This window comes from Methylobacterium sp. 1973 (genome assembly GCF_040545035.1).
Classification (GTDB): domain Bacteria; phylum Pseudomonadota; class Alphaproteobacteria; order Rhizobiales; family Beijerinckiaceae; genus Methylobacterium; species Methylobacterium fujisawaense.
On sequence record NZ_JBEPLA010000016.1, the window covers coordinates 53,058 to 103,100 of the forward strand.

80 protein-coding genes and 1 pseudogene (2 of these 81 running past the window's edge) are annotated in these 50,043 nt (G+C 68.6%); 34 read left to right on the forward strand and 47 right to left on the reverse strand.

Features of this window, described 5'->3' with window-relative positions:
• From ABIC70_RS24205 to ABIC70_RS24395, 39 genes and pseudogenes are all read right to left on the reverse strand, one after another.
• Positions 1–595: the beginning of a phage portal protein gene (locus ABIC70_RS24205; RefSeq protein WP_354441527.1), read on the reverse strand. It extends 1,004 nt beyond the left edge of the window; only the first 595 of its 1,599 coding nucleotides appear in the window; its start codon is at positions 593–595; the stop codon falls past the left edge of the window.
• Between the two features lie 12 nt (positions 596–607).
• On the reverse strand, positions 608–850 hold the full coding sequence (locus tag ABIC70_RS24210; RefSeq protein WP_354441531.1) for a phage head-tail joining protein: 243 nt from the start codon (positions 848–850) through the stop codon (positions 608–610).
• A complete protein-coding gene (locus tag ABIC70_RS24215; RefSeq protein WP_354441533.1) occupies positions 850–2,979 on the reverse strand; it encodes a terminase gpA endonuclease subunit in 2,130 nt (709 codons plus the stop codon). Before ABIC70_RS24215 ends, ABIC70_RS24210 begins: the two co-directional genes overlap by 1 nt.
• Positions 2,927–3,505 carry a terminase small subunit gene (locus ABIC70_RS24220; RefSeq protein ID WP_354441535.1) on the reverse strand — a complete coding sequence of 193 codons (579 nt, stop codon included), beginning with the start codon at positions 3,503–3,505 and terminating at the stop codon, positions 2,927–2,929. Before ABIC70_RS24220 ends, ABIC70_RS24215 begins: the two co-directional genes overlap by 53 nt.
• 168 nt (positions 3,506–3,673) lie before the next feature.
• The gene (locus tag ABIC70_RS24225; RefSeq protein ID WP_342143997.1) at positions 3,674–4,402 is read right to left on the reverse strand and encodes a hypothetical protein; all 729 of its coding nucleotides are present in this window, start codon (positions 4,400–4,402) and stop codon (positions 3,674–3,676) included.
• 106 nt (positions 4,403–4,508) lie between these two features.
• Complete coding sequence (locus ABIC70_RS24230) at positions 4,509–4,721, reverse strand: hypothetical protein (protein WP_354441538.1); 213 nt, start codon at positions 4,719–4,721, stop codon at positions 4,509–4,511.
• A gap of 2 nt (positions 4,722–4,723) precedes the next feature.
• Positions 4,724–4,984 carry a hypothetical protein gene (locus ABIC70_RS24235; RefSeq protein WP_354441540.1) on the reverse strand — a complete coding sequence of 87 codons (261 nt, stop codon included), beginning with the start codon at positions 4,982–4,984 and terminating at the stop codon, positions 4,724–4,726.
• 5 nt (positions 4,985–4,989) lie between these two features.
• The gene (locus ABIC70_RS24240; protein ID WP_342144002.1) at positions 4,990–5,838 is read right to left on the reverse strand and encodes a recombinase family protein; all 849 of its coding nucleotides are present in this window, start codon (positions 5,836–5,838) and stop codon (positions 4,990–4,992) included.
• 179 nt (positions 5,839–6,017) lie between these two features.
• The gene (locus ABIC70_RS24245; RefSeq protein ID WP_354441677.1) at positions 6,018–6,167 is read right to left on the reverse strand and encodes a hypothetical protein; all 150 of its coding nucleotides are present in this window, start codon (positions 6,165–6,167) and stop codon (positions 6,018–6,020) included.
• Positions 6,151–6,558, reverse strand: coding sequence for a hypothetical protein (locus ABIC70_RS24250; protein ID WP_354441542.1), 408 nt, complete (start codon positions 6,556–6,558; stop codon positions 6,151–6,153). The genes ABIC70_RS24245 and ABIC70_RS24250 overlap by 17 nt, the downstream gene beginning before the upstream one ends.
• On the reverse strand, positions 6,558–6,767 hold the full coding sequence (locus ABIC70_RS24255; protein WP_209650368.1) for a hypothetical protein: 210 nt from the start codon (positions 6,765–6,767) through the stop codon (positions 6,558–6,560). Before ABIC70_RS24255 ends, ABIC70_RS24250 begins: the two co-directional genes overlap by 1 nt.
• Positions 6,764–6,955, reverse strand: a complete 192-nt coding sequence (locus ABIC70_RS24260) for a hypothetical protein (protein WP_354441544.1) — start codon at positions 6,953–6,955, stop codon at positions 6,764–6,766. Before ABIC70_RS24260 ends, ABIC70_RS24255 begins: the two co-directional genes overlap by 4 nt.
• A 1-nt stretch (position 6,956) precedes the next feature.
• The gene (locus tag ABIC70_RS24265; RefSeq protein WP_354441546.1) at positions 6,957–7,226 is read right to left on the reverse strand and encodes a hypothetical protein; all 270 of its coding nucleotides are present in this window, start codon (positions 7,224–7,226) and stop codon (positions 6,957–6,959) included.
• Positions 7,226–7,603 (reverse strand): hypothetical protein, encoded by a 378-nt coding sequence (locus ABIC70_RS24270; protein WP_354441548.1) that lies wholly within the window; start codon positions 7,601–7,603, stop codon positions 7,226–7,228. Before ABIC70_RS24270 ends, ABIC70_RS24265 begins: the two co-directional genes overlap by 1 nt.
• A 4-nt stretch (positions 7,604–7,607) precedes the next feature.
• Positions 7,608–7,766, reverse strand: a complete 159-nt coding sequence (locus ABIC70_RS24275; RefSeq protein ID WP_354441550.1) for a hypothetical protein — start codon at positions 7,764–7,766, stop codon at positions 7,608–7,610.
• Positions 7,767–7,830: 64 nt separating this feature from the next.
• Positions 7,831–8,109 (reverse strand): hypothetical protein, encoded by a 279-nt coding sequence (locus ABIC70_RS24280; protein ID WP_132367723.1) that lies wholly within the window; start codon positions 8,107–8,109, stop codon positions 7,831–7,833.
• 1,032 nt (positions 8,110–9,141) lie between these two features.
• Positions 9,142–9,375 (reverse strand): annotated as a pseudogene (locus ABIC70_RS24285) (hypothetical protein); the annotation flags it as partial.
• Positions 9,376–9,651: 276 nt separating this feature from the next.
• Entirely contained in the window at positions 9,652–10,710 is a 1,059-nt protein-coding gene (locus ABIC70_RS24290) for an HD-GYP domain-containing protein (protein WP_091678259.1), read from the reverse strand.
• Between the two features lie 979 nt (positions 10,711–11,689).
• Positions 11,690–12,715, reverse strand: coding sequence for a hypothetical protein (locus ABIC70_RS24295; RefSeq protein WP_354441552.1), 1,026 nt, complete (start codon positions 12,713–12,715; stop codon positions 11,690–11,692).
• Between the two features lie 74 nt (positions 12,716–12,789).
• Positions 12,790–13,098 (reverse strand): hypothetical protein, encoded by a 309-nt coding sequence (locus ABIC70_RS24300; RefSeq protein ID WP_354441554.1) that lies wholly within the window; start codon positions 13,096–13,098, stop codon positions 12,790–12,792.
• A 511-nt stretch (positions 13,099–13,609) separates the two neighbouring features.
• A complete protein-coding gene (locus ABIC70_RS24305) occupies positions 13,610–15,304 on the reverse strand; it encodes a CatB-related O-acetyltransferase (RefSeq protein WP_354441556.1) in 1,695 nt (564 codons plus the stop codon).
• 45 nt (positions 15,305–15,349) lie between these two features.
• Positions 15,350–15,535: a hypothetical protein gene (locus ABIC70_RS24310; RefSeq protein ID WP_354441558.1), complete on the reverse strand. Its 186-nt coding sequence runs from the start codon at positions 15,533–15,535 to the stop codon at positions 15,350–15,352.
• A 179-nt stretch (positions 15,536–15,714) separates the two neighbouring features.
• Positions 15,715–16,149 carry a Ros/MucR family transcriptional regulator gene (locus ABIC70_RS24315; protein WP_354441560.1) on the reverse strand — a complete coding sequence of 145 codons (435 nt, stop codon included), beginning with the start codon at positions 16,147–16,149 and terminating at the stop codon, positions 15,715–15,717.
• 62 nt (positions 16,150–16,211) lie between these two features.
• The gene (locus tag ABIC70_RS24320) at positions 16,212–17,282 is read right to left on the reverse strand and encodes a helix-turn-helix domain-containing protein (protein ID WP_354441562.1); all 1,071 of its coding nucleotides are present in this window, start codon (positions 17,280–17,282) and stop codon (positions 16,212–16,214) included.
• Positions 17,283–17,633: 351 nt separating this feature from the next.
• The gene (locus tag ABIC70_RS24325) at positions 17,634–18,032 is read right to left on the reverse strand and encodes a hypothetical protein (RefSeq protein WP_354441564.1); all 399 of its coding nucleotides are present in this window, start codon (positions 18,030–18,032) and stop codon (positions 17,634–17,636) included.
• Positions 18,033–18,155: 123 nt separating this feature from the next.
• The gene (locus tag ABIC70_RS24330; RefSeq protein ID WP_354441566.1) at positions 18,156–18,650 is read right to left on the reverse strand and encodes a hypothetical protein; all 495 of its coding nucleotides are present in this window, start codon (positions 18,648–18,650) and stop codon (positions 18,156–18,158) included.
• Positions 18,647–18,811: a hypothetical protein gene (locus tag ABIC70_RS24335; protein ID WP_165923124.1), complete on the reverse strand. Its 165-nt coding sequence runs from the start codon at positions 18,809–18,811 to the stop codon at positions 18,647–18,649. The genes ABIC70_RS24330 and ABIC70_RS24335 overlap by 4 nt, the downstream gene beginning before the upstream one ends.
• Positions 18,808–20,088, reverse strand: coding sequence for an MT-A70 family methyltransferase (locus ABIC70_RS24340; protein ID WP_354441569.1), 1,281 nt, complete (start codon positions 20,086–20,088; stop codon positions 18,808–18,810). The genes ABIC70_RS24335 and ABIC70_RS24340 overlap by 4 nt, the downstream gene beginning before the upstream one ends.
• 62 nt (positions 20,089–20,150) lie before the next feature.
• Positions 20,151–20,378, reverse strand: coding sequence for a hypothetical protein (locus tag ABIC70_RS24345; RefSeq protein WP_354441571.1), 228 nt, complete (start codon positions 20,376–20,378; stop codon positions 20,151–20,153).
• Positions 20,378–20,578 (reverse strand): hypothetical protein, encoded by a 201-nt coding sequence (locus tag ABIC70_RS24350; RefSeq protein ID WP_354441573.1) that lies wholly within the window; start codon positions 20,576–20,578, stop codon positions 20,378–20,380. The genes ABIC70_RS24345 and ABIC70_RS24350 overlap by 1 nt, the downstream gene beginning before the upstream one ends.
• 4 nt (positions 20,579–20,582) lie before the next feature.
• The gene (locus ABIC70_RS24355; RefSeq protein ID WP_354441575.1) at positions 20,583–21,470 is read right to left on the reverse strand and encodes a TAXI family TRAP transporter solute-binding subunit; all 888 of its coding nucleotides are present in this window, start codon (positions 21,468–21,470) and stop codon (positions 20,583–20,585) included.
• Between the two features lie 9 nt (positions 21,471–21,479).
• Positions 21,480–21,698, reverse strand: coding sequence for a hypothetical protein (locus ABIC70_RS24360; RefSeq protein ID WP_354441577.1), 219 nt, complete (start codon positions 21,696–21,698; stop codon positions 21,480–21,482).
• The gene (locus tag ABIC70_RS24365) at positions 21,695–22,141 is read right to left on the reverse strand and encodes a hypothetical protein (protein WP_354441579.1); all 447 of its coding nucleotides are present in this window, start codon (positions 22,139–22,141) and stop codon (positions 21,695–21,697) included. The genes ABIC70_RS24360 and ABIC70_RS24365 overlap by 4 nt, the downstream gene beginning before the upstream one ends.
• A gap of 453 nt (positions 22,142–22,594) precedes the next feature.
• Positions 22,595–22,786, reverse strand: a complete 192-nt coding sequence (locus tag ABIC70_RS24370; protein ID WP_354441581.1) for a hypothetical protein — start codon at positions 22,784–22,786, stop codon at positions 22,595–22,597.
• A gap of 75 nt (positions 22,787–22,861) precedes the next feature.
• Positions 22,862–23,152, reverse strand: coding sequence for a hypothetical protein (locus ABIC70_RS24375; protein ID WP_354441583.1), 291 nt, complete (start codon positions 23,150–23,152; stop codon positions 22,862–22,864).
• 1 nt (position 23,153) lies between these two features.
• The gene (locus ABIC70_RS24380; RefSeq protein WP_354441585.1) at positions 23,154–23,765 is read right to left on the reverse strand and encodes a hypothetical protein; all 612 of its coding nucleotides are present in this window, start codon (positions 23,763–23,765) and stop codon (positions 23,154–23,156) included.
• A complete protein-coding gene (locus tag ABIC70_RS24385; RefSeq protein WP_354441587.1) occupies positions 23,766–24,242 on the reverse strand; it encodes a hypothetical protein in 477 nt (158 codons plus the stop codon). It abuts the gene before it with no gap.
• Positions 24,243–24,482: a hypothetical protein gene (locus ABIC70_RS24390; protein ID WP_354441589.1), complete on the reverse strand. Its 240-nt coding sequence runs from the start codon at positions 24,480–24,482 to the stop codon at positions 24,243–24,245.
• Positions 24,479–24,739 carry a hypothetical protein gene (locus tag ABIC70_RS24395; RefSeq protein ID WP_354441591.1) on the reverse strand — a complete coding sequence of 87 codons (261 nt, stop codon included), beginning with the start codon at positions 24,737–24,739 and terminating at the stop codon, positions 24,479–24,481. Before ABIC70_RS24395 ends, ABIC70_RS24390 begins: the two co-directional genes overlap by 4 nt.
• Positions 24,740–24,757: 18 nt before the next feature.
• Here ABIC70_RS24395 and ABIC70_RS24400 point away from each other — a divergent pair, with 18 nt between their 5' ends.
• Positions 24,758–25,597, forward strand: coding sequence for a helix-turn-helix domain-containing protein (locus ABIC70_RS24400; protein WP_354441593.1), 840 nt, complete (start codon positions 24,758–24,760; stop codon positions 25,595–25,597).
• Positions 25,598–25,620: 23 nt separating this feature from the next.
• A complete protein-coding gene (locus tag ABIC70_RS24405; RefSeq protein ID WP_354441595.1) occupies positions 25,621–25,968 on the forward strand; it encodes a hypothetical protein in 348 nt (115 codons plus the stop codon).
• A 2-nt stretch (positions 25,969–25,970) separates the two neighbouring features.
• On the opposite strand, the gene ABIC70_RS24410 is transcribed toward ABIC70_RS24405, so the two are convergent.
• Complete coding sequence (locus ABIC70_RS24410) at positions 25,971–26,237, reverse strand: hypothetical protein (protein WP_354441597.1); 267 nt, start codon at positions 26,235–26,237, stop codon at positions 25,971–25,973.
• A 184-nt stretch (positions 26,238–26,421) separates the two neighbouring features.
• On the opposite strand from ABIC70_RS24410, the gene ABIC70_RS24415 reads away from it, so the two are divergent.
• From ABIC70_RS24415 to ABIC70_RS24550, 28 genes are all read left to right on the forward strand, one after another.
• On the forward strand, positions 26,422–26,838 hold the full coding sequence (locus ABIC70_RS24415; protein WP_354441599.1) for an HNH endonuclease: 417 nt from the start codon (positions 26,422–26,424) through the stop codon (positions 26,836–26,838).
• On the forward strand, positions 26,835–27,179 hold the full coding sequence (locus ABIC70_RS24420; RefSeq protein WP_354441601.1) for an XkdD/Y8K6 family phage-associated protein: 345 nt from the start codon (positions 26,835–26,837) through the stop codon (positions 27,177–27,179). Before ABIC70_RS24415 ends, ABIC70_RS24420 begins: the two co-directional genes overlap by 4 nt.
• Before the next feature lie 275 nt (positions 27,180–27,454).
• A complete protein-coding gene (locus ABIC70_RS24425; protein WP_354441603.1) occupies positions 27,455–27,937 on the forward strand; it encodes a hypothetical protein in 483 nt (160 codons plus the stop codon).
• A gap of 1 nt (position 27,938) precedes the next feature.
• Positions 27,939–28,313 (forward strand): hypothetical protein, encoded by a 375-nt coding sequence (locus ABIC70_RS24430; protein ID WP_354441605.1) that lies wholly within the window; start codon positions 27,939–27,941, stop codon positions 28,311–28,313.
• A gap of 40 nt (positions 28,314–28,353) precedes the next feature.
• Positions 28,354–28,617, forward strand: coding sequence for a hypothetical protein (locus ABIC70_RS24435; protein WP_354441607.1), 264 nt, complete (start codon positions 28,354–28,356; stop codon positions 28,615–28,617).
• Positions 28,614–28,985, forward strand: coding sequence for a hypothetical protein (locus tag ABIC70_RS24440; RefSeq protein WP_354441609.1), 372 nt, complete (start codon positions 28,614–28,616; stop codon positions 28,983–28,985). Before ABIC70_RS24435 ends, ABIC70_RS24440 begins: the two co-directional genes overlap by 4 nt.
• Positions 28,982–29,425: a hypothetical protein gene (locus ABIC70_RS24445; RefSeq protein WP_354441611.1), complete on the forward strand. Its 444-nt coding sequence runs from the start codon at positions 28,982–28,984 to the stop codon at positions 29,423–29,425. The genes ABIC70_RS24440 and ABIC70_RS24445 overlap by 4 nt, the downstream gene beginning before the upstream one ends.
• Positions 29,422–29,712, forward strand: a complete 291-nt coding sequence (locus ABIC70_RS24450; protein ID WP_354441613.1) for a hypothetical protein — start codon at positions 29,422–29,424, stop codon at positions 29,710–29,712. The genes ABIC70_RS24445 and ABIC70_RS24450 overlap by 4 nt, the downstream gene beginning before the upstream one ends.
• Positions 29,709–30,086 (forward strand): hypothetical protein, encoded by a 378-nt coding sequence (locus ABIC70_RS24455; protein ID WP_354441615.1) that lies wholly within the window; start codon positions 29,709–29,711, stop codon positions 30,084–30,086. The genes ABIC70_RS24450 and ABIC70_RS24455 overlap by 4 nt, the downstream gene beginning before the upstream one ends.
• Entirely contained in the window at positions 30,086–30,310 is a 225-nt protein-coding gene (locus ABIC70_RS24460) for a hypothetical protein (protein ID WP_354441617.1), read from the forward strand. The genes ABIC70_RS24455 and ABIC70_RS24460 overlap by 1 nt, the downstream gene beginning before the upstream one ends.
• An 8-nt stretch (positions 30,311–30,318) precedes the next feature.
• Positions 30,319–30,603 carry a hypothetical protein gene (locus tag ABIC70_RS24465; RefSeq protein WP_354441619.1) on the forward strand — a complete coding sequence of 95 codons (285 nt, stop codon included), beginning with the start codon at positions 30,319–30,321 and terminating at the stop codon, positions 30,601–30,603.
• Positions 30,603–30,926, forward strand: a complete 324-nt coding sequence (locus ABIC70_RS24470; protein WP_354441621.1) for a helix-turn-helix domain-containing protein — start codon at positions 30,603–30,605, stop codon at positions 30,924–30,926. Before ABIC70_RS24465 ends, ABIC70_RS24470 begins: the two co-directional genes overlap by 1 nt.
• Complete coding sequence (locus ABIC70_RS24475; RefSeq protein WP_354441623.1) at positions 30,923–31,429, forward strand: hypothetical protein; 507 nt, start codon at positions 30,923–30,925, stop codon at positions 31,427–31,429. The genes ABIC70_RS24470 and ABIC70_RS24475 overlap by 4 nt, the downstream gene beginning before the upstream one ends.
• Positions 31,426–31,608, forward strand: a complete 183-nt coding sequence (locus tag ABIC70_RS24480; RefSeq protein ID WP_354441625.1) for a hypothetical protein — start codon at positions 31,426–31,428, stop codon at positions 31,606–31,608. The genes ABIC70_RS24475 and ABIC70_RS24480 overlap by 4 nt, the downstream gene beginning before the upstream one ends.
• The gene (locus ABIC70_RS24485) at positions 31,605–32,264 is read left to right on the forward strand and encodes a hypothetical protein (protein WP_354441627.1); all 660 of its coding nucleotides are present in this window, start codon (positions 31,605–31,607) and stop codon (positions 32,262–32,264) included. Before ABIC70_RS24480 ends, ABIC70_RS24485 begins: the two co-directional genes overlap by 4 nt.
• A complete protein-coding gene (locus ABIC70_RS24490; RefSeq protein ID WP_354441629.1) occupies positions 32,261–32,614 on the forward strand; it encodes a hypothetical protein in 354 nt (117 codons plus the stop codon). The genes ABIC70_RS24485 and ABIC70_RS24490 overlap by 4 nt, the downstream gene beginning before the upstream one ends.
• Positions 32,611–33,297, forward strand: a complete 687-nt coding sequence (locus ABIC70_RS24495; RefSeq protein ID WP_354441631.1) for a DUF7168 domain-containing protein — start codon at positions 32,611–32,613, stop codon at positions 33,295–33,297. Before ABIC70_RS24490 ends, ABIC70_RS24495 begins: the two co-directional genes overlap by 4 nt.
• Positions 33,294–33,569: a DUF2312 domain-containing protein gene (locus ABIC70_RS24500; protein WP_354441633.1), complete on the forward strand. Its 276-nt coding sequence runs from the start codon at positions 33,294–33,296 to the stop codon at positions 33,567–33,569. The genes ABIC70_RS24495 and ABIC70_RS24500 overlap by 4 nt, the downstream gene beginning before the upstream one ends.
• Positions 33,570–33,571: 2 nt before the next feature.
• Positions 33,572–33,853: a hypothetical protein gene (locus tag ABIC70_RS24505; protein ID WP_354441635.1), complete on the forward strand. Its 282-nt coding sequence runs from the start codon at positions 33,572–33,574 to the stop codon at positions 33,851–33,853.
• Positions 33,850–34,224 carry a hypothetical protein gene (locus tag ABIC70_RS24510; protein WP_354441637.1) on the forward strand — a complete coding sequence of 125 codons (375 nt, stop codon included), beginning with the start codon at positions 33,850–33,852 and terminating at the stop codon, positions 34,222–34,224. The genes ABIC70_RS24505 and ABIC70_RS24510 overlap by 4 nt, the downstream gene beginning before the upstream one ends.
• On the forward strand, positions 34,221–34,556 hold the full coding sequence (locus tag ABIC70_RS24515; protein ID WP_354441639.1) for a hypothetical protein: 336 nt from the start codon (positions 34,221–34,223) through the stop codon (positions 34,554–34,556). The genes ABIC70_RS24510 and ABIC70_RS24515 overlap by 4 nt, the downstream gene beginning before the upstream one ends.
• Entirely contained in the window at positions 34,543–34,752 is a 210-nt protein-coding gene (locus ABIC70_RS24520; protein ID WP_354441641.1) for a hypothetical protein, read from the forward strand. Before ABIC70_RS24515 ends, ABIC70_RS24520 begins: the two co-directional genes overlap by 14 nt.
• 3 nt (positions 34,753–34,755) lie before the next feature.
• Positions 34,756–35,028, forward strand: coding sequence for a hypothetical protein (locus ABIC70_RS24525; protein WP_354441643.1), 273 nt, complete (start codon positions 34,756–34,758; stop codon positions 35,026–35,028).
• The gene (locus tag ABIC70_RS24530; RefSeq protein ID WP_354441645.1) at positions 35,025–35,414 is read left to right on the forward strand and encodes a hypothetical protein; all 390 of its coding nucleotides are present in this window, start codon (positions 35,025–35,027) and stop codon (positions 35,412–35,414) included. Before ABIC70_RS24525 ends, ABIC70_RS24530 begins: the two co-directional genes overlap by 4 nt.
• A 2-nt stretch (positions 35,415–35,416) precedes the next feature.
• Positions 35,417–35,734, forward strand: a complete 318-nt coding sequence (locus tag ABIC70_RS24535; RefSeq protein ID WP_354441647.1) for a hypothetical protein — start codon at positions 35,417–35,419, stop codon at positions 35,732–35,734.
• Positions 35,701–36,912 carry a site-specific integrase gene (locus tag ABIC70_RS24540; RefSeq protein ID WP_354441649.1) on the forward strand — a complete coding sequence of 404 codons (1,212 nt, stop codon included), beginning with the start codon at positions 35,701–35,703 and terminating at the stop codon, positions 36,910–36,912. The genes ABIC70_RS24535 and ABIC70_RS24540 overlap by 34 nt, the downstream gene beginning before the upstream one ends.
• 199 nt (positions 36,913–37,111) lie before the next feature.
• Complete coding sequence (locus tag ABIC70_RS24545; protein ID WP_078947319.1) at positions 37,112–38,323, forward strand: hypothetical protein; 1,212 nt, start codon at positions 37,112–37,114, stop codon at positions 38,321–38,323.
• 193 nt (positions 38,324–38,516) lie between these two features.
• Entirely contained in the window at positions 38,517–38,753 is a 237-nt protein-coding gene (locus ABIC70_RS24550; RefSeq protein ID WP_354441651.1) for a hypothetical protein, read from the forward strand.
• A 51-nt stretch (positions 38,754–38,804) separates the two neighbouring features.
• Here the strand turns inward: ABIC70_RS24550 and ABIC70_RS24555 are convergent, their stop codons facing one another.
• A complete protein-coding gene (locus ABIC70_RS24555) occupies positions 38,805–40,109 on the reverse strand; it encodes an MFS transporter (protein ID WP_051044800.1) in 1,305 nt (434 codons plus the stop codon).
• A gap of 225 nt (positions 40,110–40,334) precedes the next feature.
• Between ABIC70_RS24555 and dnaN the strand changes: the two genes are divergently transcribed.
• The gene (dnaN, locus tag ABIC70_RS24560; RefSeq protein ID WP_043384901.1) at positions 40,335–41,456 is read left to right on the forward strand and encodes a DNA polymerase III subunit beta; all 1,122 of its coding nucleotides are present in this window, start codon (positions 40,335–40,337) and stop codon (positions 41,454–41,456) included.
• Between the two features lie 209 nt (positions 41,457–41,665).
• The gene (recF, locus tag ABIC70_RS24565; RefSeq protein ID WP_051045120.1) at positions 41,666–42,820 is read left to right on the forward strand and encodes a DNA replication/repair protein RecF; all 1,155 of its coding nucleotides are present in this window, start codon (positions 41,666–41,668) and stop codon (positions 42,818–42,820) included.
• Between the two features lie 7 nt (positions 42,821–42,827).
• Here recF and ABIC70_RS24570 read toward each other — a convergent pair whose 3' ends face one another.
• Positions 42,828–44,519, reverse strand: a complete 1,692-nt coding sequence (locus ABIC70_RS24570; RefSeq protein ID WP_179696644.1) for a methyl-accepting chemotaxis protein — start codon at positions 44,517–44,519, stop codon at positions 42,828–42,830.
• A gap of 427 nt (positions 44,520–44,946) precedes the next feature.
• Here ABIC70_RS24570 and ABIC70_RS24575 point away from each other — a divergent pair, with 427 nt between their 5' ends.
• On the forward strand, positions 44,947–45,342 hold the full coding sequence (locus ABIC70_RS24575) for a VOC family protein (protein ID WP_043384907.1): 396 nt from the start codon (positions 44,947–44,949) through the stop codon (positions 45,340–45,342).
• Between the two features lie 44 nt (positions 45,343–45,386).
• Positions 45,387–45,974 carry a histidine phosphatase family protein gene (locus ABIC70_RS24580; RefSeq protein WP_043357706.1) on the forward strand — a complete coding sequence of 196 codons (588 nt, stop codon included), beginning with the start codon at positions 45,387–45,389 and terminating at the stop codon, positions 45,972–45,974.
• Here the strand turns inward: ABIC70_RS24580 and ABIC70_RS24585 are convergent, their stop codons facing one another.
• The 5 genes from ABIC70_RS24585 to ABIC70_RS24605 form a co-directional block, all read right to left on the reverse strand.
• Entirely contained in the window at positions 45,975–46,691 is a 717-nt protein-coding gene (locus tag ABIC70_RS24585; protein WP_354441655.1) for a hypothetical protein, read from the reverse strand.
• A gap of 61 nt (positions 46,692–46,752) precedes the next feature.
• Entirely contained in the window at positions 46,753–47,745 is a 993-nt protein-coding gene (locus ABIC70_RS24590) for a nickel/cobalt transporter (RefSeq protein ID WP_043384916.1), read from the reverse strand.
• Entirely contained in the window at positions 47,736–48,410 is a 675-nt protein-coding gene (locus ABIC70_RS24595) for a DUF1007 family protein (protein WP_053608340.1), read from the reverse strand. Before ABIC70_RS24595 ends, ABIC70_RS24590 begins: the two co-directional genes overlap by 10 nt.
• Before the next feature lie 100 nt (positions 48,411–48,510).
• Positions 48,511–49,419, reverse strand: a complete 909-nt coding sequence (locus ABIC70_RS24600) for an amino acid ABC transporter substrate-binding protein (RefSeq protein ID WP_053608341.1) — start codon at positions 49,417–49,419, stop codon at positions 48,511–48,513.
• 255 nt (positions 49,420–49,674) lie between these two features.
• Positions 49,675–50,043, reverse strand: the end of a protein-coding gene (locus ABIC70_RS24605; protein WP_043356732.1) for a dicarboxylate/amino acid:cation symporter. Its footprint extends 912 nt past the window's final position; only the last 369 of its 1,281 coding nucleotides appear in the window; its start codon lies beyond the right edge, outside the window; it ends in the stop codon at positions 49,675–49,677.

Genomic DNA, 50,043 nt, shown 5'->3' on the forward strand with positions numbered 1-50,043 from the left:
CGTACTCGCCGAGGCCGACGCCAAGCCGGGTGTGCTCCAGATCCTCGGCCCCGGCCTGCCCGTCGTTGCCGTAGATCCCGTCGCGCCACTGGTCGATGAAGTCGCCCTCCAGCAGCTGGAGCTGCAGCGGCACCCTGCGCGGGTTGTCGAGCGGCCGGTCGATGAAGCGGATGACGCTCTCGCCGGACTCGACCATGCCGCGCACGGAGAGCGCCTGCATGCCGTAGAAGCCCATGCGGCCGGTGACGTCTGCTTGGCCCTCCCAGTCGTCCCAGAGGTTCTCCAGGCGCCGGTCGAGCACGTCCTCACCCGTGTCGGGAATGGGCGTGATGCCCGTGCCCACCACGTGCGAGGTGATGATGTCGAGCATGCGCGCCGCGTACGGCGTGTTGCGCGCCAGATCCCGGGCGCGCGAGCGCAGCGGGCGTAGCGCCCCCTGGATCTCGGCGTTGGCCGAGGTGTTCAGCGCCTTGAACGAGGACGCGCGCCGACCCACGGACGCACCCTCGTAGATGCGCAGCGCGTGGCGGGCGCGGGCGCGGGACAGCGCCGCGCGCGGCGCCACCCAGCCGATCGCGCGATCGAGGGCGTTCATGCTGGCGATCCGCTACCAGCCCGAGCGCAGGCAGCCGTCGGCCGAGATCCCGCCCGGGAAGCCGCGATCGTGCGCGACCAGGATCGTCGCCGACTTCTGCGGGTCGAGCCCCAGAGCCCGTCGGATGATGGCGCGGACACGCAGCATCTCGTCGAGCGAGCGATAGGTCGCCGTCTTGCCCTCGTAGGACACGGACGTGACGCCGGCGGCGATGCCGGCCTCGATCGCGTCGAGCTGCGCCTGGCTGAAGGCCATCAGTCTCTCCGGCTCATCCAGCCACCAGGCCGGCCGTGGTTGATGAAGCCCGAGTGCTGCGGGCGGGCGTAGACCGGCGCCGGCGGCGGCGGAGGTGATGGTGGCGCGACGGGCGCCGGCGGCTCGGCCGCGGCCGCCTCGCCGATCGTCTGCGCTTCGGTGTCCGGGCCGGGCTCGCCGGTCTCCGGCGCTTCGACCGCCGGCTCCGTGGCGGCCTCCTCGGCTTCGTCGCGCTCCGGCATGCGCCCCAGCGCGACGTACTTGCCGCTGGAGGCTTGCAGGCCGCACATCGCCACGTAGGCGTAGACGAAGCACACGCCGGCCTCGTGGGCGGCCTTGGGCTTCTCCCATTCGGTGAAGCCCTGGCGCCGCACCACGAGCTTCTCGCGGGTCAGCTGCTCGAAGTACTCGGCGTCGATCGGCCGAGAGCCGTCGGCCGGCACCATCGGGAAGTGGACGAACCGCGGGCCGGGATCGACCAGCGGCAGCGAGCCGTAGGCGAAGTCGCGGGCGGCGTTGCCGCCGACCATGTACCAGGACGAGCCGAGCTTCGTGGACGGCAGCCGCGGCCACACCTTGGTGCGGGCGCCGCGGGCTTCGGACTTGCCCTTGATCGCCCACACCTTGCGGCGGCGCCGCTCTGTGCAGAACGCGTAAGTCTCCGAGGTGTGATGGCCGCCGGAGTCGATGGCGGCTGCGCTGATCCGCATCTCGCTGCCGTCGCTGCGCTTGAAGCCGCGCAGCAGCAGGCGGTCGAGATTGCGCCAGACATCCGGCTCGGCCGGATCGCCCGGGATGACGAAGTGGCCGATCAGCGCGCATTCGAGTCCGGCACCCCAGCCCCAGACCGCGCCCTCGATGCGCGCGTTGGTGCCCGACTGGACGTCGCCGCCCAGCGTCAGGGTTCGGACGAAGTCGGGAACCTCGGCGCCGTAGGCCTCACGGCGCTCCAGGAAGGAGGTCGGCTTGATCTCCTGGCCGTAGGTCTGTCGGTAGGGCCGGCCGAGGCGTAGGTTGACGAACGGCTGGACGAGGTTCGCCGGGTCGTCCTGGGCTTCCAGCCACTCCTGCACGATCACCGGCCACGCGGCGTTCGCGTTGAGCGACATGCCGGTCCAGAGATGGAAGCCGGCGTGCCCGGGCGTCTTCGGCGTCGCGGTCGCCCGCCACTCGCCGTGGGCGTCCATCCAGGCCTTGCTGCCCTCGTCGATGATGCAGCCGCAGGTGCCCTGGTACCAGACGGACTTGAGCGACCGATCCTCGTTGAGGTCCCACTTCAGGCCGTGCGGCGTATCCTTGCTGCCCCAGTCCAGATACTGCCAGCCGTCGAGCTCGCCGGCGGTCTCCGAGCACTGCGGGCAGGGCACGAAGTAGCGCCGCTGGTCCGAGGCCAGCCAGAGCTTCCAGACCCGGCTGGTCTCCTCCAGGAGCGGCGTCGAGCCCCTGACCTGCTTGCGGTTGTAGAAGGTCTCGCCGCGGGTCCAGAACAGCTTGAGCTTGTCGCCCTGCGTCTTGGCGCCGGGCGTCCAGCCGTCGCCGTCGATCTCGTCGGCGAACAGGAACCGCGCGGAGTAGCGCCGGAAGGCGTCGTCGGAGGCTGCGCCGACGACGCGCACGAGGGCGCCGTTCGACAGCTGGTAGAACGTCGCCGAGTCCTGCTTCTCGCCCTTCCGGACGGGCCGCAGCATCTTGGCGAGCACCGGGGTCTCGCGCAGCATTGGCGCGATCTCGGTGCCGCCGAACTCCTCCGCGTCGTCCTCGACCGGCTGCGCCACCGCGCAGAGCGTCGGGTCCTGATGAAGATGGTAGCCGATCGCCAGGGTGGCGAGCCGGGTGTAGCCGACGCGGGCCGCCTTCAGGACGGTGACCAGCGGCAGCGTCGGATCGCACATCGCGTCCATGAGGCCGCGCTGGTACCCGTAGAGGGTCACCGGCCCGCTCTCGGAGCCGGTGCTCTTCGGGATCCGACCGTGCTCTTCGGCCCACTCTGAGCCGGACATGTGCGGCTTGAAGACGAGGGCCTCGTCGAACAGCCGGTCCAGCTCGGTCCGCGTCGCGTCGCGGCCAGCCGGGTACTCACCCCGCCGGTGGGTTCCGATCCGCTCCGCCAGCGTCATCGTCGGGGTCACGTCCTGCAAACCACCGCTGCGCGATCTCCTCGCGGGCGGCCGTGAAGGCTCGGTTCATCTCGGCCTTGGCCATCGCCTCGATCTCGGAGGCGTTGGTCATCGTGGCCGCCCGTCCGGCGACCTTGGAGGCCATGTTCGAGAGGCCGGTCCGGAGGACCTGGCAGAAGGTCGCCATATCGGCGACCGCGTCGTGCCGGGAGACGACCGCCTTCAGCGCTTCGTCGGCGCCGATCTCCGCGACGATGGCGTTGGCGACCGCGCGGCGGCAGTCCGCGTCCTCACGCCGGGCCTTGCTGCTGTCCTTAGGACCGTCGTCGCCGGCGCTCATCGCCACGTTCTCGACGGCGCGCTGGATCTTCCAGTCGATCACGGCGGCGGTGTCGAACTGCCACTCGACGCCGTTGCTGCCGCGCTCGACGTAGGGGCAGCCCCTCTCGATCCAGCTCGTGACCGTGTTGACGCTGACGCCGAAGATCCCGGCGAGGTCGGCTCGGTTCACGAGCCGGCCGTCGATGGCACCAGACATCAACAACAACCCCGGTTTTCAAAATTTCTTAGAGGGTGAACCGATGGGGTCCGAATTCCCCTCATGGCCACCCCCCTCCCGGAAGGACCCTGGGATTTTGCCAGGGGTAGGGGTCAGGCCCGGATGGCCCTCCCGTGGCCTGCGCCGGCCGCTGGCGGCCTCGGCCGGTCAGCCCTTCCGGCGCACGTCGTTGACGACGAAGCGCTCCCAGGCCGCCCGGAAGTGCTTCCGGTACGCGGTCGGCACCACGGCGCCGGCCTTCTCGTAGTAGGGGAAGCGCTTGGAGTAGCTGACGCCCTTCACGAACAGGAAGATGGGCACCGCCCACTTCTCCTTCTGAAGGTAGATCCCGTCCGGCGCCTTACCGTGGTTGCGGAAGACGATGTACTCGACGTTCCGCCCGACGTTGCGGCGCTTCGAGCGCGCCGTGGTGTTCTGGTACCGGTCCGACTGCGCGCCGAGCGCCGAGAGCATGCGGGTGATGAAGGCGCCCGACACGTTGCCGTTGCCGTCCCGCGGGCAGCGCGTGCTGGGCACCGCGAACTCGCCCGCGAGCATCAGGCCCTTGCGGATGAGCAGGACCTCGAACCGCTTGTGGCGGCGCGTGCCGCCGGCGACCTGAGGCCCGAGAAACTTCCAAGCCGGGATCGAGCTGCCGCCTTCCTTGAAGCCGAGCTCCGCCTGGAGCCGCCGCTTCGTGGCCGGCCGGACCATCAGGCTGTTGAGCGTGAAGTTCGACGGCTGGTCGAACACGGACCGCATGGTCTCGCGCTCGGCCTCCCGTGCGTCCTTCATCGCGTTGGTCAGCGCGACCGCGGCGACGAACGGGACCTGCCGGGCTGCGCGCCCGACGGCCTCGGCCTTGAGACCGAACTCGCTGGCGTCGAGCTTCAGCATGGGCCTGCCGGATCAGCGCGTGCCTTTGGCGGGGACCGGAATGGCGACGACCTTGCCGGTGCGCGGGTCCAGGATGCGAATGAACTTCATCGCCGCCGCTCCGCGATCAGGACCGCAGCTGCGGCGGTGTGCTCGTGCCGGGCGGTGTCCGCATCGCCTCCTCCATCCAACTCACCGCGTCCGACAGGCGCGTGAAGGCGGCCAGGAGGCGCATCTCGTAGTGGGCCTGCGGGAAGTCGGTGACGATGAAGCCGCCGTGGGGGAGCTCCTGGAGGCAAAGCGCCTTCGGTTTCTCCCATGGGTGGTTGCGCTGGCTCATCTTCAGCAGCTCTGCATCGGTTGCGGGACGTCTCGGCTCTGCTGCACGAGGCGCGTGGCCGGCCGCTCGACCGACAGCTCGGCAGCGTTGTCGAGGACCAGGACGGTGACGTCCCGGACGCCGGCGGCCGCGCACATGCGGATCAGGTCGTCCTGCCAGCGCGCGGCCGTGGCCGGCTGCAGCCTCTGCGACGTGCGCAGCACCAGGATGTCGCCGTGACGGACCTCGAGGCGGTCCAGCTGGCGGTCGATCTCTTCGGCCATGGGTCTCACGCGACTATGGCCTCGTGATCGCCCTCGGCGAGCACATGGTTCTCTTCCCCGCTCCAGCGGAACAGGTACTCGACGAGGCCTCGATACTTCGGGTTGTCGGCGATGTAGCCGACGCGGGCTTGGTGCCAGCGGCCGCCGCTCGGGCCCGGGATGCCTTCGGCGTTGAGGCCGGCGGCGATCTCGGCCTGCGTCCGCTTGCGCCGGCGTTCCTGGAAGATCCGCCGGACGATGCGCGCCTGCTCGGGCACGATCGCGAGGCCGCCTTCCGGCGTGCGCCGGTAGCCGTAGGGGACGCGTCCGCCCGCGTAGCCGCCCTTGCTCGCCTTCGTCTGGCGGCCGCCGGCGGTGCGATCGCGGATCGCGAAGCGCTCGCCCTCGGCCATTCCGGCGAGGATGGCGAACAGGGTGCGGCCCATGGGGGTCGCGGTGTCGATCGGCTCGGTCACCGAGCGGATCATGACGTCGTACTGCTCGGCCAGATCGGACACCGTGGTCACGGCGTACCGGATCTCGCGGGCCAAGCGGTCGAACTTGTAGACCAGCAGCACCGTGAAGGCGCCGGCCGCGGCCAGCTCCAGCACACGGCCGAAGCCGGGCCGGTCCGCCGGGCGGGTAGCTCCCGACACGCCGGGATCTCGGGCGACCTCGACGAGCTGATAGCCCTGGCTCTCGGCGAAGGCGCGGACCGCTTTGTCCTGCGTCTCCAGCCCGTGGCCGGTGGCCGCCTGCTCTTCGGTCGACACCCGCACGTAGGCGACCGCCTTGGTGGCGATCGCGGCGCGGGCGTCGCTCTGGACTTTAGTCCTGGCCTTCAGGCGGCCGACGCGGCGACTACCCGAAACCATTGCAAGTCCATGTTTTTGCTAGCGTATTTCGCCTAGATCGACCGATCTCAACGCATACTCAAGAGTATGCGTTTTTCGGGTCGTTTGGCCTGCGGTTTGGGCCGGCCAAACCGGATCCAATCAGGCGGTGAACGCCCGGGCGAGGCCCAGCGCGAAGCGGCGGTACCAGGCGCGGAGCATCATCGGTCCCGCAGGATCCGGCCCCACTCGTCGAGCAGGGCCATCGGCAGCTGGTAGCTCGCCTCGACGGCGATCGTCGCCGCGGCCGCGTAGATCGCGACGAGCGACCAGAGATCGAGGTGTGGGCGGGGCTCAGAGCGCATCGTCACCCACCAAGTCCTCGACGATCGCTTCGCGGTCCTCGTCGGAGTCGGCGAGGCGGTGCGCGTGGATCTCCGTCGCGCCATCGGCCGCGGCGAGCTCGGCGGCCTCGGCCATCGTGCCGCGCCAGCCGACGCCGACGATGCGGGCGAGCCCGTCATCACCGCGACGCACGCCGATCAGGACGGCGCCGGGCGCGTCGACCTCGGAGCGGGCCTGGGCCAGCGTGTAGACCGCCACGACATAGCGGCGGCCGGACTGGCCGCGCCAAGCGGAGAGATCGAGCACCGAGCAGCGCTGACCGCGCAGGCGCTCCTCGCGGATCTCACGGCGTACCATGCGATCCCCTCGAGCCTTGGCGAAGGCGGCGCCCCAGGCGACACGGCGGTTGGACGACATCAGCGTTTCTGACGGCGGCAGCCGACCTTCACATAGCGACCCGCGCGCGGATCGCCGAAGGCCTCGGCGGCCATGACCTGGCCGAGCAGCTTGCACGCCTCTACCGAAGCGGACGGTTGCTCCAGGACGTCGAGCGCGTTGGCGCGGTCGCAGTCCGAGCCGGCGATCGCCGCCGAGCAGAGCATGGCGAAGGCGACGACGGTGTTCATGCCGCGTGTCCCATGCAGATGGTCGCGATCAGGACGCAGGCTGCGAGCGCGAAGTGCAGAGCGCCGATCAGGAGCACGTCCCGGATGGCGCGCTCGGCACTGCGGCGGCCGTGATGAGCATCGAGGCCGGCGATCGCGATCAAGAGCACGAAGGCGCACGCGATGAACGGCAGCGGCGCGGCGTCCATGTCAGTGCTCGCTCACGAGCTCGTCGGCGATCACCTGGCGTGTGGTGTAGTGCCGGAACGCCTCGTCCGACGTCGCCGCAACGATGCGGATGCCGAAGCACCGGTGCGCTTCCTCGGCGGAGAGCTTGGCTGCCGGCGGCGTCCCCATTCCGATGGCGGCGGTCCCGGCGCAGAACTCGCGCTCGCCGCGGTGGATCAGGAGCTCCGGCGCCTCCGCCGGCCGGGCGCGAAGGCCGAAGAAGAGTGCGAGGCGCGCGGCGAGGCGGGACATCACAGCCGCCACGCCTGCATGACGGCGCGCGCATGTTCGCGCTGCTCGTCGACGAAGTGGTCCCGGAACACCGGCAGGCTGAGGCCGGCCGTGACACGGCGCTCGTCGGCGATGGTCGGGGCCGCCACGACGCGCGTCTGCGCCGCGACCTCGGTGCCCCGCAGCTCGCGGATGGCCTCGCGGATGAGGATGACGGCGCCCGGCGAGTGAACGATCACCACCGCGCCATCGTCCGGAAGCGCCTGGACCATGCGGGCGGTCCGATCCGCGCGGCAGAGCTCACCCGGGGTGGGCGACGCGTCGGCCAAGCGGTCGGCCATGGGGCGCGGGGGCATCGAGGCCGGCACGCCGAGGCGAAGCGAGGTGTCCTGCAGCATCACGTCAGGCCACCACGATCACGAGATAGCTCACCCGGGAGTAGTCCCCCGAGGCGTGGGCTCGCAGGCGCTCCGCGCGGCGGCGGAGGCTCGGCGTGCAGGCCGAGCAGGCGAGTACGGCATCGCACATCGCGACCGTGGCTAGGCACTGACGCAGCGTCATCGGGGCTCTCAACGAAAAAGCCCCGCGCGAGGGCGGGGCGTGGGTCGGTGGATCAGACCGTGCGTCAGGCGCGGGCGGCGCGGGCAGCCTTGGTGCGCTCGCGATGGCGCAGGACCGCCGCCGGCACCGGCGGTCGGGGCCGCCGTTCCGGGCCGGCCGTGCCGCCGGCCTCGTGGCCGGGCCAGCTGCCGGTCAGGTCCCTGTAGAACCGTCTCGCGTGGTCGCGGATCTCGTCGCGGTCGGCGACGTAGTCCTCCGGCGTGTGCCGGTGGCCCGGCGCGCGCAGACGGTCCGCCAGGAGGCAGAGGCCGTGGAGGCGCTCGACGATGTCACGTTCGGTCACGGCCGCGGATCCGTCATCGGGCGACCCTATCAAGGAATGGTCCGCTGTGTCAGCGAATTAGGTAGGTGCGGGCCGGGGCTACAGCTTCAACCACCGTCCTGAGGACGGCTGCGGGTCTTTCGGGCGTCCTGGCTAGCCGGCTTACTGAGATGCCTTTTTCACGCGCTCATGCGCGCCGCACCATTCGTGAAAGGGGGCCGGCACTCTCACCCGCCGGCAAGGCGCCCCAATTTACGGCGGGGGAAGCGCGGCCGGATATTCGCCGTCGGCGCGGCGGCCCTTCCGGGCATCGTTGAGGGTGAGACGTCGGCCATCACACCCGCAGGACTGACCGCCGAACCGCTGCGAAAGCGGCCCACGGGATGACTGCGGCGATATGATTTCCTCGGTTCTGTCCACTCGGCCGCCCGTGACGTGCGGCCATATCCCGTGTTTCAGGGATCGCGGGGCATGAACACAACGTGCGGCAAGCTTGTCCGGGGGCACGAAGCGATACCCGAACCCGGCTTTGTGGAGCCGCTATAGGTCAGACTGTCAGGGTCAGAGCGGGCGAAACCGTCCGCATCAGAGGTCGGTCGCCACGGTGAGATCAGCGCTTCATGGCTGGTCTCCCCGAAACGGCGACGGCCCCGCGCGGGGGTCCGCCGGGGCCGTCTTAAACTTCTGCGCTGTCCATATGCGTCAAGCGACAAACCGCAGTCAAGAGGCCTGTCCTCACCCTGTGAAGCTGAGCTTTTCAGCGACGCGGGCCATTGGCTGCTTGGGGTGGTTTGCCGTCTGTCCGCTTCTGGGATGCAGTTCCATAGGAGCGGACATTGGCTTCGTGCTCGCTTACAGCTCCAAGTGGACGACCGAGCCAGCTTGCTACGACGACCAAAGCACTTGGAAAGCGGATGATCGGCGGCGAGAAACCTACAAGTCCTCGGGTTGAAAAGATTTCCTCATTGGTGCACTGACGCATACGAAGAATTCATGGGAGCGTGAGTTGTGCGAGTCCGAGCTAGGGCTCAGCCTGTCTCAATGATCCCGGCTAACCGCTTCGTTCTCCACGCTAAGCACGCTGGAGTGGCGCTCCTTGGATCCCATCCGCGCATTTGTACTGGTCCGGTGTGAGCGCCAGTTCTGCACCGTCGTGGCGCGTATGCCGTAGCGCTTGGCAGTGGCCCCTACGCTTTCTTGACGGGCTGGGATTGATTGACGGATCGTCTCAGTCGTCGTGCGCCGCCGTAGAGAACCTATTCCACAGCACGCTTCTTCATGCGTCATCAGTTGTGCCACCACGCAGCGGGACCGGAAATCTGTTCCGATCGTTCATCGTCCAACCGAATTATTTGAGAGATAGGAACCCACCAGGAAGCCGACTTGAGTGCTAGCGAGGTTAGACACAAGCATCAGAAATGATGTCACGTCGATTTTCAGCTCGTAGAGGGACCACATTACGTGCGCCGATAGGATCAGAAATGATGCGGCGATTAGAGATCCGATCCTATAGTATCTCCCAAGGACCGCACCAAGTATCGCGAGTCCAAGTGCCGTAAGCATTCATCCTGTCCCGAGGTTTGCCTCGATCGGATCGAAAGCGTTCATGACAGGACGGAAGGCATTGAGTAGGTCGACATCTACCCGGCCGACCATCGAGCGTAGGATGCCATGGGCCTGCCTACCAGTCATCGGCGATCGGTATGGACGCCGCTCGATGAGCGCACCATAGATGTCACAGATCGTCACCAGTCGCACTAGATCCGGGATCTCGGGCGCTCGCAGGCCGTCCGGATAGCCGGACCCGTCTAGCATCTCGTGATGCGAGCGCACGACCTGCAGTATCTCCGGCGAGAAGCCGCTGTTCCGCAGCATATCGTAGCCGAGCGCTGCGTGTGTGCGCATCACTACCGTCTCCTCCTCTGTCAGCCGACCGGGCTTGTTGAGAATCGCCAGCGGGATCCGGATCTTGCCAACATCGTGCAGCAGCGCCGCTTTGGTAAGCTGATAGCCGTCCGGGTCGCGGAACCCCAGCTTGGTCGCAAACGCAGCTGCGAGGCCCGTCACCAGTAGGCAGTGCTGGTGCGTGGCCTCGTCGAAGCGCTGAACGGCGCGGATCCAGTCGCGAATGCCGGCCTCATGCACTGCGCGAGAGATCAGCACAGTTCCAGCCTCAGCCAACCCGGGGGTGATCGCCCTTCCGGAAAAGAAGTTTTGATTAAAGAACTGGCGTGCCTCGTCGGCTAGTTTGATCGCGATAGCAGAAGCACCCTGTTTTTGTAAATGATCAATTCTATCCTTCAAGATTTTTAGCATTGATGTAGCCGGGATGGTTTCGCTCGCACCCAGCAGACGCGCATGGGCTTCGGCCCGCACAGCGTTGCCATGTGTAAGAATTAGGAAGGGCACGCCTACGGCATGCATCGGCTCGAGAAGGCGCTGGAAACGGACGATTGCATCTGAGGTAAGCCGCGCCACATCGCCGATAATCAGATCTGGCGTCGCCATAAGACCAGTATCTACATATAGATCCTGGACCGTGTATGGCTGATATAGACCGAGAGCGCTCACCAAACGCTCTGTCCGTTGAATTTCGTCGGAAATGAGCAACAATCCGCTCATTTTTTCTCCTGAAGATTTCCTATCGGTCGCTTCATCGGCTTTAAGGTGGAGGAACAGTCAGCAGCCTGATGCACGCTGCTGTGTTCGCTCATTAAATTTTTTCGTTTATGTCGATAAATTGATCGAGAACGGTCGAATACAGTGGCCAAGCCTCATGGCAAAGTTGGGTGTGCTTTCCGCCGAATTGGATCGCCTTGAAAGCGCGTCTTTTTCCGAATGGAAAGGCGAAGACAAAACTCCATAAGTATTAATAGCAAACTGTGGTGTAAAGTTATTGATGATTGGCCGCCTGCAATCTGAAAGTGCACGATCATTCGGCTTTTTGTTCTTGCACACGTCGCGCCTACAACTCTAAATAGTTCTAATTCCAACCGATGTTAGTGAATAATTCGATCGAGCACCGACGTCAAAATGCAATTATGGCGGTGCGCACCGAACTCAGTCGTATGGTTGATAAAACATAAATAGGCTCGGGATAGACTCGATAAGCGTGCGTTTTAGAGGCAAAAATCGCTCGCCGATAATAGTATCGCTTGGATAATGGATTAAAACTAGTGATAATTCCTGTGTTGATTAAGTATTCTATCAAACGTTAGCCAGAAGACTGCCCGCCGCGGACGCGACCTCGGTGGGTCGGCTGACGCTGGCCTGGTAGGCGACCTCAAGACGGACTGACGCTCGGCCGAGAGCAGAACGATGCGTGGGCGTGCTGGGTGTGTTTGAGCGGGCGAGAGCGGTCACTGGCGATCGTAGCCAGCTGTGCCGCGTCGCTCACATGGAGAGGCGCTCATGCCGTCTGAGCAACAGCCCAGACCCGCACGTATTATTGTGCGCGTGAATTCTCTATCCGCGTCAGCGCGCTAGAGAGCGGTCCAAACCATTGTGTCTGCTTCTGGGAAACGTCGATGGCTGCAGGAATGACTGCGTCGGGTCGCAAACAGACTCTCGCAGGCCCGATCCGATCGGAGGTGAAGCCGTCTCAGGCCGTGGAGGCCTGGGCGGCCGGCACAGCCTTCGGCTTACGTGGACTGCTCCTACGACGGTGAGACAGCAGGTAGTTCACGACCTGCTCGACACGCTGCTCGCGCAGGCGCTTGCGGCTCGACGGGTTGTCGAGGATCCGCTTCGGCTTCGCTGCGTCCGTCTCACCCGCCCAAGGACGCTGCGCGGCCGCCGGCGGCAGCACGGCGATCGACGCGAGCTTGCCGGAGAGCTCGTGCGCCAACAGGTCGAGCCCCGCCCACCAGGCGGCATACTCGGCCCGCTCGATCAGGATCGACTTCGGATCGTCCCACTCGATCACGCAGTAGGCGCCGCGCGGATACCGATCCTTGCCCTCGGCGCCGACCTTCTCCTCCACCAGGTGCGGGCGCAGCCGCCCATCGTCGTCCGCCTTCATCGTGGAGCGAAGGATCATCACCAGCGGGCGGCCCTGCTTGTCCACAACCGCCGCGGGCTCGGGCGAGGCTGCGAAGGTCGGCCGTGCGCCGAGCCGGGCCCGGATCCGCACGACCTCGACGAGCTGCTGCATCGCCCGCGCCATCGGGCCCTGCTGATCCTGGCCAGCAGGGAGATCCGGGGCGAGCCCAAGGTCGCCGTCGAAGCGATGATCGGCGAAGCGGGACAGCCCGAGGACGGCCGCCTCGACGATCAGCGCGTCGGGGTGCGGCTCGCCCATGGCCGCCGGGAAGCCGGGCTCGCGGGTGAAGTTCTCGATCCGGCCGCCGTGCTGGGCCATGGCGAACATCGGGCAGACCGAGGGGAACTCGCGCATCCGGAACGACCCGTCGTCCTCGCGCCGCTTCGGCAGCTCGTCGACGAACGCCCAGCGCAGCACGTCCTCGATGTCCATGACGCGTTTGTTCGGCGTCTCCGGACGGCGCGTGCCGATCGGCGGAGCGTGGACACGGCTCTGGCGGATGCCGCCCGCATGACGTCCGGGTGAGGAGCGCCGGGCCGGCGCGAAGGCGTGGGTGGTGCTCTGCGACTGCGACGGTGCCGGCACGGTGGATCCCCAATGCTGTGCCGGTTCGATACAAAGCGGCAGCACGCGTTGATCCGGTGCCAGTTTTCTCAGTGTCAAGATGAATTCAGATCGGCGTGACTGCGCAGGATCGCCGCGTTGATACCGGCGGCGATCTGCTCGGCCGCTTCGTCCCGGAGCCGGTAGATCGTCGCCGGCGACCCCCAGCCTCGACAGCGGATGAACTCCTGGAAGCTTTCCTTGGCTGCCCGGCAGCGAGCCCAGGCCAGCAGAACATCGCGCTTGCGTGTCCAAAGCGGGTCGACGAGATCGAGATAGTCGTTCGGCCACTCGATCGGCCGGATTTCGGCTGGCCCCCGCACGCGTGGGTCCGTGTGCATCGCCCGCTTCATCCAGAGCAGCACATCGCCGCTCGTCCAGCTGGGGGTGTGGCCGAGGGCGGGGTGAAGCGGTGGACCTTCCTGGCGGAGCGGCATCTTACGCGACGAGGCGGTCCAGATCGCCGCTCGTCGTTCTTAGCATGTTCCCTGGTACAGAACCGTGGCAGCTCGGCAATGGTGGGCCTGCGCACTGTCGGATGAAACGTGCTGCAATCTCAGCCTCAAGCCAGACGCTTCTATGCCTGCCGGCACACCAACCGCGGGTCCTCGATAGCGATCAAACCATCCAGAAGGCGGATGGTCTCTCGGGCCGTGCGGGCTTTCACGAAACCAGAAGCATCGCCGATGTCTCGCAAATTTCAAGGCTTTTGTCGAAGGATTTGCAATAATCAAGCTTGTAAGGCGATAGGGAGAAATCTTTTATGTCCCTGCCGCCAAGTGTAATTCAAGAGAGAGAGTGCGGATCATAAGCGGTCTTCTCCGTCTCTCTCGTTTTTCGTAACCTAAACTAAGCGCTATTCGTTGAGCCCGCTGCCTACCGAGGCACCAACTTTGACAGCCAGTCTTCGAGGTAGGCGATGGCTTCCGGTTCGATGTCTCCTGCCCTTTTCCTGATAGCTGTTATCTGGCGAATTGCCGTTATGACATCTTCGAAAGGGTTATGCCGCATCAGATGAAATGGCACCTCCCACCAGCGACTTACAAGCAAAGCATGGCATATATCGTCGCTGAAACGACGTTTGATCTCTCTGGCTGGCTGACCCAATACTATAGAATAAGGACGCACATCTTTCGTAACAATTGCGCCAGCGCCAACTATGGCGCCGTGCCCAACTCGCACGCCGGCCATTATTACAGCGCCGGCGCCAACCCAAACATCGTTGCCTATATCAGCGCCGGGACACGAAAGTTGCTGGGCGATGCTTGAGAATTGTATGCTAGTAGTCAGTCCGGCAATTGGATGATCTGATGCTCCGATGGCCGCGTTTCGAGCAATCGAACAAAATCTTCCAACTCTGGTATTGGGATACAAGGTCGCTCCATTTATTTGTGTGTATGCCCCAACTGTACAATTTGTCTGGATTTCGGCGCCAAATGTGATTTCCACTCCTTCTTCGAAAAAATTATTGTACTTGTCCAGGCCTGATTGCGGTTTGTATACGGCGGCTAAAGCTTCAAACTTCAGCTCCGTTGAGGCGCTGGGATTGTATGTGGTATCGATCCTGTTGGCTTGATCCACGTCGTCCGATGTCTTGGACAGGATATCAAATACAATATGCCCGGACATTTCTTCAATTATTTTCCACTCTGCGTTGAGATCTTCGGAATGGATTTTTGTTGCTTTTGTTAAAAGCCATCTATGGAGCGGATTGATGTTTGCCGATCCGTAAGCTGTCTGACCAATAATTGAGGCGCTGGCTCTTGCTTCTGAGTGGTCAGAATATGACACGTCTGCCGTGGTCAGCGTACAAAGTAATAGTTCGTCCGAGTCGGAAATAACATGAATGTCGTCCCAAACACCAAACGCGCGGCCTATGAAATCGCCATCGACCGTGTCCTTATTTAAATATTCCAAAGCCTGCCTGTTTGTGAGATCGAACGCCAAAGGAAGCAAATGGAAATTGCGGCAAAGCCATCCGTCAGGAGCGTCCCACATGAGTGCGAACGGTTGAGTAGAGAAGTCATCCGAATTCCAGTGGTACCTCATCCATTCTGGATGGATATTTTCTCTCAGATACTCAGCCAATTGTCGGCCAGTGAGCGAAAAAGTTGATTTGTATTTATACTTCAGATCATCAAATGACTTTTCCCGACTTAATCTTGGTCCATTAATCATTATGGCGCGTTTGCCGCTGCGGCGAATTTTGGCGATTGTGCTCAAGGCGTTTTCGGAAAACACGCCATCCGGTGGGATAATGATTGCCCACGCCCCTTCCTGCGACGTTCGCAGCGCGCCCTGGTAGTGAGCTGCCGCCATCGATTGATAGGGATTGTCAGTAATCGATGGATCGAAATCTAAAAATTCTACATTAAAGAATGGCAAGTTCTTCTGAAAAGATTCGGCGATGATTTCATTGTTTATTTTTGGCGTGAACACCAAAGCTTTCCAGGTGTATAATTCGATGTCGCCCTTATCTAAGTTTCCAATACTTAAGCTTGGCAAAGTGATGCTACGTAGACAATCTACATAGTCACTCCCCCATGCCGCAATGATCATGTTGAATTTCATTGACTGTCTTTCAGTTTATCTGACGCCAGACTTGTAACATGAAATTCAAAATCTATTTTTCTTTATCAGGCCGCGAGCATATGCAAAGCTAATTACTTCAGAGTCGGCTAATTCCCTTCCATCGCCGATCCGCCATAACCTAGGGTCCTGCTCCGATGGTCTAATATCATACCCAGCCTTTTTCAGCGCATTTACTGCATGAAATAATACAATATCACCAGACATACTCATATTGGGCTCCAGAGCGCAGTGGAGCCATCAGCAAGTCTATCGCGATTGTAAAGTGCGGAAATGCCACATTTGGCAACGATAGGTTGTGGCGGTAGTGGCATTACCGTGCTGGGAGGCTGCGGTCCATGTTCTCTAAGGAGCTGCGGGAGCCAGATGGTCTGCGATCCCTGCTTATCGCGCTACTCCGCAGCCTGCCGCGCCGCCTGGGCGCCGGGCACGCCCAGTCCGATCGCCTTCGCGAGTGCCGACCGCTGCGCGGCGTAGTCCGCGGCGACCATGGGATAGTCGTCAGGCAGGCCGAAGCGCGCGCGGTAGCTAACCGGCGTCAGCCCATGGGCCGTCAGATGCCGCTTCAGCGTCTTGTACGGCTTGCCGTCGATGAAGCTGATCAACGCGTCGGGCTTCATCGACTTGCGGATCTCGGTGGCCGTCAGGCGGAAGCCCTCGGGCTGGCCCGCCGCCGCGGTCGACGTCGGCTCCTGGAGCGCGACTAGGCCGTCGCGGACGGTGCGCATCAGGCCTGGGAGATCGGCTGCCGATACGGCCTGCCGGCTGACGTAGGCCGCCACGATGCCGGCGGTGAGGCCGAGGAGGTCGTTGGGGGAATCGGACACGGTGCTCTCCTGGTCAGAGGGTCGATCGCCCGGACCGGGCGGATGCGGGTCGGCGGTCACGGTCAGGCCGCGGCGGTGGCGCCGGGCGGCAGCGCGCTCTCGAAGCGCCAGCCGTCCTGGCCGCCGATCTGGATGGGGGTCATCATCGGCTTGCCGAGGCGCCGGTAGTGCGCGGCCCAGGCCTCCCACTCGGGCGAACCCTCGCGGACGAACACGCGGCTGGGCAGGCCACCGGGCCCGGCCCCTGACGACGCGAGGGCGAGCTCGCCGTTGCGCCAGCGGCCGTCCCGCAGCCAGCGATGCAGGGCCTTGGCTTGGCTGCGCAGGCTGGCGCAGGAGGCGGCATAGGCCGCAGCAGTGCGGACCGCGGTCTCCTGGTCGGCCGGTGTCAGCTCCCCGAATCGAGCCAGCGCTTCCGATCGACCGGCGGTCAGCCGCCCGCTGATCGGATAGGCCGCCCAGAGCAGCTCGAATCTGGCGAGCGAGGCCGGCTCCAGCGGCACCGCGGGCGGCGCCACTCCCCGGCAGCCTCGCTCGGCTCGTGGCCGGCGCTCGGTCGATCGTTCGGGCCGCCGCCCGACCAAGGCCTCCCGTTCGGAGATCCGTTGATCGGTTGAGCGAGTCCCCCCGGCCACGGGGGGATTAAGGGGGGAGAATCCCTTGGTAGAATCTAGTTCTTGGTAGGCGATCGGGTTGGCCGACTCCGGTTCGACCGACTCCGGTTCAACCGTGCACGGTTCACCCGGAGTCGGCTGATCCGACTCCGGCACGGGAGTCGGTTTTTCCGCTTCCCGCGGGATACGTGTTTCGGCTGCGTTCTGGTCGTCCGAGCCGAGGTCCGGTTCATCCAGCACGACGTACTCGAACCCGCCGTAGACCCCGCGCGGCCCGCGCGGCAGCTCGTGGCGCTGGATCCAGCCGACGGCGATCAGCTCGCGCATCAAGCGCTGCATCTTCTCCGGGCCGCAGCCGAAGCGGCGGCGCAGATGCTCGGTCGAGATGTTCCAGTCGTGGGGGCGCGAGCGCAGGTAGCAGAGCAGCCCAAGCGCATCGAGCTCAAGGCGTTCGTCGGAGAACACCTCGTTGCCGATGACGGTGAAGTTCTTGTTGTGGCGTCGTCGGATGATCGTCATGGGCAGGCGCCTTCTCAGGCATGGCTTCATCGTCCGGCCGCGAAGCCTGTCCGGCTCCGGGCACGCGAAAACCCGTCGCCGGAATCGCTGCTCGCGAACGGCGGTCGGGTCGGCGGGGCGGTGTGAGACGCTCGCAACGCGGGCCGAGCCGAAGGCCTCCGCCGAAAAGGACGGCGTCTGGAGGCGGCGGCTCAGGACCTGCGGAAGGCCGGATCTCGTCCGGACCGGGCGGCATCAGTCGGGCACGAGGCGGGGACCTGACGCAGGGCGCGCGAGGATCTGAAGTCCTGGAGCGGGGGACCGCGGGGCAAGGGCCAGAGCTGCGGGTTCATGGCTGAGCGGCTCCGCGCGTCAGAGGGTCGGCTGGGCGGCGGCCGGCGCCGCGGCGGCGCTCGTGGGCTCGATCCCGTCGGCCGGGGCCAGCGCGGCGCCCGTGCTGGGCGTGGGCACCGCGGCCGCCGGCACGTCGGCCGCGCCGGCACCGATGCGCGGCGTGCCGCCTGGACCCTGGTCGGGGCCGATCAGGTCGAGCCGCCGGAGCGTGTCGAGCTGACGGACCCCGGCGAGCGCCAAGCAGTCGAGGATGCCGAGGTTGTTGATCCGCACGGCCCGGGACGTCGGTGATGGATCACCCTCGAGGGCATCGTTCTTGACGCGCAGGTCCTCGGCGATCTCGACCAGCAGCTCCTCGAGCTTTCGCCCGTTCGGGTTGCCGGCCGACATCAGTACCTTGGTGGTGGGCGTGCTCATCGATGACCTCGGGAGGGTTGCCGCGCGGGCGCGGTGGAGCGGCCCGCGAGGGCCGGGGGCGGATTCGGAGTCTGAGTCTGGCGGGAGTCGGGGCCGCTCCGCGGCCTGCTCCCGGGCGCCACGCTAGGCGTCCGGTCCGGGCGACGCCGGCGGCGTCGGGGGCGGTTCGCTCGCGGAGGCCAAGCGCGCGGATTCGCGCATCAGCAGCTCGGCGTAGAGCCGGCGGCGCATGGGCGCGCCGAACGAGCGGAAGGCCGCGATCTCGGGCGGGTAGACCAGCGCCACCGCGGCGATCGCGCGGGCCTCGGCCTCGAGCTGCGCCTGGATCCGCGCGGGTTCGGACCCGATGCTAGCGACGAGCTCGAGGAGATCGGGCGGCGTCGACGCGTCCAGCGGGTGAGCGCGCTCGAGCGCGGCGCCGATCCCAGGCAGGCCTGCGCCCCGGGTGTCATCGGCGAGCCGTGCCAGCGCTGCCGGCGCGAGCGCATCGAAGCGGCCGGACGCCGCCATCATGCGGACCCGGCCCAGGACCGATCCTGGCTGGACGCCGGCGGCCGCGGCGATCGGCGCGGCGGCGAACAGGCCCAGAAGCCCGCGGCGGTTCGGGTTCGCGCTCATCGTCCGAGCGCCCACAGCAAGGCGAGCAGCAGGCCGGCCACCGCGAAGCGGGACGCATGAAGCGCCGCCAGCTGCGGGACGAAGCCTCCGCGTCGCGTGCGTCGATGCAGCGCTTCGGATTCGAGGGCGGCGATCGCCATGAGGAGCGTGGCGGCCGTCATTCGGCAGCTGCCATGATCGGCGCCTCGGTCGGCACGTAGAGGTTGGCGAAGTCGGGCCGAGCGACCCGCTGAAATGCCTCGCCGTATCGCGGATAGCTGCAGGCGCGGACGAGCTCGTAGAATCCCTCCGGCTTCTCGGAATTCAGCCCGACCGGCCAGCGGTGGTGCGTCGGCGTCGCGTAGGACGCGTTGCTGCGCACGAGCACGTCCCGGCTGCCGCGCCGGGCGAACAGGACGTGCTCAGTGGAGTTCCGGAATTCGCGACCGAGCCCGATTTTCGGCCTGCAGTCGTCCGTCTCCTTGACCCAGGTGTGAAACGCCTTGTGCTCGAAACCCCAGAGCTTGATCAGCTCGAAGCCGAGCGGCAGCGTGTTGTTCGTCGCCCAGAGCCAGAGGTGGCAGTCATCCTCGGCCCACTGCGCGACCGGGAGCGCGCGAATCTCGTCGATCGACATCTGCGCGTAATCGTGGCCGGCCGACTTGGAGATGTTGTCCTCATCCCAGGGCGGGTCGATCACGAGGGTGGTGAATCGAGCCAGCAGCGGACGCAACTGGCGAACCCGTGCCTCGTCGTCGATCGACTTCAGCCGGCCGCACGCCGCCGCCGGGCGCCCGGACTTGTCCATGACGGAGACGAGGCGGCCGTAGATCTCCGGCGCCGCCTCCGCGGCCGCGCAGACGTCGAGGATCTTCTGCAGCCAGTCGGCCTTCTCGCCCCAGAGGTTGGCGACGTTCGCGAGCGCCCGGCGCGGCAGATTCACGTGGTCGATCGGGACGACGGCGCTGTCGCCAGACGGGATCGGCGGGTGGGCGGCGGCCAGGAGCGCGCGGGCGGCGAGCGCCACCGTCGAGAGCTTGTCCCAGCTCGGCGTCACCAGGACCTGGCGCCACGTCGCCGACAGATCGGGTTCGGCGCCCCTCCTGCCTCCGCGCGCCCAGCGCAGCCACGCGCTGGCGACGTTGGGCGTGCCACCGCGGTCGAGGAACGCGGCGAGGTGCCCGAACTGGTCCGGGTTGGATTCGGCAGCGTCGTAGATCTCGAGGAGCACCTCGAGCCAGCGCCCGCTCTTGCCCCAGTGCTGGGCGGTCAGGTGCGTGGCCTCGCCGGCCTTGCCCGTTCCCGAAGATTTCGGGAACGCTCGCGCGGGCTCCGATCCCGAAGATTTCGGGAACTTGGCGTGCGCCCGGCGTGCTCCGGCGGCCTCGCGCTCAAGGGCGAGGATCGCCCGGGCGGCGGTGACGACTTCGCGCAACGTCCACGGACGCGGGGTACCCATCAAAGACCTGGATGAACTCGGAGTGGGAGTGGAGACGGCGCGCGGGATGGCGCGCCGGGGCATCATGGCGCGGACAGATCCTGGGCAGACGCTCGGGTGATCGCCTGCCGCACGAGGGCACAGCCCTTCGCGATCAGCCGCTCGCCTTCGTCGAGGTCGACAGAAGCGATGAGCCCACTCAGCTCACCCATGAGGCCGATGTATTCGACCAGCGCGGCCTCGCGGCTGCCGAACATGCCCAGCAGCGAGGGCGTCAGCTCGGCGAGCTTCTCCGGAGCGAGGGCCGCCATCACGCGAATCCCCGCTTCACCGGCGGATGCATCTCCCGCTCCTCAAGCCGTCCCTCCCGCCGGGCCGTCCAGCGCAAGACGACGAGCAGCCCGAGCTGAATCGGCAGCGTCAGCAGCGCCGCGAAGCTCGGGTGCACCATGATCGCCGTCGTGACGGCGGCGGCGATCAGGACCAGGAGGGAGGGGGAGCGGGCGGCCACGGCGTCAGTCCTGCGGCTGCGCGATCGCCTGGATCTGCGGCTTGGCGGCCGTGAAGGCCCGCAGCAGACCGTCGTAGGCGCGCTCGTTGGCGTTCACCCACGGGATCGCGGTGACGAACAGCGCGTCGACCGCGATCGTGTCGAGGGCCTTGGTGCCGAACACGAGGCCGCTCGGCTGGACTCGCGGGTAGGTCCCGGCCGGAATCGAGCCGTAGCTGTAGACCGGCTGACCGCGGGCATCCTTCGCCGCGCCGACCATCTCCTGATCGTCGGAGCGCACCAGCACGACGCGGTCGCCCTGCGCCTGCGCGTCGTTCTTGATGAAGGACGCGTTGAGCGCCCCGACCCAGAGCGCGCACTGCACCTGGCTGCCGTCGGCCACCGCGGACAGAGCGCGCACGCCCGAGCGCGTGTCGACGTTCACCGGCCCGAAGCGCTTCTTGTCGGCGAGCGCGAAGGCGTCCCAGGTCGTGCGGCCGCCGGAGCCGTCCAAGCCCACCGCGACGGTGTTGGACTTGCCCAGGTCCGTGATGCGGGAGATCCCCGCGCCGCGGTTGCAGATGAGGTGCACCTGCTCCTGGTAGAGGACGCCGGCGCGCTCGATCGTGGAGAGCGCGGCCGCGTTCTTCGACGAGTAGACCAGGAGCGCGTCGGACTGAACGAAGGCGCCGTCGCACTGGCCGGCCGAGAGCTTGTCCAGGTTGTCGAGCGAGCCCTGCGTGGGCACTACCTCGATCTTGAGGCTCCCGGCCTTGCTCTTCAACATGTGGCCGGCCCGGAAGTAGTTGCCGGATTCGGAGCCGGTGCAGAGGCGGAAGGTCGGAGGCTCGGCGGCAAGGGCGGCCGAACTGCTGGCGAGGACGAGGGCGAGGGCGGCGAGCGGGGCGCGCATGGACGGGTCTCAGGCTCCAGGAGGGGGATGAAGGTCGGTGTGCTGCCCGCGGGACCAGAGGCGCCACAGCCACTCGCGCGGGCGCCAGATGCTCTCGGGCATCGACGGATCGGCGCAGTCGGCCGCGACGGCGATCGCCTCGGTGAGCCACAGCGGGCCGCGCTGGATGGCGCGGAGCAGTGCGGCAAGGCCGATGCGCAGGAGCGTGAGGTAGCCGCCGGTCTTCATCGGCCGCCCTCGTCGAGCCGAGCGCGCAACTCCTCGATCTCGCGCTCCAGGCGCTCACGCTCCTGCTGTCGGGAGGCGGCGACCAGCCAGGCCGGCGGGTTCTCCAGTGCCGCACACAGGACCTCGGCGTCGTAGGCGCCGATCAGCTTGCCCAGCGCCCACAGGCTCGGCGCCGAGCCGCGGTCGAGCCAGCGCTGAACGGTGGCGACCGGCAGGCCCGTGTCGGCTGCTACGTTGTCGGCCGTCTTCACCGGATACTTGCTGCGCAGAAAGTTCGCGAAGCGGTCCGCAACAACTGTTCGATCTTCGCACGCAACTGTTCGCGCGCCGCCCACAAGTGTGGTGGCGTTTCTGGGCGACTGTTCCATCCGCGTCCTCGATGATCGGGTCATCGAGGAGCTGCGGCCGAACGAGCCGTCGGGGAACAGCGAGGCGGTCGTCATCGATCAGCCCTCGCAAGGAGGTCGACGCAACGATGATCAGAACCACGCGCCGGGGCTGGCAGGCTGTGAGGCGCGTGGAGGTGAGCAGGGGCGGTTCGCATCACGCGGCCGCCCTTCTGCTGTCGGGTGCCCATTCGGGCGAATTACTGCCCGGCATGACGCCGGGGCCGGAGGCCGAGGTCAGGCCGTCGCCATCGCTCGTCGCCCCCGGCACGACCTTCTCAACGGACTGGCTCGGTACGGCCGTCGCCGTATCCACACCGTCGCCCTGGTCGCCTCGGGCCGCTCTGTCCGCGCCTTCGCGCGTAGCTCTATCGTCTCCCAAAAGGCGCCGGAGCCCGCAGGCCCCGGCGGAGTCTAGGGAGGAAACGCCCACGAGGGGGCTTGCTCGGCCGGCGCTTGCCCATGCACCGGCCGAACCTCGGACGGCCGTCAGCGGCCGGTTCTGTGCGCCTACCGGCTCACCAGCAGGCAGACCCCGATCATGGCCGCGGCGGCGAGCGCCAGCCACGGGCGGACCGACTCGTAGAGCACCACGGATCGCGGCTTCCCGAGCGCCTTGGCCCGGTCCGCGCGCCGCATCGCCAGCACCGCCCCCAGGACCAGGATCAGGGCGAGGATCAACGCGGCGATACGCAGCAGCACGGGAGGCGGCGCCTTGGGCTTGAGCGCGAGGGACGGTCAGAGATGCGCGGGTCAGGGCCGGCTGTCGAGGGCGCATCACGCGTCTCCCCCGGAAGCGAAGGGGATCCACCGGCCCGGCTCGATCCCGGCCGCTTGCAACAGCGCGCTCACATCCTGCAGCTGCCGAAGGTTCGCGTGCCGCAGATCGCCGAGTAGAACCGCGCGCAGGCCGCCCGGGGTGACGGCGAAGACGCCGACCTCGCCGCCTGCGTTCCCGATATCGCACCCAGCGACCAGGACCTCCGGACGCGCGGCGGCCGCGATCGCCGCCGGAGCGGCGACCGGGGCGAGCCCGAGGAAGGCGAGGACGCTGCGACGGGACGGCATGTCAGCGCTCGTCCGACTTGGCTTGGCCCATGGCCCAGGCCAGCTTCTCGATCAGCCACGAGACCCGGCTGGGGTCGACGCCGATCTTAAGTTCGTTCTTCGAGCCCAAAATCGTGACGGCGATCGTCGCGACGCGGCGCTTGTCATCGAAGTCGACGGACAAGCGATCAGCACGAACGTAGCCGTCGGCAGGATGCGCTCTGAGCAGCGCGCGCGCGTCAGCTTCGGCGATCTCAGCCTGCGCGATCATCCTCCGGGTGCGAGCGGCTTCGTAAGCGCTCCCGTACCCCGTCATGTTGAGGGATGCCGTCCCGATGCCGACCAGATCGCCCGCCGACGCGATGAAGTCGTGATCGCGCCCGTGACCGTCCTGGAGGCGGAGAACGAAACTCCGGTCGTCGCCGCGAGCGAGGATGTTCCATGTCGCGAGCCTGTGCGCTTCACCCGCAGACACGATCGTCTTCGGCGGCAGGGAGGTATCGCCATCCGGCACGACCAAGACGTCGGCGCCATCCGCGCAGCGCCGGATGATGATGCGGCAGCCGTCCGGGACAACGAATGCCACCGGCGCGCATTCGCTGCGATGATCCTCGATCGTGACGTTGACGGCCATCTACGCGGACTCCGGAGCGAGGGCGGCGGGGGTCGGAGCCGCGCCGTAGGGCATCAGGCCGGACCGGATCTTCTTGCCGCCGGGAACGATGGCGACGACGCCCTGACGCGTGGGCAGGGCCACGCCCATGGCCTCGCCGAGGTCGAGGGTCAGGCGCTCAGTGGTGGGGATCGCCTCACCGGGCTTCGCCAGGACCTTCCGCCAGAGCGTGATGAGGAAGCCGGCACCCCGCACGACCTGCTCGGCGTCCAGCGGCGAGCGGCCGATCGCGCCGGCCTCGACGTTGATGTCGACGCCCTCGTCCCGGATCTTGGTGACCTGGTCGTTCAGGTCCTGGAGCTGATGCAGGACGCCGGAGGCCACGACGGTGACCACCGCACCCATGACCAGGATCACCGCGGCAAGGCCGCCGGCGGCGTAGAGGACGGCGTCGGCCAGCTCGCCGATCGCCGCGGTGAGGGCGGGATCGGTCGCCATCTATGCGCCCTCCCGCTCGCCCGAAACATCGCTGACAAGCGCGAGGCGGGTCGTGCGGCCACGAAGCTTTCGGGCCTCGGCGAGATCGGCCGCCTGGATGAGGTCGGCAGCGATCTGGCGGGCGAGCTGGGGCTCGATCTCGATGATCTGGCCATCGACGCCGCGCTGCCGATCTTGGACCATCACCAGGACGGCCCGCATGGGTTGCACGGGGATGGCAATGGCGATGGTGGCGCTCATGCCGCCGCACCTTCGGTGGGGACAGTCTTCGGCGGTCGGGGGACGGATGGCGGCCAGGTGGCCTTGTCTTCGGGCCAGTGGTCCGAGAACCACTGCATCGCCAGCTCTAGCCGCCGTGTGGTGAGATCTCGGCCCTCTGCGAGCCGCGTGAGGACCTTCCCGTCGCCGAAGACCAGCGTCGAGGTCCGCGCGGCACTCAGGCCGCGCACCTCGCAAAATCGGCCTGAGACCGCCAGCAGGGCATCGAGAAGCGTCATCGAGTCGAACGATGCTGTATGTTTACCGCACGAGTCAACGGTAAACATACAGCTGGGGGTTGGCGTTCCGTGCAGTTAAATTACCGCGTGACCCAGGCCGGCCTTCCCCAACGCGTGCAACAGCGCCTCGACGCTCTCGGGATGAGCGCCCGTCAGGCGTCGCTCGATGCGAAGCTCAGCAGCGCGTTCGCGACGAACATCCTCAACGGGAAATCCAAGTCGCCGCGCTCGGAGAATCTCCACAAGCTCGCCGCTGTCCTGGGGACGACGGTGAACTGGCTGGTGAACGCGGAGGGCCCCGAAACCCCAGAAGCCAATGGGTACGCCCGCGTCGACGATGCTCTCAGGCTCGCGATGGAGGAAACGGCGCTGCGTGCCGGGGATCTGATGCCGGTCCTGGGGGAGGTCGCGGCCGGCCGATGGCTGGAGGTCGAACAGCACATTGACGAGTCGCGCTTCGAGCCGGCTCCGATCACGCCCGATCCGCGGTGGCGTCGAGAAGCGCAGTACGGCCTCGTGGTGCGAGGGACGTCGCTCAACCTCTATGCCGCTGACGGTGACACGCTTCACTGCCTCGACATTCGCCAGAGCGGCCGCCTTCCCGTGAACGGAGATCTCGTGATCGTCGAGAAGGTCCGGGACGGCGGCCAACTCCGCGAGCGAACGGCCAAGGCCTACCACGAAGGCGAAAACCAGTTCGTCGAGCTGCGCGCCTATAGCGATGACCCCCGCTGGGACGAACCGATCCACGTTCCGCATCGGGTTTTCAGCTACGTCATAGAGAAAGGCCTCAGCGTCGAAATCGTCGCGATTGTACTCGGCTCATATAGGCCGATGCCAAAAATTCTACGCCGATAAAAAAACATTCGAGGTTGTTAGCGATGCTGCGTTCGTCGAGCATTTTCGCAATGTCCATGGTTGCAGGTCTTTGCTGCTCAATCCCCGCACGCGCTGTCACGGAAGAGCAAAAGCAGGCGGCGATCGAGAACCTCGCGATGATCTCCATGGCGAAGAAATGGTGCACCGACTATCAAATCGATCAAGAGAGCACCGTTGCTGCTGCGATGTCAGTGGTTGATCTGACGCAGGAGCCTTACACAACCAAATTCAAAGAACAGCGCGGCGCAGCCGAGAAAATGGTGGGACAGTACGGTACGACAACGTTTTGCCTCGCCGCGTTCAAGATCTATGGGCCCGAACGCGGCATGAATTTAATGATGAAGAAGTAAGTTCAGAACGGCAGTTGATCGGCTATTCCGGAAGGTACACGACCAAAGACCGCCAGCGTCGTCGGCTCGGAACCGTCGTCGAAATCTGGATCCACGATGGTGCGTGTAAATGCGGCCGCGCCGATAGCGCGTCCATTGCGCACCTTCTCCTCCGCAATCTTGCAGGCGTCCGCTGCATCCTTTGCTCCAAGGTAGCGGCCTTGGGCAAGCTTGCCCTTCTCGGCGACAAACAACTGCACACCGTGGGCGACGATTGGCTTCAGGGCCATAAGCGATCCTAAACTCTGCGTTGACCCGATCGGACGCTCCGGACGCGAACAAAGCAAGAACAGAGTTTTCCGCAGCTGTGGACGAGTGTGGATATCATTCGAGGTATTTTTACAGCGGAAACGGTTGACGCGGTAGATTTACAGCATACCATACCTGCCATCGCCAATCGCGATGGAGTCGCCCGTGGCCGCCCGCCGCCGTACCAATTTCCCGACAGAGGTCCGCAAGGCCGCTCTCGCGCGCGCCGAGGGGCAGTGCGAGGGCGTGCTTCCGACCGGCCTTCGCTGCGAGGCGGTGCTCCAGGCCAGCCAGTACGTCTTCGACCACGTCGTTACGGACTTCCACGGCGGCCGACCGGACCTGAGCAATTGTCAGGTGCTCTGCAAGGACTGCGATCGGGCGAAGACGGTCGCTGATCAGACCGCTATTGCCGACACCCGCCGCGCCTACGACGCGCACCATCGCCTGCGGGCGCCCCGCAAGCCGATGGCCGGCGGCCGCTACGACCGGGTGAGCAAGGGCTTCGACGGTCTCACCCGCGACCGGGACACCGGCACGGTCCGCTCCCGCTTCGGCTCGATCGACGTGAGGGACCTATGAGCGGTCCCGCTCACTCGCCTGCGCCCTGGCATCAGGACAGCGCGCGTCCCGAGATGGTGTTCGACAAGCGGGGTCGCCTCGTCGTCGACTGCGATCACCACGGCATGGGGCCGCGCGCGCAAGCCGCGGCCAACGGGGCGCTCGTGGCCGCGGCGCCCGAGATGCTCGTCCAGCTCAAGGGGATGCTCGGCCTCGCCGAATTCCTCATCGACGCGGTCAACGTCGACACGGACCTGACGAAGGTCGTGCTTCGCATGAACGGCGAGGCGGTCGCCGAGGTGCCGATCGCCGTAATCCTCGAGCACACCAAGGCTGCCGTTGCGAAGGCGGAGGGCCGCTGACATGGCCGCTCGCGCCCGCCGCCAGCCCGCGCCCGAGCCGGCACCTGTCGTCCCGGCCCAACCGGACTTCGGCACGTACCGTCTGGAGCAGCTTGGCTCCTGCCAGTGCCGCTTCCCGTGCTCCTCGCGTGGGACGGAGCACCGCTTCTGCGGGAAGCCGGCCGTCCAGCATCACCCGAAGCGCCCGGCAGTCTGGTGTGCCGACCATCGGCAGGTCGTGTTCGAGGCCTGGCGCCCGGGCGGCCAAGTCCTGCGCCGCGCGGGGAGGGCCTGACATGGCCCGCCTGCGGCCCGCCCTCACGCCCGGGCCCGGCCCGACGCTTCGTCAGGCCCGTGTGGCCGCCTTCAACGCCGCCTACCCGGTCGGTGCGCCGATCCTGGTGTGGGTCGGCCAGTACCGGGACGGCCAGCCGGTCGCGACGGAGGTCGAGGCGCCCGCGCGCTGCGCCGGCAAGACGGGCCCGATGGTCCTGGTGCGTGAGCATGGCTGGATCGCCCTGACGCACGTCTTCCACCGCGCTGATCCGACCGAGCAGCGCGAGCTGTTCCTCGACGCCCGCCGGATCGAGATCGAGAGCGCCGAGCTGCGGGTCGCGCCGGCGATCGCTGAAGGCCTCCGGTTGGCCGCGGCCGCTCGCGGGATCCGCGCTGGCGAGCTCGCCCGCCGCATCGTCGAGACCATCACGCGGGACGGCTTGATCGACGCCGTCCTGGAGGACGGAGCCCGCACCCATCGCCGCTACGGGGAGGCTGCCTGACATGGCCGCACGTCGTTTCACGATCGAGCAGCACGAGGGCATGGCCGCAATGCGCGAGGCTGGCCGCAGCTACGGCCAGATCGCGCTGTCCTTCGGCTGCTCCGAGTCCACCGCCTACTGGATCTGCCTGAAGCTCGGTGCCGATCTACCGGATGCCAAGCCGCTCCAGCCACGCGCGGCCGGCCCTGCGGTCGTGCAGCGCGGCGACCATGCCGTGCGTCGCTTTACGGCCGAGGACGACGCCCAGCTCCTTGCGCTCGCCGCCGAAGGCAAGGGCTACAGCGCGATCGGCAAGCTGATCGGCCGCCGGCCGAATTCGGTGCGCGCACGGCTGATGACCCTCGCCCGCCACGAAGCCCGGTCGGAGGCCGCCTGACCTGCCTCACGCGAAGGAGCATCCGCTCGCCCACCGCTACGTGGTCCCGGATCCTCAGACCGGCGAGCTCGTCTACGTGCTCGACTGGCTGGATCGGACGCCTGAGCACGACTGGATCCTGACGATCGCCGGCGAGGCCGCGCGCCAGTTCCGGGAGCGTGCCGCGGCGCTCGGGCTTCACGAGAGCGGCGCCGTGCTGGCGGTCGTCGATTACCGCCTTCGGCCGCTGCCGCAGGCGCTCCGCCTGTTCCACCACGCCGAGCTGCCCGCCTACGACCCCGTGCCCGTGGGAGTGATCTCGTGAGCCGCCACCTGCTCCTCGACCGGCCGGACCGGCACGTCGTGCTCGGGTTCGACCACCCGCTCCAGTCCTTCTTCGGGCAGGTGTTCCGCGGGCCGAGCACCGGCCGGCCCGGCAACGCAATCGCCGGTTGGCCGACCCGCTCCGGTCTTGGCGGCCGTCGCCCTGCCGTCAGCTCGGCGCAGAAAGCCAATGACCTGTCGGAACTCGGCGAGTGGGCCAAGGCTCAGATCCCGGACGAGTTCGCGACCGAGCCGCAGGCTGCCTACTACCTCGGCCTCTTGATCGGCCTCCTGTCGCACGAGTGCGACAGCGGTGAGGACGCGCCCGAGGCTCCGCTTCCCGACTGCCTGAGGGGAGCGCGCGCGTGACCCGCCGGATCGACCTCATCCCCGACCCGCGCGAGCGCGCCGCCCTCGAAGCGCTCTGGCGCGCCCAGGGCTGGCCGCAGGCCGACATCGACGGCCTGGGTGATCGCCTCCGGGACGACGAGGCGCTGGACACCGGTCTCTCGAAGGTCCGGGCGATCCTGGCCGCTCTCGATGCCTTGCCGCCCCGGCCCCGCAAGGCCGGGTCTCTCAACGCCGCCGACGCCCAGGCCCTGCGCCTCGACCTCGGCGCCGATGCGATCGCCATCCTCGCTTGGACGCCGGGCGACGCCAACGTCGACATCGCGTTCGCCGCCGCCGGCAACTGCACCGCCGCGTGGCGGTGTGCTCCGGACCGGGCCGCCAGCCTCACCGAGGTCCTCGCGGCCGCCGTCCCGTCCGCTCCCCCGTCCCCCGCCTCAACCCCGGAGACCCAGTCGTGATCCAGCGTACCCTCGTCGCCACCACCATCCCGATGGCGCGCCGTCTGGCCCGCCTCGATCCCGTCACCCGCTCCAGCCCCGGCCTCGCGGCCGCGGCCCTCCGCCCGGACTTCCTGGCCGAGGACATCGACGCCCACCTGTCTGAAGCCATGGGCCTCGTCCCGGCGATGGTCCGGGTCGCCGAGTCCGACCGCCCCTGGGTCCTGGCGGCCGGCCACCTGCTCACGGCGGCGTCTCTCGCGGTTCTGTGCGGAGGCGGCGTCTACCTCTGGGCGGTCCTGTCGTGAACCGCCCGACCGCCTTCCTCGGCACCTTCGCCCGCAGCGATCCGCGGGCGCCCGGTCAGACGATGCACGCCACCATCGCCTTCCCGCGCGGCGAGTACGGGCCGGTCATTCAGGCGTTCGGCGCGCCGGATCCGGACGTCGGGCCGTCTGTGGCGGTGATCCCGTGCCGGCATCCGTATCACCCGTTCGGCGACGCCGACGTGATGTTGCTCGCCTTCCTGCGCGAGTCCAACCGGCTGCTCGACTCCGGCAAGGCCGGGCTAGGCCCGGAGACGCTGCAGGAGATTAGCTACCTGCTGGCCCGGATGTCCGGACGGCAGCGTCGCCTCGACATCACCGCGCCGCCGCCGGCCACGGCTCCGGAGCGGCTGTGATGGCCTACGACCTGGTCAAACAGACCCACCCCGGCGCGCCCTGCGCCATCGGCCTGTGGGTCGTCGAGATCGCCACCGGCCGCCGCGGCCGCATCCAGCAGCCCGTGCCCGGCTGCCGGGGCGTGCGCGTGAAGTTCGAGGGGCAGCTCCCGATCCAGGACTGCCCGCCCGACGCGCTCGCCTACGCCGAGCCGGCCCCGACCGCCGCCCCCAGTCAGCCCTGATGTGCCCGATGAACGCCGCCCCTTCCGCTTCCGCGACCCTGCTCGCCCAGATCGCCGCGACGCTCCACGTCCCCGTCGAGCACTTCATCGCGCCCCGCCGCGAGCCGACCGACGCCGAGCAGAGCCCCAGCGTGCATGTCGCTGCGTTGCTCCTCGATCCCGAGGGCGCCCGCGTCGCCGCCGCCTTCTTCCGCATGCCGCGCAACCAGCGTGTCGCCCTGGCGAACACCGCCGAGGCGATCGTCGACCTGTCGTCGGCGCCCGCTGCGACTGCGGCCGGGGAGCTGCGCTGATGGCCTGGCCGTCGCGCGAGCGCCTGCACCACCCGGTGTCCGGCGAGAGCTATGCCGCCTTGCGCGACAAGGCGCGGGCGATGCGCGCGGCCGGCGCCACCGAGGCGGCGATCATGACCGCGCTCGACGTGAGCAAGCCCACTGTCTGGAGGTGGGTGCGCGATCTGCCCTGCCACAAGGCCGTGGCCCGCGCGAACCAGTACGTCGGCGCCCAGCAGCGCCGCCTCTACCCGCGCGGCACCGCCGCCTACGCCGCGAAGCTGCGTCGCGCCGAGATCCCGCTGTTAGCGCGGATCCGCCTCACCCAGGACGCAGCGCGATGAAGCCGGGCCTGCAGCTCGTGGCCTCGGCCGCCCGCACCGGTTCATGGCGGATCGCCGCCGACGAGTCGGTGATCGAGCTCGTGGTCGAGGGCGCCGTCGTCTGCACGATCGCCCCTTGGACCGACAACAAGTCGGGCGAGCTCGCCTGGTGGGGCGCGACGGCCGGCGATCGGCAGATCGGCCTCGACGTGCGGCTGGCCGAGGTCTGCCGGATCGCGGCGCTGGACGCCGGCGTATCCGCGCCCGTTCCGCCCGAGCTGCTCGCAAGCCTCAGAGAAACCCTGGATCCCGCTGACGCGACACCGCGCGTCGTCGCCAGCGCGGCCGCTCCGCTCCTGGAACGCCTCGCTGACCTCCTGGCTGCGATCCTCGACGAGCCGCTGCACACGCTGTCCGGCCCCGGGCCCGATGGCGGCCGCGAACCGCTGCAGCTGCGCCTCGCGCACTTTCGCCCGGACCTGGCCGAGCGTGCGGCCGTGCTCTTGGAGGAAGCCGGACGATGACCGGCCGCTCCGCCCCGCTCGCCATCGCCATGGGCCTCCTCGTCCTCTCGATCGTCGTCGCGATCATCCTGATCCCGGTGTTGGACGAGCGCCTGCGGCGGCACGCGGCGCGGAAAGCCGTGGCCGAAGCCGCTGCCGACGACAATGCCCGAGGTCAGGCTCGCAAGGTGGCATCGTGAAGCCCGGCCCGGTCCCAATCGGCGTCGCAGACGTCGCCGGCGGCTTCCTCGTGAGCCTGCCGCGCCAGTTCTGGCTCGTGGTCGGCCTGCGCAAGTCGTTCCCGCGTCTGCAGGCCGCGGCCGAGCCCTGGACGTACCTCGTCCCGGTCGGGCGCGACGTCGCCGCCCGGATCGAGGCGTGGATCGCCGAGGTCGACCTGCAGGCGCGCGCTGAGGCGCGCCGCCGCGCCTGGACTGCCACGGACGCCGAGTGGAACGGTGCCGGCGAGCCCGAGGCGCCCCGGCCGGTCGCGGCCGAGCCGGCGATCGTCGTCCTGCCGAAGAAGCGGACTGCCAAGTCGGTGCTTCAGCTGCTCGCGGATCTCGCCGCCGGCGCCGTCCTGGTGGTGACCGTCAGCGACGATGGCGCGCGTGGCTACCGCCTCGCGCCGTCCGGCCGCCGGATCCGCACGGCCGTCGCCGAGCGCGCGATCGCACTGCGCCTGATCGTGCCGGGCAATGATGGCCTGTTCGGCCCCGAGTGGTCGCAGACCTGGCGTGCCCCGACTCCGCAGGAGGTCGCCGCGGCCACACCGAAGAAGGCCCGGAAGCTCAAGGCCGCCCGGCCGGACCGGGCCCGTCGATCCACCCCGCAGCCTCAGGAGGCCCGCCCATGACGTCGCCGTCCATGATCCATGCCGCCCGCAACGCGCCGGACGCGCTCGCCCACGTCATCCGCATGGTGCGGGTGATTGAGGAGCGCCTGTCCGGCCCCGAAGAGGCCTGCACCAACGTCCACCTCTTTCAGGCGGGCTTCACCGAGGTCCAGGTGCACGCCTTCCGGGACCCGGCCCGCGCTCTAATGCAGGGCCAGCCGACGGGGCTACGGCACAACCCGCCCGGACGGCTCGCAGCGAAGCTTGCCCTGCAGCGCGTCCCGGATATTCGGGCCGCCTTCGCCCGGCGTCAGGCAGCAGAGCGGCCCACCTGGTCGGCGCCCGTGGTCACCGAGGCTGCATCCGCATGACCGCCGCTTCCGATCGCCTAAAGGCGAAGATAGCCGCCCTGCGCGCCAAGACGACGGGCGCCGGCTGCACGGAAGCTGAAGCGATGGCCGCGGCCGAGGTCGCTGCGCGGCTGATGCGGGAGCACGGCATGTCGGAGGACGAGCTGGTGATGACGGAGTCGACGGCGGCCGAGGCCTCGTCGCGGCCGAACTGGCGTTGGGATCTGGTCAACACGATCGCGGCCGTCACCAACACGGCCGCGATCTGGCAGTGGAACCGCCAGTTCCTGTTCATCGGCCGGGCGCCGGGCCCGGAGGTTGCGGCCTACCTGCGCGACCTGTGCGTCCGCTCGGTCGAAGCCGAGGTGAAGCGCTTCCAGGCGGGCGAGTTCTACCGTCGCCGACGCAACCTGCGCACCCGGCGGGCGGCCACGACCGACTTTACCGACGCGATGGTCCTGCGGCTGCGCCAACGGCTGACCGCGCTGTTCCGCGAGTCGCGCGATCCGACCGCACTCGCGGCCGCGCAGCGCGTCCTGGATGCGCGCTTCCCCGACACCCGGGAGTGCGGGCGATCTGCGCGTGACCCGCGGTTCCAGGACGCTGCCTGGGCCGGCCATCGCGCCGGCGATCGCGCCCGCCTCGACCGCGGCGTCGCCAACGCCGGCACGGCGCCGGCCGGTCTCATCGAGAGGGCATCATGACTGCGGGCCTGTCCACATCGGGCGACGTCTCCGCCGCCGAGGGCGTCGCGGCCGACGAGCTGAAGGCCTTCATCGAGCGCCTGGAGCGTCTCGAGGAGGAGAAGGCCGGCATCATGGGCGACATCAAGGAGGTGTTCGCTGAGCTGAAGGGCCGGGGCTTCGACGCGAAGGCCGTTCGCACGATCCTGCGCGTTCGCAAGCAGGACCACAGCGAGCGCCAGGAACAGGAGGCGATCCTCGAGCTGTACATGCAAGCGCTGGGGATGGCGTAGCGATGGCCCGCAAGGACACGCACAAGCTCCCGGATCCGCAACCGGAAATCGCCCGAAGCATCGCCTCACCGGCGACCACGGCTGCGCTCGCACGCACGACGGACCGTCTGCTGGCCAAGGCCGAACTCGCACTCCGTGAGGCATGCTGCCTCTGGAGCGACGTCGACGGTTACGTGGAAGAGCGCCTCGAAACCATGGCACAGGACGTCCTGCGGCTGCGGAACGAGACGGTCGACCACGTCCGTGAAGCCTACGGGGATCGTCTCGGGGAGGCGCCCCTGTGAAGGCCGCGCCTCCTCCGATCGCTCTGTCTGATCTCGACCGCGACGAGCTGCTGCAGCTCCTCCAGGCTCGACCGGTCTACTGCCTGCGCCCTGCTGACCTCTGGAGCGCCCGCTACGACGTGCTGGAGCGGCGCGCGAAGGTCGCCTCGGAACGCCGGGAGGCCGCCGGCGACGCCTACTATCCGCTCATGCGCGCGATGGACCCCAGCACGATGAGCCAACGCGCCTGGTCCAAGCTTCAGGCTGACCGTGAAGCTGCGCGAAAGGCCTACGAGGTCGCTCAGCGCGCCTACCGCCGCGCCGCCGGCGCACGCGATCGCGCCTTCGATGCGCTGATGGCCAGCTACGGTCACCGGAGAGAGCCCGCATGACCGAACGCCTCGCGACACAGCGGAAGCGGTACCGCATGGGCGACCCGATCCTGCCCCTCATTGAAGGCAACCCTGGCGCACTCAGGGTTCTCGGAGAGCTCTCACAGAAGATTGAGGGCATCCATTTCTGGATGTTCGTCCTCGACCTCGACGACATGAACATCCGCGGCTCGCAGATCTGGGTCGCCGATAAGGATGTCTGCAACACGGACCTGGACGTCCTGATCAAACGGGTGAAAGGCCGGGACGCGACGCTCGCTGAGGCGATCAACAAGGTCTGCCCGGACGGTGAGCGGGCCGTGGCGCATGGAGCCAGCTTTGCGCACCACTGACGCATCCGCTTGGGGGCTTGCCGCCCGTCCCATCGCTGGCGGCGTCCAGATCGGGCTCCACGTCCCGGACCGCGATCTCACGGTGGCGCTCGACCTCACGTGCGAAGAGGCTCGCGCCTACGCCCGGGCGATCCTGGCGGCCGCCGGCGACGCGACCGAGCGCACTTTCCCGCACCTACAGATCCCGGAGGCGTGAGTCGTGTCCGAAGATCCCGAGCCCCTCGTGCACGTCTACCTCACCCCCGACCCGCTGTTCGCCGGCGAGATCCTAGAGGTCTGGGGCAAGGTCGTGGGTGATACCATCCACTATGGCGCGTTCGGTTACTGCCTCACCGGCGAGGGACGCCAGTGGCACCGCCAGCGCTGGGCGGCGGAGAACTACGCGCGTCAGCTACAGGCGGAGAGGCTCGCCCAGCTGCGCGATGAGATCGCCCGGATCGAGGGTTTCCGCTTCGGGAGGCCGGGATCGTGACGCGTCCTTCGGAAAGCGACGACTATGCGGCCGGCTACGCCGACGCGATGCGCGACGCGGCCGCTCGCAGCGCGAAGCGCGCTGTCGACCTGCATATTCGTGCCAGCATGCTGACCCGCGAGGCGAAGTCGCTGCTCCGGCGGTCCGAGCAGCTGCGGGACGAGGCGGAGGCCTTCCACGACGCCGCGCAGAACGTCTGGGCGCAGTGGGCCGACCGGCGCAACTGGCCCGACGTCCTCGCGCGGGTCGCGGACGCGCGCACTGGAGCGGCCGTCGCGGCGTCGGCGCCTTCCCTCAGCCTCGGCGATCCAGAGGCGCCGGCCGAGCCCATTCTGCCGGCGGAGGAAGAGATGCGCCGGGCAGCCGGCCGGGCGTGGAGGGCCTGACGGTGACCAAGCCCCGCTCGAAGCCCGGCCGCCCTGCCCTCACCTTCGACGATCTGCCGCTGTTCGCGGCCGACAAGGACATCGCCGAGGCCGTCGTTGGACCGGACGAGGCGGACAAGCGCGCGTGGTGCGCGAGCGTGGCGAGCCTGGAGGCCTGCGGCTTCCCCGCCCCGGCGAAGCTCTACGGCAAGCGGTACGTCCCGGCCGTTCGGGCCTTCTACGATCGGCAGTATGGTCCTGCGGGGCGTGCGCCAACCGACTCAGGGCGGCGCGAGGAAGAGGCGACATGGACAGGCCGCAGATCAAGGCCCCGGGTCTGAAGTTCCGGCCGCGCAGCGAGGGCTGGGCGGCGTACTGGATCCCCTCCCCTGAGGCCCTGCGCCGCGGCTATCCCTCGGGCACGGTGCCGCTCTCGCACCTGATCGCCTCGCCCGAGCTGCTCGTCGACGCCTGCCAGCGCCTGCAGACCGATATGCTCGCGTGGCTCGACGGCCTGCGCCGCAACCGCAACGCCTTCGATGGCACGATCGGCAGCGTCTTGCGCCTCTACCAAGTGCACGAGGAGTCGCCGTTCCACGGCCTAAAGCCCGGGACGCGTCACCCCTACGTCACGTACCTGCGGCTCCTCGATGCCGAGATCGGAGATCTCCGCCTCGACACGCTGACGGCGCTGCACGTGAAGCGATGGCACGCGGGCTGGAGCGCCGGCGGCGCGCGGCCGGCGGCCGGCCACATGCGGCTTGCGATCCTGAAGGCCGCCCTCACCTTCTGCATCGTCGCCGGCCACAGCGAGTGCCGCGCCCTGCGGGACGATATCCGCGAGCTGCGCCTGCCCGGGCCACGTGCCCGGACGCTGGTGGCCACTGCCGACCAGGTGCGCCGGGCGATGAAGGCCGCGCACGCGATCAAGCGCCCGTCGCTGGCCCTCGCTTACGCGATCCAGTTCGAGACGGCGCTGCGCCAGTGGGACGTCACCGGCCAGTGGTACCCGCTCAAGGACCCGATGCTCTGCTCCGTTGTGGACGGAGACCGGAAGTGGGCCGGCCTCGAATGGCGGCACGTCGGCGAGGACGGTCTGCTGCGCTACACGCCCTCGAAGACGCGCGGGTCGAGCGGCGCCGAGGTCCTGATCGACCTCAACCTGTGTCCGATGGTCCTTGAGGAGATCGCCCGAGTCCCGGTAGAGGCGCGGACCGGTCCGATGATCGTCAGCGAGCGTTCGGGGCTCCCCTGGATCGACCACGACTTCAGGAGATCCTGGCGGCGGGTGCGCGAGCTGGCCGGCCTGCCGCCGGAGCTCTGGAGCCGCGATCTTCGCGCCTCGGCGATTACCGAGGGCCGACGCGGGGGCGCCGTGAACGATGATGCCGCGAAGGTCGCCGGTCACACCAACAGCCGGATCACGGCCGAGGTCTACGACCGAGAGCGCCTCGAGGCACATCGCCGGTTCGCCACAGCAAGGTTGGGGAAGCGGGGCTCGGACGGCGGCGGGACATGAAAGGAACGTTCCTGGGAACGTGCTCGGAACGCTACCCACAACCTATTGCGTTGACAACGCTAATCAAAACTATCTGTTAACGAACTCTTAACGTCGTTTGCCTTGCCGCCCCCCCGGCGTGGTATGGACAAGTCCGTGCCGGCGCGCACCCGCGGCGGTCGGAACCTGCGAGTGCGTAACCTTGCGATGGCTACAATCCGTGTTCGGCTCTGACGGCTCCCCTATCATCCAGTACATCGTGATCTTCGCCGTCATCTTCACGGCGCTCGCGGCCATCGTGTTCACGGTGCGTCGGCTCACCGGCCGGAGCCTGGCGCTGCCGGGGCGTTCCGGAGGCCGTGGGCGCCAGCCGCGGCTGGGGATCGTCGACGTGTACGAACTCGACCGCGCCCGGCAGCTGATCCTGCTGCGCCGGGACAATGTCGAGCACCTGCTGCTCGTGGGCGGCCCCAACGACGTCGTGGTCGAGCGCAACATCCAGCGCGGCCAGCGGCCGTTGCCCGAAGCGTCCATCCGGCCGGAGTCGGCCTCCGAGCCGCTGGACGAGCCGCTCCCGGATCCCCTCGTCCAGGGCGGTCGCCTTCCCGAACCGCCCCGGGTCCTGCCCGAATCCGGCGGGCGCCGCGCGGAACCGCTGTTCGATCCGGGCTTCGAGATGCCGGTGGTCGTGCCGCCGCCGGTCCCGCGCTCCGCCGCCGCCCCGCCCATCACGCTGCCCCTCGATGCGGCGTTGCTCGGCGGCGACGAGCCCGGTCAGGATGTTTCCGCCCCGCTGACGGCCGCCCCGCCCCCGCCCTCACCCGACCTGCTGGTGCCGCCGCCGGTGGAACTGCCCGCGCCGCCGGCGCGCGAGCCGACGACGCCGCGGCGGATCCTCAGCCGGACCGCGCCGCCGCTGGTCGAGCCGCGGCCCGGCCCAGCCTCCGAGCGCAAACCCGACGGGTCCGCGGTCGAGGCGGAGCCCGCCCGTCCGGCGCCGAGCCTCGCGGTCCCGTCCGAGCGCAAGTCCGTCGATCCGGGGGTCCTGTCCGACATGGCGCGGCAGCTCCAGGCCGCCCTGTCTCGGTCGTCTTCGGCCGTGACGCCGCCGCCGCCCGTGCCATCGCCCGCCGTGCCGGAGGGCGTCGATCCGCTCGCCGCCGCGATGGCGAGCGCGCCGCTTGATCCGGTGTCGCCTTCGGTATCGCCGCCGGTGCCGCCGCCGGTTGTTCCGCAGGAGGCCCCGCCGCCGCCGGCGCCGGTCCCGCCCAAACCCGTGCTGCCGCCGGCGATGCCCAAGGCCGCCCCCGTCCCGCCGCCGCCTTCTTCCGCGCCGCCCGAAGCGAAGTCTGCCGGCAATCCGTTCTCCGTGGAGGAGATCGAGGCCGAGTTCGCGCGCCTCCTGGGTCGTCCCCTCGACAAAAGGAGCTGAACGTACCCGTTTCGGCCGAGCCGTCGCGCGGCCGGGGTCGCAGGTCGCAGGCCGACGTAACGATCCGTCGGTCTCGGCGCCGCCCGGCACGGTTCCGACCGAACTTTCCCAGCCGGTTTTCGAGGGCGGCAGACGCGGCGATTGACGTTTGGTTAACCGTCTTCCCGGACGCTCGGCCTCCGAGGAGATCGCAATGCTCGCGCTGGATGCTGAAACGGCTCACCGGAGCCGCGCGTACCGGACATTCAGGCTCGACCGGGCCGGGCGCGTCCGCGCGGCCGAGATCCTGTCCGCCGAGGACGACACGCAGGCGCGCCGCCGCGCCCGGGCGATGGTTCAGCGCAACCCGATCGAGCTGTGGGAGCGGACCCGGTTTCTCGGGCGCTTCGAGCCGGTCGTGCAGGGGGGCGCCGATCGTCCGGCGCCCTGAGGCCGGCCTCGGCCGGACCGCGCGGCGGAGTCTCCGCGGCGGCGTGACCGGTCAGCGATCGGCGGTTTCCGGCATCGCGAGGACGGCCAGGAAGCTGAGGATCGCGGCGCCCGACAGATAGAACCCGACGAATCCGATCCCGCCATAGGCCGCGAGTTCCTGCGCGATGTAGGGCGCGCCCGAGGCGCCCAGGATCCCCGCGAGATTGTAGGTGACCGAGGCGCCGGTGTAGCGCACCCGCGTCGGGAACAGTTCGGGCAGCACGGCGCCCATCGGCCCGAACACCCAGCCCATCGTCAGGAGGCTGAGGCAGAGGAAGCCCAGGACGGGCGGCCACGTGCCGCTGCCGGCGGCGTGGCCCAGCATCGGCCCCATGAGGAAGCCCAGCAGGAACGTCACGGCCATGCCGGAGAGCAGCACCGGCCTGCGTCCGAAGCGGTCGGCCGCGGCACCCGACACCACGGTGCCGAGCGCCATGAAGCAGACCGCGATGCACTCGAACAGCAGGAAGGTCGGCCGACTGTACCCGAGGGTGCCGGTGCCGAAGCCAAGGGCGAATACGGTGGAGAGGTAGAACACCGCGTAGACCGCCACCATCGCGAAGGTGCCGACCAGGACGGCGCGCCCATGCTGGGTCAGCATGGTGGCGAAGGGTACGCGCTCCGGCCGCGCCTCGCTGAGCGCCGCCTTGAAGGCCGGCGTCTCGGTCAGCTTCAGACGGACGTAGAGCCCCACTCCGACCAGGACGGCCGAGGCCAGGAACGGCAGACGCCAGCCCCAGGCCTGGAAGCTTTCGGGGGACAGGCCGAAGCTGAGGGCGAGGAAGCCAAGATTGGCCAGGATGAAGCCGACCGGCGCGCCGAGCTGCGGAAAGATGCCGTACCACGCGCGCCGGCCCGGCGGCGCGTTCTCGACCGCCAGCAGGGCGGCGCCGCCCCACTCGCCGCCGAACCCGATGCCCTGGCCGCAGCGCAGGATGCAGAGCGCCGCCGGCGCCCACCAGCCCGCGACCGCATAGGTCGGCAGGCAGCCGATCAGGACCGTGGAGAGGCCCATGATCAACAGGGAGGCCACCAGGGTCGCCTTGCGGCCGACGCGGTCGCCGAAATGCCCGAACAGGGCCGCGCCCACCGGCCGCGCGAGGAACGCGATCGCGAAGGTCGCGAAGGCGCTGAGCTGCTGCACGCCCGGGGCGCCGGCGGGGAAGAAGACTGGCCCGATCACGAGGGCGGTGGCGGTGGCGTAGATGTAGAAGTCGAAGAACTCGATGGCGGTGCCGACGAAACTCGCGGCGAGAATCCGGCCGGCGCTCGGCGTGGCGTGCGTCGAGCCCGCGGTGTCGATGGTCTGCAACATGATCGGGATGGGAGAGGAGGAATCCGGGTCGGTTGCGGCGCTTTCGCACGGGGCGGCGCGAGCGGATACCCCGGTTTCGGCATGGGCACCCGACATGGGCGCGGAGGTCGCTGTGCGGCGCACCAGCGGCGGCCTTGCGTTCCCCGGTCCCGTTCGCCAAGCTGAACGGCCATATTCCACGACGGCTGCCGGCCGCGGCGCCGTCCACATCACTTGAGTATTGCGATGAGAGTCACTGTCGAGCGCGCGGCCCTACTCAGGTCGCTCGGCCACGTGCACCGGGTCGTCGAGCGCCGCAACACGATCCCGATCCTGTCGAACGTGCTCCTGCGGGCGGAAGGCTCGGGGCTCCAGCTGCGGGCGACGGATCTCGACATCGAGGTGACCGAGAGCGTGCCGGCCGACGTGGCGGATGCCGGCGCCACCACGGTGCCGGCGCACGTGATCTACGACATCGTGCGCAAGCTCCCCGACGGCGCGCAGGTCTCCCTGGAGACCGGCGGCGAGTCCGGCCAGATGACGATCCGGTCCGGACGCTCGCGCTTCGCCCTCGGCGCCCTGCCGGAGGGCGACTTCCCGGATCTCGCCGCCGGCGAGATGCCGCACGGCTTCGAGATCGCCGCCGCCGACCTGAAGCGGCTGATCGAGAAGACCCAGTTCGCGATCTCCACCGAGGAGACCCGCTACTACCTCAACGGCATCTACCTGCACACGCTGGAGACCGAGGGCGGACCCGTGATGCGGGCCGTGGCCACCGACGGCCACCGGCTCGCCCGCGTCGAGATCCCGGCCCCGCAGGGCAGTGTCGGCATGCCCGGCGTGATCGTGCCCCGCAAGGCGGTCGCCGAGATCCAGAAGCTCCTCGACGACGGCGGCGAGACCGTCGCGGTCGACCTGTCGCCCGCCAAGATCCGCCTGCGCTTCGCGGGTGGCCTGACCCTCATCTCCAAGCTGATCGACGGCACCTTCCCGGATTACCAGCGGGTGATCCCGGCCAACAACGACAAGCGGCTGACCGTGGAGCGCGACGCCTTCGCCAAGGCGGTGGACCGGGTCTCGACGATCTCGTCGGAGCGCGGGCGCGCGGTGAAGCTCGGGCTCGCCGAGGGGCGCCTCGCGCTCTCGGTGAACAACCCGGATTCGGGCAGCGCCACCGAGGAGCTCGATGTCGACTACGAGGCCGCCAACCTCGATATCGGCTTCAACGCCCGCTACCTGCTCGACATCACCGCACAGCTCGAGGGCGACACCGCCCTGTTCAAGCTCGCCGACCCGGGCTCCCCGACCCTGATCCAGGATCGCGAGGGCGCGCCGGCGCTGTACGTGCTGATGCCGATGCGGGTGTGAGTCTGCCGCGGCACGTCCTGGTCCTGCCCTCGTCCTGAGGTGCCGGAGCGTAGCGGAGGCCTCGCAGGAGGTCTTCAGATGGCGACACGGGTTCTGGAGCACTCCTTCGAGGCCCGCCGACGCGGGCACCTCGGGATGCGGTAGTTGGATGGGATGTCAGACAAGAAGGGACGGTTGAGCGCGGTGCGGCTCGACCTCCGGGTTCCCCGATGAGCGATGTCCTCGATCCGCGGGTCGAGCCCAACGGGTCGGATCTGCGCGTCACACGCCTGATCGCCCGTGATTTCCGCAACCACGCCGATCTCGAGCTCACCCCCGGGGCGCGGTTCGTGGCGCTGGTCGGGGAGAACGGCGCGGGCAAGACCAACCTGCTCGAGGCGATCTCGCTGTTCGTGCCGGGAAGGGGCCTGCGCCGGGCGGAATTCGCCGCGATGGCGCGCAACGGCGGTCCGGGGGGCTTCGCCGTGTCCCTCACCCTCGATCGAGAGGGCTCCGAGCACCGACTCGGCACGGGGCTGGAGCCGCCGGGCCCCGACGGGCGGACGAGCCGGCTCTGCCGGATCGACGGCGCCACCGCGGCCTCGCCGGTGGCGTTCAGCGAGTTCCTGCGGGTGGTCTGGCTCACCCCCGACCTCGACGGGCTGTTCCGCGGCGCGGCCGGGGACCGGCGGCGGTTCCTCGACCGTCTCGTGCTGGCCGTCGATGCCGCGCACGGCGCCCGGGTCTCCGCGATGGAGCGGGCCCTGCGCTCGCGCAACCGCCTGCTGGATGAGCGCCCCGACGACGACCGCTGGCTCGACGCGGTGGAGCGGGAGGTCGCCGAGCTGGGCGTCGCCGTGGCCCTCGCCCGGCGCGAGACCGCCGAGCGCCTCGACCGGCTGATCGCCGAGACCCGGGACGACGCGCAGCCCTTCCCCTGGGCCTCCATCCGGCTCGAAGGCGATCTCGACGATCTCGTCGCGGTCTGGCCGGCCATCGAGGCGGAGGACCGCTACCGCCTCGCCCTGCGCAACGGTCGCCACCGGGACCGGGCCGCCGGGCGCACCCTGATCGGGCCGCAGAGCAGCGACCTCGTGGTCCGCCACGGTCCCAAGGACGTGCCCGCGGGCACGGCGTCCACGGGGGAGCAGAAGGCGCTCCTGATCGGGCTCGTCCTCGCCCATGCGCGGCTCGTGCGCGCCATGAGCGGCATCGCCCCGCTGATCCTCCTCGACGAGGTTGCGGCCCATCTCGACCCCCGCCGCCGGGCCGGCCTGTTCGAGGCCCTGGAGGCACTCCCGGGGCAGGTCTGGATGACCGGTGCCGACCCGGACGCCTTCGCCCAGGCCGGCGCACGGACCGAGGTGTTGCGGATCGGGGCCTGAGGCGGCCTCAGGCCGCCCGCACCGTGCTCAGGAAGCGGGCGACCTCCGCCCCGAGATGCTCGGACTGGCGCGACAGCTCGCCCGCCGCGCCCAGCACCTGGGCGGCGGCCGCGCCGGTTTCCTCGGAGGCTCTGGCGACGCCGGTGATGTTGCTGGTCACCTCGTCGGTTCCGGCCGCGGCCTGGGAGACGTTGCGGACGATCTCCTGCGTCGCCGCACCCTGCTCCTCGACGGCCGCCGCGATGGTGGTGGCCACCCCGTCGATCTCGCGGATGCGGCTGGCGATCGTCTCGATGGCCGTGACCGCCTGGCCGGTGACGCCCTGGATCTGTCCGATCTGCTGGCTGATCTCCTCGGTGGCCCGTGCGGTCTGGGCGGCGAGTTCCTTGACCTCGGCGGCGACCACCGCAAAGCCGCGGCCGGCATCCCCCGCGCGGGCCGCCTCGATCGTCGCGTTGAGCGCGAGCAGGTTGGTCTGCCCGGCGATGGTCGAGATCAGCCCGACCATGTCGCCGATGCGGGCCGAGGCTTGGCTCAACGCCTGGACGAGATGCTGCGTCTGATCGGCCTCGCCCACCGCCGACTGGGCGAGCTGGGCCGAGCCGGAAACCTGCCGGCCGATCTCCTGCACCGACGAGCCCAGTTCCTCCGCGGCGGCCGCCACGGTCTGGACATTGGCGGAAGCTTCCTCGGCGGCGGCGGCCACGGTGGTGGACTGGCTGGCCGTCTCGGTGGCGCTGGCCGTCATGGTCTGGGCGGTGGCCTGGAGTTCGGTGGCCGAGGACGAGACCATCCCGACGATGCTGCCGATCGCCCGCTCGAACCCGTCCGCCAGCTCCAGCATGGTGCGCCTGCGCTCGGCGGCCGCGGCCTCGTCGGCAAGCCGCTTGACCTCGGCCTCCTCGGCGGCCTTGCGGGCGACCATGGCCTTGATGCCCTCCACCGCCTTGCCGACGGCGCCGACCTCGTCCTTGCGCGCCGCCTCCTTGATCTCGGCGTCGATCTCGCCCTGCGCCATGCGCTGCAGGACCATGACCAAACGATCGAGCGGGCGAGTGATGCCGACCGTCGCGACGAACACGGCCGCGATCAGTCCGGCGAGCAGCCCGAGGGCGCTGACGGTCATCAGGGCGCGGCGGGTGTCGTTGGTCTGGTCGGTCAGGTCGTCCGAGCCCTTCGCCATGTAAGCGCTGATGTCTTCGGCGAGCTTGTTGCCGTCCGCGAGCATGCCGGAGAAGACCGGGTCGATCGCCGAGTGGACCAGCGCGATGGCTTGGTCGTTCTGGTTGGAGGTGCCGAGCCGGCGAACCTCGCTGACGTCCCGGATGTAGCGCTCCATGCGTGCCGCCTGCTCGTCGATGCGCGCCGCGAAGCTCGGTGCGTGCGACCGGAAGACCGGCAGCAGTGTCTTCACCTCAGGCAGGACGGCCTCGAAGCCCTTGTTGGCATTCTGCATCTGGGACGGCTCGGTCTCCGCTATGACCCGGTACACGTAGTAATTGAGCTCGATCATCAGGCGGTTGAGCCGACGCGCCTCGGCGACGGCGGCCGCCTCGTTGACGATGAAGTGGCTGTACCCGTCGTCGATCTTGGTCATCTGTGACTGTGCATACCAGATGCATCCGCCGACGATCGTCACGATCAGGGTAATCACGGCCACCAGTTTCGGCAGAACCTTGATGTTGGACAAGCGTAACATGGCGGTCGTGCACCCGATCGGTCTGGTTGGTCTGTGAAAGATTCGATCCTAGAGCAATTGTAAGCAACAGATGTAAAAAATCTATTAATATGGCGATCTTACCAAGATATAAAGGCGGAAGACATGAGATATAAACTTTCTCGACAGCGATGTGGTCGAATATCACTAATCTTTGACCGAATAGAACCTCGCGAAAGACAAATTCAAAGCGAATTGGCTGGCCGATCATGAGAACCTGCGGTCGAAAAGCCCGGACGATGTCCTGCCGGTTTCCCCACCTCCGGTGACGCCGACCCTCCGAGGGTGCGGCGCCGGACACCATCGGGGCCGCGGATCTGCAGTCGGGGCCGGCCCTTTTCGGCACGTGGGTCGGGCGCCACATAGGAGGCCCGGCGCGCCGCCCGCCCGCTCACGGAACCCACAGCATATGTCCAAGCCCGTCCACGCCATGATCCGCGTCCTCGAGGAGGAGCGCGCGCGCGACTACTATGCCCGCGCCTTCGGCCTGGAGGTCTCCGACCGGTTCGACTTCCCGGACTTCACCCTCGTCTACATGCGGGATCCGGCCTCGCCGTTCGAGCTGGAGCTCACGGTGAACAAGGGCCGCGACAAGCCCTACGATCTCGGCGACGGCTACGGGCACATCGCCTTCGTGGTCGACGACGTGGAGGCCGAGCACGCCCGGCACCGGCGCGAAGGCTTCACGGCCACCGACGTCAAGACGCTCAAACACGGGGATGACGTGCTGGCGCGGTTCTTCTTCGCCACCGATCCGGACGGCTACAAGATCGAGGTCATCCAGCGCGGCGGCCGCTTCCTCTGACCGGTCCCGTGCACCCCGCCCTCCCCGACACGCATCCGAGATCCATGCAGGACAAGACCCGCATCGTCTGCATCCGCCACGGGCAATCCACGTTCAACGCCGCGCACAGGCATGGGGGCGGCGATCCCGGCCTCCTCGACGCGCGCCTGACCGAGCTGGGCCACGCCCAGGCCCGGGCCGCGCGGGACCGGCTCCGGTCGGTCCCCTTCGATCTGGTGGTGGTCTCGCCCCTGACCCGGGCGATCGAGACCGCCGCGATCCTGTTCGGCGACCATCCGCGCCGGCCGCGCGTCCTCGTCGAGGTGCTGCACCGGGAATGCCAGGAGAGCAGCTGCGACGTCGGCCGGGCGGCCTCGGAGATCGCCGCGGAGTTTCCGCACCTCGATGTCGGGCACCTGCCGGAGGTCTGGTGGCATGCGGAGCCGGGCTGCGAGGTCGGCGGCTACCCGGTGGAGCCGCGTCCCCTGTTCGACGCCCGGGTCGCGGCGTTCCGCGACTGGCTGCGGGCCCGGCCGGAAGCCACCATCGCGGTGGTCGGGCACGGTACGTTCTTCTACCACCTCACCGGCACGTTCCTGGAGAATTGCGGCTCCATCGAGCTGGATCTCGATGCGGCGCCCGCGGCGGCCTGATCAGGCCAGCGCCCCGGTCCGCGCGGCGTCCATGCGCTGACGGGCGCCGACGAGCGCGATCTCCGGAGCCTGTCGGCCGACGGCAAGCGCCTCGTCGAGGATCGCGCAGGCCTGGCTCCAGGTCCCGGCCACGAAGGGCGCGGCGCCTTCGGCCACCTCCGCGGCGCAGCGTGCATCCGTGCCCGCGCGTTGTGCCGCCGTCGCGGTGCGGGACACCGCCGCGGTGAGCGCGCCCTCGCGCCAGCGCCGCGCCTCGGCCGCCGCCTGCGAACGCGCCCCGCCCCGCCACGCGGCCGCGTTCGCCGCCGCCAGGGCCGCGGGCCAGTCCGGCGCGCCGATGCAGGCCTTCGCGTCCTCGACCATGCCGGCGACGGCGCAGAGCGGCGCCAGGATGCGGCGGACACTCTCCAGCGCCAGCGTCCGGGTGCGGGCGGCCTCGATCTCCGGAGCGTCGGCGCTGCCCGACAGCCGCAGCACGAAGGCCATCAGCTGGGGGCGCGCCTCGTCCGGCATGGTGTCGTTGAGCCCGAGGGCGTAGGCGGCGACCGGCCTGGAGAAGCAGGGCGGGCAATCGGCGCTGGAGCGGATCGCCCGGTAGGGCAGGCCCGCGGCCACGATCGCGGCCTCGTTGATGCAGGTCCCGCCGTCCGGGCCGGGGAAGGGATGCGATCCGGCGAGCAGACGCCAGTTCAGGATCGTCTCGAAATCGGGATGCATCAGCGCGCGCTCCGTCTCGGGTGCACAGCGTGGCACGCCGCGCCCCGGATGGCGAGGCCCTTCAGCCGCCGAGCCCGGGCGCGAGGCCGGAGAGCATGGCGGCTCCCAGAACCAGCACGAAGGCGGCGGCGACGAGTTCGAGGCCGCCGAGCGCCAGGAGGCCCGCCTGTCCCCGGCCGCCGGCGAGGCGCAGGGCCGCCCGCTTGGCGAAGACCGCGAGGCAGGCCAGCGCCGTCGTGGTCAGGGCGGTGCCGAGGGCCATCGCCAGAACCGCCAGCACGCCCGCCCCGGGCACGCCCTGCGACACCGCGAAGACCAGGACCAGAACCGCGCCGGCGCAGGGGCGCGTGCCCGCCGCCAGCACCACCCCGGCCCGCTCGCGCCACGTGTCGAGGGTGTCGAGGGCCTGCGGCCCGGGCAGGTGGTTGCAGCCCGGGCCGCAGCCCGCACCGAGGGTCGCGAGGCGTCCGGCCTTGCGCCACGTCAGCACCAGCCCGATCAGGGCGACGAGGGCGAAGCTCACGGTCTCGATCAGGGTGCCGGCCCGGGTGATGCTCGCCGCCGTGGCGTTGAGGACCAGGGTGCCGAGGCCGACGATCGCCCCGGCCATGCAGGCCTGGAGCAGCGCGGCGCAGAGGCTCAGCGCGGCGCCGCGCCGGAGCGCCCGCTCCCCCGCCAGGATGTAGCCGGCGATCACCGCCTTGCCGTGGCCGGGACCGGCGGCATGGAACACGCCGTACGCGAAGGCGAGGCCGACCAGCGGGCCCCAGCTGCCGCCGCCCCGCAGCGCGCCGACCGCCGCGTTCAGGCTGCGGGAAAAGCTCGCCTGCAGTGCCAGGATCACCCCGCCGATCCCCGTGGCGGACGGGGCAGCCTCCCGAAAGCCGATCCCGAAGGGCGAGCGCGGCGGCGGCGCGGAGAGGCCGGGCGCGACGAGCCACGCGATCCCGGCCGCCAGGAGCGCGGCCAGCCCGATGGCCAGCGCCATGAGGCCGAGCCTCAGTCCCAGCCGTCCCGCCCCGGCGGGGGCGACGATCCCGATCCCTACGGACATGCCACGAGAACCCGGCTGGCGAACTGCACCCCGTAGGTTGAGGCGGCGGTGAGCGCCTCGAAGAAGGCCTCGGTCATCCCCGGGGATCCGGCATCGGCCGTCTTCGGCTGCTCGGTCTTCGGGCGGGTCACCGTGGCGGCGCAGCCCTGCGGCGCTCCCGCGAGGGTCGCGGCGTCGGTCCCCTCGGCGAACGAGAAGGCGACGAAATAGGTCGGGTCGTAGACCTCCAGCGCAGCCACGCCCCGCCCCTGCTGGACCGGCGTCTTCAGGGGCAGCAGGAAGGTCATGACCAGCGCCTTGTCCTCCATATGGGCTGCCGGCTCCTTCGGATCGCTGAAGGCCTGCTCCTTGCCGCCGACCTTCAGCTTCGTGAAGTAGCCGAACTCGGCGAGGTTGGCGGTGTTCTCGGCCGCGAGCCCGGCAAGCTCCTCCGGGCTGAGCTTGCCGTCCTTGTTGGTGTCGAGGCCCTGGGTCACGAAGGCCGTGTATTCGGGGTCGAAGCTCCACGTGTCGCGGACGCCCACGAGCTTTCCGCCCTCGTAGACGAGCTGCGCCTTGGCGGTGACCCAGACGTGGGGATGGGCGGAAGCGCCCGAGGCGGCGCAGGCGAGGGCGGCGGCCAGCACCAGGGCGAGCGGTTTCGGGCAGTGCGCGGCGATCAGCATGGAAGGAGGCACGCTCGCGGCGGGAGGAACACGGTCAGGCCGGATCTTCCTCGCGTGCCGGTTGGGCGAAAGCGAGGCGCCGCCCCGTCGCGTGCGACGCTCACTCGCCCCCGTCGAGCCCCATCAATTGGAAGCTCACCCGCAGGTCGTTCGACATCGGGATGTCGAGGCGCTCGCCGTTGGGCAGGCGCTTGAGGAACCAGCGCTCGTAGGTCCAGCGCAGCGCCCGGCTTTCGGCGAGGCGCGTGAAGGTCTGCTGCACGATGCCGGCGAACTCCGGGTCGTCCTTGCGGAACATGATGCCGTAGGGCTCGTAGGAGAGCTTGTCGGGGAGCACCGTGTAGTTCGCCCCGTCCCGCGCGTCCGTCGCGATCAGCCCGTAGAGCAGCACGTCGTCGGTGGCGAAGGCGTCGGCCTTTCCGGCCTTCACCAAGGCGTAGGACGCGGCATGGTCGGGCGCCGTCACCACCTGCGCGTCGATCTTCAGCCGGGCGAGCAGGTCGCGCACGGCCTTCTCGTTGGTTGTGCCGGCCGTCACCACCACGGTCTTGCCGCCGAGATCCCGATAGGAGGCGACGCCCGAGCCCCGCTTCACCAGCAGCTGCGTCGCGCTGATGTAATCCACCGGCGAGAAGGCGACCTGCCTGCGGCGCTCGGCATTGGCGGTGGTCGAGCCGCATTCGAGGTCGATCTTGCCGGAGGTGAGCGCCGGGATGCGCGTCTCGGCGGTGACGGGCTCGTAGCGGATCCTCACCGGCCGGCCGATCGCCGCCTGGACGTCGTCGGCGATCTCGCCGCAGAGGTCGATGGCGTAGCCGATCGCCCGGGGGCTGCCGTCCGGCCGCTTGCCTTCCACGAAGGAGAACGGCACCGAACTCTCCCGGTAGCCGAGCACGATCTCCCCGCGCTCGGCGACGCTCCTGAGCGTGCCGGTGAGCACCTCGACGGCGGCTGCGGGCGACACGCCCGCCAGCGCCAGCGCCAGAACCGCGATGAGCCGCATCGTCATCACAGAGCCTCCCAGGCGCACCGCACAAGCCACACCGCACGGGAGAGTGCCAGCGCCCGGCCCCTCCCATCCATCCCCCATCCAGAGGTGCCGAAGCGCAGCGGAAGCCTCGAAGCAGCCTTCCGGTCAGCGCCGCGATCCCTGGCGTCCTCCTCCGAGGCCCGCAGACGCGGTCGCCTCAGGATGAGGAGGATGGGTTCGACAGCCGCCCTGCACCCGACATCCCGGCGGGTGCAGATCCCGTAAAACCGGCCCCTACTCTGCCGGCGAGGCCACGGTGCCGACATGGTCGAGGCGCTGGTCGGTGGTGGTGAGCTGCCCCTCCCACTTGGCGACCGCCACGGTGGCGACGCTGTTGCCCAGCACGTTGGTGGCCGAGCGCCCCATGTCCAGGAACTGGTCGATGCCGATGATCAGCAGCAGCCCGGCCTCCGGGATGTTGAAGTGCGCCAGCGTCGCCGAGATGACCACCAGCGAGGCGCGCGGCACGCCGGCCATGCCCTTCGACGTCACCATCAGCAGCAGCAGCATCGTGAGCTGCTGACCCCAGCTCAACGGGATGTTGTAGGCCTGCGCGATGAACATCACCGCGAAGGTACAGTACATCATCGAGCCGTCGAGGTT

What these genes read in the sequence shown, in the direction of transcription:
- ABIC70_RS24210 (WP_354441531.1), bottom strand. Translation starts at nt 850, where the DNA reads ATGGCCTTCAGCCAGGCGCAGCTCGACGCGATCGAGGCCGGCATCGCC.
- ABIC70_RS24220 (WP_354441535.1), bottom strand. Translation starts at nt 3,505, where the DNA reads ATGTCTGGTGCCATCGACGGCCGGCTCGTGAACCGAGCCGACCTCGCC.
- ABIC70_RS24225 (WP_342143997.1), bottom strand. Translation starts at nt 4,402, where the DNA reads ATGCTGAAGCTCGACGCCAGCGAGTTCGGTCTCAAGGCCGAGGCCGTC.
- ABIC70_RS24230 (WP_354441538.1), bottom strand. Translation starts at nt 4,721, where the DNA reads ATGAGCCAGCGCAACCACCCATGGGAGAAACCGAAGGCGCTTTGCCTC.
- ABIC70_RS24235 (WP_354441540.1), bottom strand. Translation starts at nt 4,984, where the DNA reads ATGGCCGAAGAGATCGACCGCCAGCTGGACCGCCTCGAGGTCCGTCAC.
- ABIC70_RS24240 (WP_342144002.1), bottom strand. Translation starts at nt 5,838, where the DNA reads ATGGTTTCGGGTAGTCGCCGCGTCGGCCGCCTGAAGGCCAGGACTAAA.
- ABIC70_RS24250 (WP_354441542.1), bottom strand. Translation starts at nt 6,558, where the DNA reads ATGTCGTCCAACCGCCGTGTCGCCTGGGGCGCCGCCTTCGCCAAGGCT.
- ABIC70_RS24255 (WP_209650368.1), bottom strand. Translation starts at nt 6,767, where the DNA reads ATGAACACCGTCGTCGCCTTCGCCATGCTCTGCTCGGCGGCGATCGCC.
- ABIC70_RS24260 (WP_354441544.1), bottom strand. Translation starts at nt 6,955, where the DNA reads ATGGACGCCGCGCCGCTGCCGTTCATCGCGTGCGCCTTCGTGCTCTTG.
- ABIC70_RS24265 (WP_354441546.1), bottom strand. Translation starts at nt 7,226, where the DNA reads ATGTCCCGCCTCGCCGCGCGCCTCGCACTCTTCTTCGGCCTTCGCGCC.
- ABIC70_RS24270 (WP_354441548.1), bottom strand. Translation starts at nt 7,603, where the DNA reads ATGCTGCAGGACACCTCGCTTCGCCTCGGCGTGCCGGCCTCGATGCCC.
- ABIC70_RS24275 (WP_354441550.1), bottom strand. Translation starts at nt 7,766, where the DNA reads ATGACGCTGCGTCAGTGCCTAGCCACGGTCGCGATGTGCGATGCCGTA.
- ABIC70_RS24290 (WP_091678259.1), bottom strand. Translation starts at nt 10,710, where the DNA reads ATGAGCGGATTGTTGCTCATTTCCGACGAAATTCAACGGACAGAGCGT.
- ABIC70_RS24305 (WP_354441556.1), bottom strand. Translation starts at nt 15,304, where the DNA reads ATGAAATTCAACATGATCATTGCGGCATGGGGGAGTGACTATGTAGAT.
- ABIC70_RS24310 (WP_354441558.1), bottom strand. Translation starts at nt 15,535, where the DNA reads ATGAGTATGTCTGGTGATATTGTATTATTTCATGCAGTAAATGCGCTG.
- ABIC70_RS24320 (WP_354441562.1), bottom strand. Translation starts at nt 17,282, where the DNA reads ATGACGATCATCCGACGACGCCACAACAAGAACTTCACCGTCATCGGC.
- ABIC70_RS24325 (WP_354441564.1), bottom strand. Translation starts at nt 18,032, where the DNA reads ATGAGCACGCCCACCACCAAGGTACTGATGTCGGCCGGCAACCCGAAC.
- ABIC70_RS24330 (WP_354441566.1), bottom strand. Translation starts at nt 18,650, where the DNA reads ATGAGCGCGAACCCGAACCGCCGCGGGCTTCTGGGCCTGTTCGCCGCC.
- ABIC70_RS24335 (WP_165923124.1), bottom strand. Translation starts at nt 18,811, where the DNA reads ATGACGGCCGCCACGCTCCTCATGGCGATCGCCGCCCTCGAATCCGAA.
- ABIC70_RS24340 (WP_354441569.1), bottom strand. Translation starts at nt 20,088, where the DNA reads ATGGGTACCCCGCGTCCGTGGACGTTGCGCGAAGTCGTCACCGCCGCC.
- ABIC70_RS24345 (WP_354441571.1), bottom strand. Translation starts at nt 20,378, where the DNA reads ATGGCGGCCCTCGCTCCGGAGAAGCTCGCCGAGCTGACGCCCTCGCTG.
- ABIC70_RS24355 (WP_354441575.1), bottom strand. Translation starts at nt 21,470, where the DNA reads ATGCGCGCCCCGCTCGCCGCCCTCGCCCTCGTCCTCGCCAGCAGTTCG.
- ABIC70_RS24360 (WP_354441577.1), bottom strand. Translation starts at nt 21,698, where the DNA reads ATGAAGACCGGCGGCTACCTCACGCTCCTGCGCATCGGCCTTGCCGCA.
- ABIC70_RS24365 (WP_354441579.1), bottom strand. Translation starts at nt 22,141, where the DNA reads ATGACGACCGCCTCGCTGTTCCCCGACGGCTCGTTCGGCCGCAGCTCC.
- ABIC70_RS24375 (WP_354441583.1), bottom strand. Translation starts at nt 23,152, where the DNA reads ATGCCGTCCCGTCGCAGCGTCCTCGCCTTCCTCGGGCTCGCCCCGGTC.
- ABIC70_RS24380 (WP_354441585.1), bottom strand. Translation starts at nt 23,765, where the DNA reads ATGGCCGTCAACGTCACGATCGAGGATCATCGCAGCGAATGCGCGCCG.
- ABIC70_RS24385 (WP_354441587.1), bottom strand. Translation starts at nt 24,242, where the DNA reads ATGGCGACCGATCCCGCCCTCACCGCGGCGATCGGCGAGCTGGCCGAC.
- ABIC70_RS24390 (WP_354441589.1), bottom strand. Translation starts at nt 24,482, where the DNA reads ATGAGCGCCACCATCGCCATTGCCATCCCCGTGCAACCCATGCGGGCC.
- ABIC70_RS24395 (WP_354441591.1), bottom strand. Translation starts at nt 24,739, where the DNA reads ATGACGCTTCTCGATGCCCTGCTGGCGGTCTCAGGCCGATTTTGCGAG.
- ABIC70_RS24400 (WP_354441593.1), top strand. Translation starts at nt 24,758, where the DNA reads ATGTTTACCGCACGAGTCAACGGTAAACATACAGCTGGGGGTTGGCGT.
- ABIC70_RS24405 (WP_354441595.1), top strand. Translation starts at nt 25,621, where the DNA reads ATGCTGCGTTCGTCGAGCATTTTCGCAATGTCCATGGTTGCAGGTCTT.
- ABIC70_RS24410 (WP_354441597.1), bottom strand. Translation starts at nt 26,237, where the DNA reads ATGGCCCTGAAGCCAATCGTCGCCCACGGTGTGCAGTTGTTTGTCGCC.
- ABIC70_RS24420 (WP_354441601.1), top strand. Translation starts at nt 26,835, where the DNA reads ATGAGCGGTCCCGCTCACTCGCCTGCGCCCTGGCATCAGGACAGCGCG.
- ABIC70_RS24425 (WP_354441603.1), top strand. Translation starts at nt 27,455, where the DNA reads ATGGCCCGCCTGCGGCCCGCCCTCACGCCCGGGCCCGGCCCGACGCTT.
- ABIC70_RS24430 (WP_354441605.1), top strand. Translation starts at nt 27,939, where the DNA reads ATGGCCGCACGTCGTTTCACGATCGAGCAGCACGAGGGCATGGCCGCA.
- ABIC70_RS24460 (WP_354441617.1), top strand. Translation starts at nt 30,086, where the DNA reads ATGGCCTACGACCTGGTCAAACAGACCCACCCCGGCGCGCCCTGCGCC.
- ABIC70_RS24465 (WP_354441619.1), top strand. Translation starts at nt 30,319, where the DNA reads ATGAACGCCGCCCCTTCCGCTTCCGCGACCCTGCTCGCCCAGATCGCC.
- ABIC70_RS24470 (WP_354441621.1), top strand. Translation starts at nt 30,603, where the DNA reads ATGGCCTGGCCGTCGCGCGAGCGCCTGCACCACCCGGTGTCCGGCGAG.
- ABIC70_RS24475 (WP_354441623.1), top strand. Translation starts at nt 30,923, where the DNA reads ATGAAGCCGGGCCTGCAGCTCGTGGCCTCGGCCGCCCGCACCGGTTCA.
- ABIC70_RS24480 (WP_354441625.1), top strand. Translation starts at nt 31,426, where the DNA reads ATGACCGGCCGCTCCGCCCCGCTCGCCATCGCCATGGGCCTCCTCGTC.
- ABIC70_RS24490 (WP_354441629.1), top strand. Translation starts at nt 32,261, where the DNA reads ATGACGTCGCCGTCCATGATCCATGCCGCCCGCAACGCGCCGGACGCG.
- ABIC70_RS24495 (WP_354441631.1), top strand. Translation starts at nt 32,611, where the DNA reads ATGACCGCCGCTTCCGATCGCCTAAAGGCGAAGATAGCCGCCCTGCGC.
- ABIC70_RS24500 (WP_354441633.1), top strand. Translation starts at nt 33,294, where the DNA reads ATGACTGCGGGCCTGTCCACATCGGGCGACGTCTCCGCCGCCGAGGGC.
- ABIC70_RS24505 (WP_354441635.1), top strand. Translation starts at nt 33,572, where the DNA reads ATGGCCCGCAAGGACACGCACAAGCTCCCGGATCCGCAACCGGAAATC.
- ABIC70_RS24515 (WP_354441639.1), top strand. Translation starts at nt 34,221, where the DNA reads ATGACCGAACGCCTCGCGACACAGCGGAAGCGGTACCGCATGGGCGAC.
- ABIC70_RS24540 (WP_354441649.1), top strand. Translation starts at nt 35,701, where the DNA reads ATGGACAGGCCGCAGATCAAGGCCCCGGGTCTGAAGTTCCGGCCGCGC.
- ABIC70_RS24550 (WP_354441651.1), top strand. Translation starts at nt 38,517, where the DNA reads ATGCTCGCGCTGGATGCTGAAACGGCTCACCGGAGCCGCGCGTACCGG.
- ABIC70_RS24555 (WP_051044800.1), bottom strand. Translation starts at nt 40,109, where the DNA reads ATGTTGCAGACCATCGACACCGCGGGCTCGACGCACGCCACGCCGAGC.
- dnaN (WP_043384901.1), top strand. Translation starts at nt 40,335, where the DNA reads ATGAGAGTCACTGTCGAGCGCGCGGCCCTACTCAGGTCGCTCGGCCAC.
- recF (WP_051045120.1), top strand. Translation starts at nt 41,666, where the DNA reads ATGAGCGATGTCCTCGATCCGCGGGTCGAGCCCAACGGGTCGGATCTG.
- ABIC70_RS24570 (WP_179696644.1), bottom strand. Translation starts at nt 44,519, where the DNA reads ATGTTACGCTTGTCCAACATCAAGGTTCTGCCGAAACTGGTGGCCGTG.
- ABIC70_RS24575 (WP_043384907.1), top strand. Translation starts at nt 44,947, where the DNA reads ATGTCCAAGCCCGTCCACGCCATGATCCGCGTCCTCGAGGAGGAGCGC.
- ABIC70_RS24580 (WP_043357706.1), top strand. Translation starts at nt 45,387, where the DNA reads ATGCAGGACAAGACCCGCATCGTCTGCATCCGCCACGGGCAATCCACG.
- ABIC70_RS24585 (WP_354441655.1), bottom strand. Translation starts at nt 46,691, where the DNA reads ATGCATCCCGATTTCGAGACGATCCTGAACTGGCGTCTGCTCGCCGGA.
- ABIC70_RS24590 (WP_043384916.1), bottom strand. Translation starts at nt 47,745, where the DNA reads ATGTCCGTAGGGATCGGGATCGTCGCCCCCGCCGGGGCGGGACGGCTG.
- ABIC70_RS24595 (WP_053608340.1), bottom strand. Translation starts at nt 48,410, where the DNA reads ATGCTGATCGCCGCGCACTGCCCGAAACCGCTCGCCCTGGTGCTGGCC.
- ABIC70_RS24600 (WP_053608341.1), bottom strand. Translation starts at nt 49,419, where the DNA reads ATGACGATGCGGCTCATCGCGGTTCTGGCGCTGGCGCTGGCGGGCGTG.